This is a genomic window from Shewanella sp. BF02_Schw (assembly GCF_014596695.2).
In the GTDB taxonomy this organism is placed as follows: Bacteria; Pseudomonadota; Gammaproteobacteria; order Enterobacterales; family Shewanellaceae; genus Shewanella.
This window is the reverse complement of record NZ_JABKAW020000002.1, coordinates 865,071-922,741: the sequence shown is the minus strand read 5'-3', so window position 1 is coordinate 922,741 and position 57,671 is coordinate 865,071. Positions and strand designations below refer to the sequence as shown.

48 protein-coding genes, 1 other RNA gene and 1 pseudogene (2 of these 50 cut by a window edge) are annotated in these 57,671 nt (G+C 41.1%); 29 read left to right on the top strand and 21 right to left on the bottom strand.

Annotation, left to right across the window (positions count from 1 at the left end; genetic code table 11):
• On the top strand, positions 1-1,343 hold the 3' portion of the coding sequence (locus HNW13_RS12360; protein ID WP_192116381.1) for a hypothetical protein. 25 nt of this gene lie to the left of the window's left edge; 1,343 of the gene's 1,368 nt are visible here — the last part of the coding sequence; the start codon falls outside the window, past its left edge; the stop codon is at positions 1,341-1,343.
• 131 nt (positions 1,344-1,474) lie between these two features.
• On the opposite strand, the gene HNW13_RS12355 is transcribed toward HNW13_RS12360, so the two are convergent.
• The gene (locus HNW13_RS12355; RefSeq protein WP_192116380.1) at positions 1,475-2,914 is read right to left on the bottom strand and encodes a methyl-accepting chemotaxis protein; all 1,440 of its coding nucleotides are present in this window, start codon (positions 2,912-2,914) and stop codon (positions 1,475-1,477) included.
• Between the two features lie 579 nt (positions 2,915-3,493).
• Here HNW13_RS12355 and exeM point away from each other — a divergent pair.
• Positions 3,494-6,109 (top strand): extracellular exonuclease ExeM, encoded by a 2,616-nt coding sequence (exeM, locus tag HNW13_RS12350; protein WP_192116379.1) that lies wholly within the window; start codon positions 3,494-3,496, stop codon positions 6,107-6,109.
• A gap of 230 nt (positions 6,110-6,339) precedes the next feature.
• Here exeM and HNW13_RS12345 read toward each other — a convergent pair.
• From HNW13_RS12345 to gmk, 5 genes and pseudogenes are all read right to left on the bottom strand, one after another.
• Positions 6,340-6,574, bottom strand: a pseudogene (locus HNW13_RS12345) (transposase domain-containing protein); the annotation flags it as partial.
• Between the two features lie 139 nt (positions 6,575-6,713).
• Entirely contained in the window at positions 6,714-7,097 is a 384-nt protein-coding gene (locus tag HNW13_RS12340; protein WP_011635852.1) for a RidA family protein, read from the bottom strand.
• A 33-nt stretch (positions 7,098-7,130) separates the two neighbouring features.
• Positions 7,131-9,239 carry a bifunctional GTP diphosphokinase/guanosine-3',5'-bis pyrophosphate 3'-pyrophosphohydrolase gene (gene spoT / locus HNW13_RS12335; RefSeq protein ID WP_192116378.1) on the bottom strand — a complete coding sequence of 703 codons (2,109 nt, stop codon included), beginning with the start codon at positions 9,237-9,239 and terminating at the stop codon, positions 7,131-7,133.
• A gap of 13 nt (positions 9,240-9,252) precedes the next feature.
• Entirely contained in the window at positions 9,253-9,531 is a 279-nt protein-coding gene (gene rpoZ / locus HNW13_RS12330) for a DNA-directed RNA polymerase subunit omega (RefSeq protein WP_011635854.1), read from the bottom strand.
• Positions 9,532-9,591: 60 nt separating this feature from the next.
• Positions 9,592-10,215 (bottom strand): guanylate kinase, encoded by a 624-nt coding sequence (gmk, locus tag HNW13_RS12325; RefSeq protein WP_192116377.1) that lies wholly within the window; start codon positions 10,213-10,215, stop codon positions 9,592-9,594.
• A gap of 363 nt (positions 10,216-10,578) precedes the next feature.
• On the opposite strand from gmk, the gene HNW13_RS12320 reads away from it, so the two are divergent.
• The 5 genes from HNW13_RS12320 to HNW13_RS12300 all read left to right on the top strand — a co-directional run bounded on the left by HNW13_RS12320 (position 10,579) and on the right by HNW13_RS12300 (position 16,152).
• On the top strand, positions 10,579-11,901 hold the full coding sequence (locus tag HNW13_RS12320) for a DUF805 domain-containing protein (RefSeq protein WP_192116376.1): 1,323 nt from the start codon (positions 10,579-10,581) through the stop codon (positions 11,899-11,901).
• A 45-nt stretch (positions 11,902-11,946) separates the two neighbouring features.
• Positions 11,947-12,696 (top strand): IS5 family transposase, encoded by a 750-nt coding sequence (locus tag HNW13_RS12315; protein WP_124011573.1) that lies wholly within the window; start codon positions 11,947-11,949, stop codon positions 12,694-12,696.
• 102 nt (positions 12,697-12,798) lie between these two features.
• Positions 12,799-13,869, top strand: a complete 1,071-nt coding sequence (locus HNW13_RS12310; protein WP_192116375.1) for an aminoglycoside phosphotransferase family protein — start codon at positions 12,799-12,801, stop codon at positions 13,867-13,869.
• Between the two features lie 133 nt (positions 13,870-14,002).
• Positions 14,003-14,704: a pyrimidine 5'-nucleotidase gene (gene yjjG / locus HNW13_RS12305; RefSeq protein WP_192116374.1), complete on the top strand. Its 702-nt coding sequence runs from the start codon at positions 14,003-14,005 to the stop codon at positions 14,702-14,704.
• Positions 14,705-14,832: 128 nt separating this feature from the next.
• Positions 14,833-16,152 carry an IS4 family transposase gene (locus HNW13_RS12300; protein WP_192116373.1) on the top strand — a complete coding sequence of 440 codons (1,320 nt, stop codon included), beginning with the start codon at positions 14,833-14,835 and terminating at the stop codon, positions 16,150-16,152.
• 63 nt (positions 16,153-16,215) lie between these two features.
• Here the strand turns inward: HNW13_RS12300 and HNW13_RS12295 are convergent, their stop codons facing one another.
• Positions 16,216-18,801 (bottom strand): PBP1A family penicillin-binding protein, encoded by a 2,586-nt coding sequence (locus HNW13_RS12295; protein WP_101087313.1) that lies wholly within the window; start codon positions 18,799-18,801, stop codon positions 16,216-16,218.
• 186 nt (positions 18,802-18,987) lie between these two features.
• Here HNW13_RS12295 and HNW13_RS12290 point away from each other — a divergent pair, with 186 nt between their 5' ends.
• From HNW13_RS12290 to HNW13_RS12250, 9 genes are all read left to right on the top strand, one after another.
• The gene (locus tag HNW13_RS12290; RefSeq protein ID WP_101087312.1) at positions 18,988-20,067 is read left to right on the top strand and encodes a pilus assembly protein PilM; all 1,080 of its coding nucleotides are present in this window, start codon (positions 18,988-18,990) and stop codon (positions 20,065-20,067) included.
• Positions 20,055-20,639 (top strand): PilN domain-containing protein, encoded by a 585-nt coding sequence (locus HNW13_RS12285; RefSeq protein ID WP_101087311.1) that lies wholly within the window; start codon positions 20,055-20,057, stop codon positions 20,637-20,639. Before HNW13_RS12290 ends, HNW13_RS12285 begins: the two co-directional genes overlap by 13 nt.
• Positions 20,636-21,253: a type 4a pilus biogenesis protein PilO gene (locus tag HNW13_RS12280; protein ID WP_192116372.1), complete on the top strand. Its 618-nt coding sequence runs from the start codon at positions 20,636-20,638 to the stop codon at positions 21,251-21,253. Before HNW13_RS12285 ends, HNW13_RS12280 begins: the two co-directional genes overlap by 4 nt.
• Positions 21,253-21,771, top strand: a complete 519-nt coding sequence (locus HNW13_RS12275) for a pilus assembly protein PilP (RefSeq protein ID WP_101087309.1) — start codon at positions 21,253-21,255, stop codon at positions 21,769-21,771. Before HNW13_RS12280 ends, HNW13_RS12275 begins: the two co-directional genes overlap by 1 nt.
• Positions 21,772-21,792: 21 nt before the next feature.
• Positions 21,793-23,841, top strand: coding sequence for a type IV pilus secretin PilQ family protein (locus HNW13_RS12270; protein WP_162022141.1), 2,049 nt, complete (start codon positions 21,793-21,795; stop codon positions 23,839-23,841).
• Positions 23,842-24,288: 447 nt separating this feature from the next.
• Positions 24,289-24,804 carry a shikimate kinase AroK gene (aroK, locus tag HNW13_RS12265; RefSeq protein ID WP_011635865.1) on the top strand — a complete coding sequence of 172 codons (516 nt, stop codon included), beginning with the start codon at positions 24,289-24,291 and terminating at the stop codon, positions 24,802-24,804.
• Positions 24,805-24,812: 8 nt separating this feature from the next.
• Positions 24,813-25,889 carry a 3-dehydroquinate synthase gene (gene aroB, locus HNW13_RS12260; RefSeq protein WP_162022142.1) on the top strand — a complete coding sequence of 359 codons (1,077 nt, stop codon included), beginning with the start codon at positions 24,813-24,815 and terminating at the stop codon, positions 25,887-25,889.
• Positions 25,890-25,939: 50 nt separating this feature from the next.
• Positions 25,940-27,343, top strand: coding sequence for an ATP-binding protein (locus HNW13_RS12255; RefSeq protein ID WP_192116371.1), 1,404 nt, complete (start codon positions 25,940-25,942; stop codon positions 27,341-27,343).
• 132 nt (positions 27,344-27,475) lie between these two features.
• On the top strand, positions 27,476-28,312 hold the full coding sequence (locus tag HNW13_RS12250; protein WP_182743258.1) for a Dam family site-specific DNA-(adenine-N6)-methyltransferase: 837 nt from the start codon (positions 27,476-27,478) through the stop codon (positions 28,310-28,312).
• A gap of 32 nt (positions 28,313-28,344) precedes the next feature.
• Here the strand turns inward: HNW13_RS12250 and HNW13_RS12245 are convergent, their stop codons facing one another.
• Entirely contained in the window at positions 28,345-28,524 is a 180-nt protein-coding gene (locus tag HNW13_RS12245) for a DUF2970 domain-containing protein (protein ID WP_182743256.1), read from the bottom strand.
• Positions 28,524-28,901 (bottom strand): hypothetical protein, encoded by a 378-nt coding sequence (locus tag HNW13_RS12240; protein WP_242445156.1) that lies wholly within the window; start codon positions 28,899-28,901, stop codon positions 28,524-28,526. The genes HNW13_RS12245 and HNW13_RS12240 overlap by 1 nt, the downstream gene beginning before the upstream one ends.
• Before the next feature lie 271 nt (positions 28,902-29,172).
• Here HNW13_RS12240 and rpe point away from each other — a divergent pair, with 271 nt between their 5' ends.
• The 3 genes from rpe to trpS are packed head-to-tail and all read left to right on the top strand — an operon-like array spanning position 29,173 to position 31,603.
• Positions 29,173-29,844, top strand: coding sequence for a ribulose-phosphate 3-epimerase (gene rpe, locus HNW13_RS12235; protein WP_192116370.1), 672 nt, complete (start codon positions 29,173-29,175; stop codon positions 29,842-29,844).
• A gap of 30 nt (positions 29,845-29,874) precedes the next feature.
• Positions 29,875-30,564 carry a phosphoglycolate phosphatase gene (locus HNW13_RS12230; RefSeq protein ID WP_192116369.1) on the top strand — a complete coding sequence of 230 codons (690 nt, stop codon included), beginning with the start codon at positions 29,875-29,877 and terminating at the stop codon, positions 30,562-30,564.
• 40 nt (positions 30,565-30,604) lie between these two features.
• Positions 30,605-31,603, top strand: coding sequence for a tryptophan--tRNA ligase (gene trpS, locus HNW13_RS12225; RefSeq protein WP_192116368.1), 999 nt, complete (start codon positions 30,605-30,607; stop codon positions 31,601-31,603).
• Between the two features lie 45 nt (positions 31,604-31,648).
• Here the strand turns inward: trpS and HNW13_RS12220 are convergent, their stop codons facing one another.
• Positions 31,649-32,518 (bottom strand): LysR substrate-binding domain-containing protein, encoded by an 870-nt coding sequence (locus HNW13_RS12220; RefSeq protein ID WP_192116367.1) that lies wholly within the window; start codon positions 32,516-32,518, stop codon positions 31,649-31,651.
• Positions 32,519-32,659: 141 nt separating this feature from the next.
• On the opposite strand from HNW13_RS12220, the gene HNW13_RS12215 reads away from it, so the two are divergent.
• The gene (locus tag HNW13_RS12215) at positions 32,660-33,535 is read left to right on the top strand and encodes a DMT family transporter (protein WP_101087316.1); all 876 of its coding nucleotides are present in this window, start codon (positions 32,660-32,662) and stop codon (positions 33,533-33,535) included.
• Between the two features lie 36 nt (positions 33,536-33,571).
• On the opposite strand, the gene HNW13_RS12210 is transcribed toward HNW13_RS12215, so the two are convergent.
• The 4 genes from HNW13_RS12210 to HNW13_RS12195 form a co-directional block, all read right to left on the bottom strand.
• Entirely contained in the window at positions 33,572-34,141 is a 570-nt protein-coding gene (locus tag HNW13_RS12210) for a BON domain-containing protein (protein ID WP_101087298.1), read from the bottom strand.
• Positions 34,138-34,731: a phosphoheptose isomerase gene (locus tag HNW13_RS12205; protein ID WP_011635877.1), complete on the bottom strand. Its 594-nt coding sequence runs from the start codon at positions 34,729-34,731 to the stop codon at positions 34,138-34,140. The genes HNW13_RS12210 and HNW13_RS12205 overlap by 4 nt, the downstream gene beginning before the upstream one ends.
• A 129-nt stretch (positions 34,732-34,860) precedes the next feature.
• Complete coding sequence (locus tag HNW13_RS12200) at positions 34,861-35,187, bottom strand: YraN family protein (protein WP_162022148.1); 327 nt, start codon at positions 35,185-35,187, stop codon at positions 34,861-34,863.
• Positions 35,184-37,007 carry a penicillin-binding protein activator gene (locus HNW13_RS12195; protein ID WP_162022149.1) on the bottom strand — a complete coding sequence of 608 codons (1,824 nt, stop codon included), beginning with the start codon at positions 37,005-37,007 and terminating at the stop codon, positions 35,184-35,186. The genes HNW13_RS12200 and HNW13_RS12195 overlap by 4 nt, the downstream gene beginning before the upstream one ends.
• Positions 37,008-37,096: 89 nt before the next feature.
• On the opposite strand from HNW13_RS12195, the gene rsmI reads away from it, so the two are divergent.
• From rsmI to HNW13_RS12180, 3 genes are all read left to right on the top strand, one after another.
• The gene (gene rsmI / locus HNW13_RS12190; protein WP_011635880.1) at positions 37,097-37,939 is read left to right on the top strand and encodes a 16S rRNA (cytidine(1402)-2'-O)-methyltransferase; all 843 of its coding nucleotides are present in this window, start codon (positions 37,097-37,099) and stop codon (positions 37,937-37,939) included.
• Between the two features lie 54 nt (positions 37,940-37,993).
• Positions 37,994-38,347: RNase P RNA component class A (gene rnpB, locus HNW13_RS12185), an RNA gene on the top strand.
• Between the two features lie 445 nt (positions 38,348-38,792).
• Positions 38,793-40,928, top strand: a complete 2,136-nt coding sequence (locus tag HNW13_RS12180; RefSeq protein WP_192116366.1) for a TonB-dependent siderophore receptor — start codon at positions 38,793-38,795, stop codon at positions 40,926-40,928.
• A gap of 99 nt (positions 40,929-41,027) precedes the next feature.
• Here the strand turns inward: HNW13_RS12180 and HNW13_RS12175 are convergent, their stop codons facing one another.
• The 3 genes from HNW13_RS12175 to HNW13_RS12165 form a co-directional block, all read right to left on the bottom strand.
• Entirely contained in the window at positions 41,028-43,181 is a 2,154-nt protein-coding gene (locus tag HNW13_RS12175; protein WP_192116365.1) for a TonB-dependent receptor, read from the bottom strand.
• 496 nt (positions 43,182-43,677) lie between these two features.
• Positions 43,678-45,357 (bottom strand): ShlB/FhaC/HecB family hemolysin secretion/activation protein, encoded by a 1,680-nt coding sequence (locus tag HNW13_RS12170; RefSeq protein ID WP_192116364.1) that lies wholly within the window; start codon positions 45,355-45,357, stop codon positions 43,678-43,680.
• A gap of 254 nt (positions 45,358-45,611) precedes the next feature.
• Complete coding sequence (locus tag HNW13_RS12165; RefSeq protein ID WP_011635884.1) at positions 45,612-46,832, bottom strand: threonine/serine exporter family protein; 1,221 nt, start codon at positions 46,830-46,832, stop codon at positions 45,612-45,614.
• A gap of 163 nt (positions 46,833-46,995) precedes the next feature.
• On the opposite strand from HNW13_RS12165, the gene HNW13_RS12160 reads away from it, so the two are divergent.
• Both HNW13_RS12160 and HNW13_RS12155 read left to right on the top strand, forming a co-directional pair.
• On the top strand, positions 46,996-47,391 hold the full coding sequence (locus HNW13_RS12160) for an MAPEG family protein (RefSeq protein ID WP_101087288.1): 396 nt from the start codon (positions 46,996-46,998) through the stop codon (positions 47,389-47,391).
• A gap of 202 nt (positions 47,392-47,593) precedes the next feature.
• A complete protein-coding gene (locus HNW13_RS12155; RefSeq protein ID WP_192116363.1) occupies positions 47,594-49,915 on the top strand; it encodes a YgiQ family radical SAM protein in 2,322 nt (773 codons plus the stop codon).
• 1 nt (position 49,916) lies between these two features.
• Here HNW13_RS12155 and HNW13_RS12150 read toward each other — a convergent pair whose 3' ends face one another.
• Entirely contained in the window at positions 49,917-50,105 is a 189-nt protein-coding gene (locus HNW13_RS12150) for a hypothetical protein (RefSeq protein ID WP_192116362.1), read from the bottom strand.
• Positions 50,106-50,177: 72 nt separating this feature from the next.
• Between HNW13_RS12150 and HNW13_RS12145 the strand changes: the two genes are divergently transcribed.
• Together HNW13_RS12145 and HNW13_RS12140 are read left to right on the top strand one after the other, a co-directional pair.
• Complete coding sequence (locus HNW13_RS12145) at positions 50,178-50,720, top strand: hypothetical protein (protein WP_243756267.1); 543 nt, start codon at positions 50,178-50,180, stop codon at positions 50,718-50,720.
• A gap of 938 nt (positions 50,721-51,658) precedes the next feature.
• Positions 51,659-52,687 carry a hypothetical protein gene (locus HNW13_RS12140; RefSeq protein ID WP_192116360.1) on the top strand — a complete coding sequence of 343 codons (1,029 nt, stop codon included), beginning with the start codon at positions 51,659-51,661 and terminating at the stop codon, positions 52,685-52,687.
• A 1,273-nt stretch (positions 52,688-53,960) separates the two neighbouring features.
• Here the strand turns inward: HNW13_RS12140 and HNW13_RS12135 are convergent.
• The 3 genes from HNW13_RS12135 to HNW13_RS12125 all read right to left on the bottom strand — a co-directional run bounded on the left by HNW13_RS12135 (position 53,961) and on the right by HNW13_RS12125 (position 56,102).
• The gene (locus tag HNW13_RS12135) at positions 53,961-54,542 is read right to left on the bottom strand and encodes a lipid-binding SYLF domain-containing protein (protein WP_101087284.1); all 582 of its coding nucleotides are present in this window, start codon (positions 54,540-54,542) and stop codon (positions 53,961-53,963) included.
• Between the two features lie 161 nt (positions 54,543-54,703).
• Positions 54,704-55,645: a hypothetical protein gene (locus HNW13_RS12130; protein ID WP_162022158.1), complete on the bottom strand. Its 942-nt coding sequence runs from the start codon at positions 55,643-55,645 to the stop codon at positions 54,704-54,706.
• Positions 55,646-55,709: 64 nt separating this feature from the next.
• Complete coding sequence (locus tag HNW13_RS12125; protein WP_101087282.1) at positions 55,710-56,102, bottom strand: nitrous oxide-stimulated promoter family protein; 393 nt, start codon at positions 56,100-56,102, stop codon at positions 55,710-55,712.
• 358 nt (positions 56,103-56,460) lie between these two features.
• Here HNW13_RS12125 and HNW13_RS12120 point away from each other — a divergent pair, with 358 nt between their 5' ends.
• Together HNW13_RS12120 and HNW13_RS12115 are read left to right on the top strand one after the other, a co-directional pair.
• Positions 56,461-57,354, top strand: a complete 894-nt coding sequence (locus tag HNW13_RS12120; protein WP_192116359.1) for a hypothetical protein — start codon at positions 56,461-56,463, stop codon at positions 57,352-57,354.
• A 107-nt stretch (positions 57,355-57,461) separates the two neighbouring features.
• On the top strand, positions 57,462-57,671 hold the 5' portion of the coding sequence (locus tag HNW13_RS12115; RefSeq protein ID WP_192116358.1) for a hypothetical protein. Its footprint extends 111 nt past the window's final position; only the first 210 of its 321 coding nucleotides appear in the window; its start codon is at positions 57,462-57,464; its stop codon lies off the right edge, out of view.

Sequence of the window (57,671 nt, the reverse complement as noted above, 5' to 3'; positions counted from 1 at the left end):
TGATGATGGTGTCTGCAATGGGAGCCTTGTTACTAGGGTGTGGCTCAGACAGTGAAGAAAGCAGTGATGATGTCGCTTATGTGCAGTTTTATAATGCATCACCTAATAGCACATCGACTTCGTTAGTACTGGATGACTATTCATATACGGCGGTTGATTTTGCTGATGCAATGCCGCGCTATGCTTATAGTGCAGGGAGCACAGAACTGGAAATTTATGGTCAAGACGAAGATAGTGAAACGGTAACCGTTTACAGCGACACCGTTGATTTAGCGAGCGACTCGAACCATTTGTTTGTACTTTATGGTGATTATCACGATCCAGAACTATTGGATATTAACTATTCACGCGATGAAATGGACGAGTTAAATGCCGACGATGATAATGACTACAGCAAAATGGAAGTGCTAGTGGCTAACGTAGCCACTGATGAAGGTACTTTTGATACCTATATTTCACTTGATACCCAAACCATTGACCAAGCGGTGATGCTGGGTAATGTGCCGTATAGCAGTTACACCAGCGAACAGATATTCGATACTGATGATTATATTGTCTATCTGACCGAAACCGGCACTAAAAATGTGCTCTACACCACAGGTAGCATGAGTTTAACCTCCGAAACCGCCTATAAACTGATTATTCGTAACAGTTTTGGTGCAGGTGATATTAACGTCACTATCGACAGTATTGACTCAACCACAACGCCTGTCACTTACGCCGCGTTAGAGGCAACTGCCGATTACCGGGTGTTTAATGGTTTAGAAACGCAAAGCATTGATGTTGATATTGCCAGTAAGCAAGAAACACAATACTTGTATGGTATTTCACCCTTCACAGTAACGGATTACCAATCAACATCGTTTAATGATTATGGTATCACCACTAAAGATGCGACCAGTAAAGCCAAGTTGTTCGATAACTTGTTGGTAACGTTTAACCAAGATGAAGTGAAGTCTTTACTGATTTATCAGCAAGAAGACAGTTCTGTTAAAGGTATGGTGATCGAGCAAGACTTACGACCTCGAGCTTTTGAATATAAAGTCGATGTGGTGAATTTAGCTTACGATTATGATGACTTAACCGTGTATTTTGTCCGCGCTTCAGAAACCATTGAAACCGCCGAATATACCTTAACGGATTTAGATTTTGTCGAAAAACTCAGCCTGACATTGCCTGAAGATGATTATGAAATTAACATTGTTTATGAAGCAGATAATGGCACGCAAACCTTAGTTTATCAGTCTGATTCAATCAGCTTTGATGGCGACAGTAATTATACTTTTGTGCTGACTCCAGACAGTACAAGCGCTTTAGGTCATAGACTTACGTCATTACAGTAATATTAAGTTGAATTAACCGTGAGTTAAGCCACTGCTTATTAAACATAAAAAAGCCGATATCATCGATATCGGCTTTTCATTTAGCGCTTATAGTCAAATAAACATACAAACTAATAAGTTATAATCTGAGATTAATTAGTACGGTATCGACTAAGAATTTTACCCAAATCAGCTGATGCTTTTGCTAGATCTTTAACACCACTTGAAGACTGTTGCGATAAGCCTCTAATAATATTTGATTTCTGTCTTATGTCCGTCAGCTCTTTTGCAATGTCATTGGCCACTGCACTTTGTTCTTCTGACGATGTAGAAATTTGGAAACTCATGTCCATAATTGAATTCGCAGATTCAGAAATGGCATTAATATCGGTTCCAATATTAGTAATTAGATCGCTACTGGTTTGTGCTTGCTTGACAGTATCTTGAGTAATGCTGTCAATATTGAGCGTTTCACTTTGCAGTAATTCAATCATTTTATGAATTTCAACCGTCGCAGCCTGTGTACGACCTGCAAGGGTTCTTACTTCGTCGGCAACCACCGCAAAACCACGGCCCATTTCACCTGCACGTGCCGCTTCAATTGCTGCGTTTAATGCCAGTAAGTTGGTTTGATCTGAAATAGCATTAATGGTGGTGATCACTTCATTAATATTGGTCGCATTAATTTTTAGGGTATTGACCGAGTTTGATGTTTGTTCAATGTAGGTCGATAACTGCTTAATTTCATTAATCGCACGCTTGGCTCGGTCATAACTCTGACGCGTATACTCTGAATCTTGTTCAACACGTTGAGTTGAATTTCGAGCGATATTAGAGACTTCAGCAGCTGATGCCGTCATTTCTTCCATCGCTGTAGCAACCGAGTCAAGTGAAGCATATTGTAAATCAATTTGTTCAGCGCTTTGTACTGCTTCATTGGCGAATGAGCTCGAGGTTGTTTGCAATGTATCGGCACTTTTCTTAACTGCGACAACGAGATCGGTTAATGTGTCCATGGCTTTATCAAGTGCGCAACCAATGGTGCCAAATTCATCACGACCAGGATGGAAGCCTAAACGAGAGGTTAAATCACCTTTAGCAATTTTTTCCGTGGTATCCCATAACACCCAAAGTGCACCGCCAAGGAACGTGGCCGTCCAATAAATCACTACTACAAAAGGCAATACCCATAAAAATGACATTAACAGTGATATCAAAGCAGCTTGTTTTGCGCTGGCTTCTTGTCCAGAAACAGATTCGCTCAGGGTATAATATTGGCCATCTAATGCATAAACGGCAGTAATAGTATCTCGTTGGCGTGAACTTGTTTGTGAACGTCCTGAGACTTGTAAACCTAATGTTGAAGCTTGTTCTAGTTGGCTCGTGGCATCAAGTGCTTGAACCATAGCTGCTGTTTTTTGCTCTAAAACCAGTAATGATTGCTGTTCTATATTTTCAATTTTATTAAAGTAACTACTAATCGATACACTAGATAAAATAATCAGGAACAGTCCGAAAATAGCCCAGAACTTATCGTTAATGGACATTTTGATGAAAAGTTTATCGATATTTCTGAAATCAACTTGTTTCATGGTTTGAGCACCTAAACCGGTAAAGATAATAAATTCAAATACTAGATGAGCTTTTAGTATATTGATACTAAATAGTCAGCTTAATAATATTTTGTTGTGACCAACATGACATCGAGTCATGATCAATATCGACAATAACTCACATACCTTAAGTGATTTATTGGTTTTTATTCATGGTGTATTCAACATACCACGAGTGTTGGTGGTCAATGTTAGCGTAATAATCGGGTAAAAACCTTACATTTTCAAGATGATTTCATGACATGAATTAAAATATCAAACAGTATGTTGTCATTTTTTTATTTTTTTGAACAATAAGTGTTACAAAATCTATATTTTTTAACAACCACCCCGTCAACGCTTGTTTTTACGCTAAATGTTGTTTTAGTTGAGGTATTTTTGATTTTATTTATCATCGTTTTCTAATTAAAACAAAATTACTTGATAATCAATCAGATAGTAAATTTGTTTACCCCATTAATGTGATCAATGTTCTTTTTTCTGTAAACAAACTTTGGGACAATCGCCCCGCATATTACAAAAAAATAGCATTTATATTACAAAATATGGGGTTAAAAAATGAAAGGACTGACTAAACTAACGGCGGTTTCACTCGCAGTAGCCTCTGCAATGCCGATAATGGCAAATGCAGAGGTGTTAATTAGTGAATACGTTGAAGGTAGTTCAAACAACAAAGCGATTGAACTGTATAACAACAGTGACGTTGCAATTGATTTAACAGGCTACAAATTAGTACGTTACAAAGACGGTGACTCTGCAGCGCTTGATATGGTGGAATTAACTGACACTATTGCCGCTAAAAGTGTCAAAGTCATTTTGCATTCAAGTGCAGCGATTACCTTGCCAGCCTCAACCGACTCGATGACCGGTAACTTATACTTTAATGGTGGCGATGCTGTCGGCTTATTAAAAGACGGTGTGTTGGTTGATGTTGTTGGTGACATTCCAACACCAGCAGGTTGGGGGTTTGACACCACATTCCAGCGTAAATTAGACGCCTTAACTGCCAGCACTACTTATGATGCTAGCCAATGGGTCACATTAGATAAAGACACCTTTAGTGGTTTAGGCTCGCTTGATACCGCAGTAACACCAGAGCCAACAGTATTTACCTGTAATGGGGCCACACTGACCAACATTTATGATGTGCAAGGTGCAGGTGACTCTAGTCCATTAATTGCCGATGGTAGTTATGAATCGACTAATGAAGTGACCATAAAAGGGATTGTTACTTCTAGAAGCGACAGTTTATACAAAGGCTTCTTTATTCAAGACATGCAAGGTGACAACTCACCTTATACTTCAGACGGCATTTTCGTCTACTTGAACGAAGCTGCACCAGACACTATTCAGCCAGGCACTGAAGTGTGTGTGCAAGGTAAAGTAAACGAGTATTACGGCTCGACTCAGATTAACCTTAAGGACGATCAAAAAATTGAAGTTGGCGCATTAGGTGAAGTGCCTCTAGCCAGTGCATTTTATGTTGCCGATGGCGAAACCCTAACGCAAGCATTAGAGCGTGTTGAAGGCATGAAAGTAGTATTAGATGCGGGTAGTGAGATGAAAATCACCCGTACCTTTAGCTACGATTATGACGGACGTCGTAACAATATGGTGTTGTCACATAAAGCGCCATTAATGAAACCAACTCAAATATTTGAGCCAAACTCAGCAGATTCTATTGCACTGGCTAAAGCTAACGCAGTAAACCAGTTATTTGTTGAATCTGATTTCAAAGCGAAAGATGGTGAAGTACCTTATTTCCCAGAGTTTAACGCAGAAACGGGTTACATTCGTGTGGGCGATCAATTGACTAACCTTGAAGGTGTGATTGGTTATAGCTACAACGCATTCCGTATTTTACCGACCAACATGATTACTGCTGGCGATTTTATCCGTGTAAACGATCGTACCGATGCGCCTACAGTGGCAGATATGGGCGACATTCGCGTAGCGAGCTTTAACGTGTTGAACTTCTTTAATGACGTTGTTGGCGGTGATACTAATCCATCAAACAGCAATCGTGGTGCATTAATCGAAGAAGAAATGGTGTTGCAGCGTACTAAAATAGTGAATGCGCTTGTCGCCATGAATGCTGATGTTGTTGGCTTAATGGAAATCGCTAACAATGGCTTTGGCGAGTTAAGTGCCATTCAAAACCTTGTAGATGCATTGAACGCAGAATTAACTGATGATCAAGCGTATCGCTTTGTTGAAATTGAAGATGCTGATAAGTATGAAGACAAATTCATCGGCAGTGATGCGATTACAGTTGGCATGTTATATCGCCCAGCCCGTATTACATTAGACGGCGCGGCAAAAGTGATTGCGACGCCAGAACAACATGCTGCAGAAGGTGCGCAAACCCGTGAGAAAGATGGCGTTGTTGAGCAAAGCCCGAGTTATGAAAAGTTCCAACGTCATAGCTTAGTGCAAACCTTTAGCATTAACGATGAAAAGTTAACTGTTGTGGTTAACCACTTAAAATCGAAAGGTTCAGGCTGTATTGAAGACTGGGCTGAATTTAACGAAAACGCTGAGCCAGCAGACTTGCAAGGAAAGTGTAATGCATTCCGTGTATCAGCAGCCAAAGTACTCGGTGAGTCACTAAAAGATGTTGCTGGTGATGTACTGGTTATTGGTGATTTAAATGCCTACGGCAAAGAAGATCCGGTAGCAGTATTAACTGATTACGATGCCTCAACTACAGATCATGTTATCCGAACTGCATCGTGGACTACCTTAAACGGTAAAGTGTACGAGCGTGAAGGCAGTGTGATAGATAAAGGTTATGGTTTAATTAACTTAAACACTCAAGCACATGGCGCAGCCACTTATTCATATAGTTACAGTGGTGAATTAGGTAATTTAGACCATGCTTTAGCCAATGAGAGTTTAGCGGCTAAGTTAGTCGGTATTGACGACTGGCACATTAACTCAGTTGAATCTAACCTGTTTGAATATGGTAGCAAGTACACCGGAGATCTGGTTAAAACTGAAAGTCCATTCTCAGCTTCAGACCATGATCCAGTGATTATTGCATTAAGCTATCCTGCGCCAGTAACGCCAACTCCTACGCCAACACCAGAGCCTGTTCAAGATAGTGATGGTGGTAGTTTAGGTTACTTTGCATTGATGTTATTAGGTGCTCTAGGCTTACGCCGTCGCAGTTAATTATTGCATTAATAATGATACATATAAAAAAGGCGCCCTAGGCGTAATGTCGTTCACTTAAGGTGAGCGGCATTTTTATTTTTGCTACAGGATACTGTTTTTAATGACTTTTTAAGTGCCGTGGATAACGCCTTTCACGCTTGCCTTTGGTAAGGCCTAGGAATACTAGACACTTTGTAACGTTCTAAAATGATGATTTTCATATTCAGCGGGTGAAACCCTGCCATTAGCAACACAGTATCAAGCTTATTAATCAATTGACGGACGTATTCTGAGCGGAATAGAGACATGCCTATAACAACCCAAACTATCGCGTCCATGGGCAATTTACATCGCCTTAACGTCGCTACGCCATTTGAATTAAGGCAGGATTGAATAATCCCGGGTTCTAGTACATCAGCGAGAGATAAAAAACTCAGTTAGATGATTAATTGAAGTGTGAGCAAGGGGTGGTGAAAGTTCCATAAAAAAATCCGACAATAAAGATTATCGGATTTTCGCAGGCTAGAAAGATCGGTCAACCGATCAGTTAAATTTTGTCGTTTTACCGCTTAACTGATTCGGTATACGCCCTAGGCGCGTTTTAAAAGTGGTATATTTTTCGTTAAATTTCCATTATTCCGTCCATTTCTACCAATGATCCCTTTGGTAACTCTTTGACGCCAATAGCGGCACGAGCTGGATAAGGTTGTTGGAAGTAACGACTCATAATTTCGTTTACAGTGGCAAAATGAGATAAATCGGTTAAGAAGATATTGAGCTTAACGATGTCACTCATTCTTCCACCTGCTGCTTCACATACAGCGGTCAAATTTTCGAACACTTGTACGACTTGTTCTGCAAAATCATCGCTTACCATGGTCATGGTTTTTGGATCTAACGGAATTTGACCTGAAAGATAAACGGTACTGCCGACTTTAACTGCTTGTGAGTAAGTGCCAATAGCTTGTGGAGCTTTGTCGGTTGCGATGATAATTTTTTCGGCCATAGTGTGCGTGCTCTCTTTAATAGTTATCAGTGACTAGCGGTTACGCGAGGTGCGTAATACTTCAGGTAAAACACGTATTCTGCGCATAACGTTTGCAAGGTGAACACGATCTTTAACTGAAATACGTAAATTAATCAAATACACTCGGCCATCACGTTCTTCGGTACTGAGATTGTGAATATTAGATCCAGCAGATGCGATGATAGAAGTAATTTTTGCTAATGCACCTTGATGGTTAACAATTTCAACGCGTAGATTTGCTTGGTATTCTGCGCCTTCTACGTTATCCCAATGCACTGAAATATACTTATCAGGTTCGCCTTGATAGCCGCGAATATTGGCACAACTTTCCATGTGCACTACCAGACCTTTGCCTGGGCTTACATGGGCGATGACGGCATCACCAGGGATTGGGCGACAACAATTGGCGTAAGTGACCAACATACCTTCAGCACCGCGAATTGGCATTTGTGGTTTTTCTTTATTGCTATCTTGCGAATCAAACTGCTCACCAACCAAGCGCTGGGCAATCACAATGCTCATGGCATTGCCTAAGCCAATATCTGCTAGCAGCGAGTCTAAAGATGTGTGTTTGGTTTCTTTGATCACTTTCTCAAGTAATTCAGCCGGAATGGTCTCAAGCTTAGTATCACCTAAGGCATGGTTTAGTAAACGCTTACCTAATGCGATAGCGTTATCGCCTTTAAGACTCTTTAATACTTGACGAATTTTACCACGAGCTTTACCCGTTACGACAAAGTTTAACCATGCAGCATTAGGGCGAGCACCTTTTGCGGTAATAATTTCGACTGTTTGCCCTGAAATTAATGGTTGGCTCAACGGATATGCTTGACGATTAACGCGTGCGCCAACACAGGTATTGCCCACATCAGTATGCACTTCGTAGGCAAAATCGACAGCAGTGGCATTGACCGGCAATTCTAATATACGACCTTCAGGGGTAAAAACGTAGATTTCTTCAGGGAATAATTCAGTTTTAACGTTTTCAACAAATTCAAATGAGCTGCTTGCACTTTGCTGTAACTCAAGCAAACTTTGCATCCATTTATGAGCACGAACTTGAGAAGTGCTTTGTTGAGTCGTATCGGTATTGTTTTTATACATCCAATGCGCAGCAACACCTTTGTCGGCCATTTGATCCATTTCTTCAGTGCGAATTTGCACTTCAACAGGAACCGCATGAGGGCCAAATAATGATGTGTGTAATGATTGATAACCGTTGGCTTTGGGAATAGCGATATAATCTTTAAAACGTCCTGGTCGCGGCTTGTATAATCCGTGCATAGCGCCGAGCACGCGATAGCAGGTATCAATAGAGTCAACGATAACTCGGAACGCATAGATATCCATGACCTCTTGAAATTGCAGTTCTTTACTGCGCATTTTTCGATAAATCGAATAGAGGTTTTTTTCACGACCTTTGACTTTAGTGGGGATTCCAGCTTCTTCAAGGCGTGTTTCAATGGCGACTTCAATACTGTTAATTAATTCTTTACGATTCCCACGAGCGGCTTTGACAACATCACGTATCACTCTATGTCGCATAGGGTAATAGGCTTGAAAACCTAAGTCTTCAAGTTCGATTTTGATATTGTGAATACCTAATCGGTTAGCTATTGGGGCGTAGATTTCTAGGGTTTCGCGAGCAATACGACGACGTTTATCAGGGCGAAGTGAGCCCAGTGTGCGCATGTTGTGAGTTCGGTCAGCCAACTTGATGAGGATAACTCGAATATCTTGAGTCATTGCCATCATCATTTTACGGAAATTTTCCGCTTGGGCTTCTTTTCTATCACGAAACTTGATTTTATCAAGTTTTGAAACACCTTCCACCAGTTCTGCAACCGCCACACCAAATAACTCTGTGAGTTCTTCTTTGGTGACAGGAGTATCTTCGATGGTGTCATGAAGCAAGGCAGCCATAAGCGACTCGTGATCGAGACGCATGTCTGCCAAGATGCGGCTAACCGCAACAGGATGGGTAATGTAAGGCTCGCCACTTGTGCGCATTTGCCCTTCGTGGGCATCACGCGCAACCAAATAGGCCTGCTTGAGTAATTCTACTTGATCCGGCTCTAAATAGCTGGATGCTGACTCTTTTAGACCTTCAAACAGATACAAGTGGCGCTACTCCTTATAAAACGCGGCCTTCTGCAATGGCTGCGACAGCGGCAATTTCAGCTGCTTCACGTTCACGAACAGTTTGGCGCTCATCAGCATCTAAAGTGTTTGAGGTGACTAAACCTAATTCGATTTCACGTAAAGCGACAACCGTTGGTTTATCATTCATCTCATCAACCATAGGTTCTTTACCTTGGACGGCGATTTGGCGTGCACGACGCGCTGCAACCAGGATCATATCAAAACGGTTGCCGATTTTATTTACGGCGTCTTCTACAGTTACGCGAGCCATGTGTTGAAACTCCAGTGTTATCTATGGGAAAAAATGACGCAAAATTGTACACTATGACAATTAATCTGCCAAGAGATCAACAATCATATCATTTTGCGCATGCTGCTGACTAGCACAGGTTAGCCTTTGACTGCGAATAATGGCGCTTAAATCGGCTAGCGCGTTATCAAAATCATCATTTACAATTATAAATTCGTATTGTGCATAATGTGACATTTCCGAAACGGCTTGTGCCATGCGTGAATCAATTACTTGCTGACTATCTTGACCTCGGCCGGTTAAACGGCGTTCAAGCTCAGTTTTAGACGGCGGTAGAATAAACACTCCAATCGCCGTTTCCATTAATTTTTTTACTTGTTCTGCGCCTTGCCAATCAATATCAAGAAATACATCGATGCCTTTATCTAAGGTTTGTTCGATGACTATCTTGGAAGTGCCATAAAAATTGCCAAAAACTTCGGCCCATTCAATAAAGGCATTTTGGGCAATTAGTGCTTTAAATTGTTCCACAGTAATAAAATGATAATGTTGGCCATCGACTTCGCCTGGACGAGGTTTGCGGGTCGTATGTGACACTGAAACCTGTTTATCGCTGGGTTTATCTTTTAATAGTGCTGATATAAGTGATGATTTACCTGCGCCACTAGGGGCTGACACAATAAAAAGATTTCCACGAGTGCTCATAAAAAGGGTTTCTCATCCGATTATTCATTAAGAAAGCTTAATATTATACTCGTTAACTGTAGGGTTATGCTAGCGCAATGATAGATATTGGTATTGTGTATTATTGCTATTAGATTAGTAAAATCAGCTCGTAGATTGATAAAAAGTGACTTACGCGATAGTGAATAAAAAAGTAACGCAAAATCTAGGTTGGGTATGGCTTTATAAGATAAATTCTGTAGGCTTTGCGCTATTAATAGCGGGTGTCGATTTTGATGATGAGAACAATCCATTTGTGTTGTAATAACGCACGATAATCACCGACTCATTCTGTTATGTAGCCAGCTGTTTTTTGATTTTTTTGTAAATGAATAGGAATGATTGATGTCTGTAAAAACCCTACTGTGCCGAGATGGTCGTGACACAGGCTTAAGGTTAATGGGAGTTATTTTAGCTGCATTTTTGTTGCTAATAATCTCTGCTGTTGTATTTCCGGCAAGTGTAATTAATTGGATTGTGACGCTAGCAGTAATGCCTGTTGTTGGTTTATCGGCTGTTCGTCGCTTAAATGATGCCAATAAGTCGATTAAATTGGCAATGGTATGTGTTGTTCCGGTATTGGTTTTTGGCATATTAACCTACTTAATGGCGCCTTTAGGCACACTAGCAGGAGTGTTTTTGTTTGGCCTGGCTTGTGGTGGCTACCTAGCATTCTTACCGGCTAAAAATTCAATTAACTATGTGCAAGGATATTATGGACCAAGCATGGTATCAGTATCCATTTCGGGCTCGGTTTTTCATCGACAAGAACCGGTAATGAAAGGGCAGGTTATGCCTGTTCATGAGCAGCCTGATAACACTTTTTCATCAAGAGAGCCAGCTGATGAAGTAGCGTTTACGGGGGTAACTCATCCAGATTCTGCCGATAGAGACAAACATCCATTTAATGATGATGCTGTGCCGCAAACAAGTTTCGAGCAAGCTGGCACGCACATGGATCAACATTTCGATACAGCAGCAGAAGATGATCCGGTCAATTCGTTTTCGACGTCGCAAGAACGTAGTCATCAGCCGCTTTATGTTGATCAAGATGCGTTGCAGTCAGGGTCGATTACTGAACTTGCAAAGTCTTGGCTGAATGTGGCTAAGTTACACCAGACAAAGTTGATTTTAATCGGTAAAATTGCTGCGGCTATTATTGCTGTTAGTGTGGTTGTGTATTTGGTTTTCACTTTAATCAGTGTATTTTCTGGCGACGGCACAGAGCAAACTGAGCATGTTGATGATATGAGTAATCAACAACAAGCCAGCATTCGACAAATGATCAAACTGCCTGATGGGTTTTGGCTCGCTTTAGAGGGCGAAATCCTTATCATACGTTGGTTAGGTGAAAGTGGTGATAAACAAAATTTATGGCGTTTAGCGACTGCAATAGGTGATAAAACCTGTACCAACCTTGAATTTAATGACGGTAGCCGTTACCGACCAATAACGGTTGATCTACTAGATGATGGTGCCAGTGAAGCTCGATTTACGCCACTGGATAAAGATGCCATTGTTAATCATGTTGCGCTTAGAGGTAGCTTTAAGTTGTGTGGTTATGAATTTAGTTTAAAGGGCAGCCAAGCAACATTAATGCAAAACCCTCAATTTGAAATGATACTAGGGGCTGTTGATCTTTGTTTGAATTTTGTGCGAAGAAGGTAATCTCGTATAATTCACTTCGCCAAAAACAAATACAACGAGATTACCATGCCCCGATTAATGCTCACTGATGAGATGTGGTCGAAGCTAAAAGCTATTCTGCTTGATGATAGAGTTTATAACAAGCAAGAGCATCGATTTACGATGGAAGGGATCCTTTACCGATTGCGTGTCGGCTGCCCTTGGCGAGATTTACCTGAATATTTTGGCTTATGGAATACCATTTACCGTCGTTTTTTACTGTGGTCAAGAAAAGGTATTTTACTCAGGCTGTTCAAAACATTATCGACTAATAGTGATACTGAATGGGAATTTATTGATGGAAGTTATGTAAAAGCACATCAACACAGTTCAGGTGCATCATCTGATGAAAATCAAGCAATTGGGCTAAGTCGTGGTGGTAATACAAGCAAAATCCATCTCGCGGTAGATAGCTATGGTTTACCGATAGAATTCATTGTTACAGGTGGAGAAGTTCATGATAGTAAAGCAGCTAATGCCCTTATTGAACTGTTGCCACAAAGTCATTTTATTATTGCAGACAAAGGCTACGACAGTGAAGCGATTAGAGATAAAGTGCGTGAATGTGGTTCAAAGCCAGTGATCCCTAGAAGACAAAATTCGAAGCAAGGAAATGGCGATATCGATTGGTGTTTATACAAATATCGGCATTTAGTTGAAAATGCTTTTGCTCGGCTTAAGCATTTTAGAGCGATAGCGACCCGCTATGATAAATTGAAAATTAATTTTGAAAGCCTGCTGGCTCTAGCTTGCTCTATAATTTGGCTGCCAATGTGAAAGATCAACAGCCCCTAAGCCAGTAACCATTATTAAGGTAACCAAACAGAAGAAATGTGTTGGTTATCTTTGGCTTTGATGAACATGATTTGGAGTTTTTGATTGGTCAATTTTATCCGTAAAAATGTATTGCCTCAGTTTGGTTTTAGTAGTGAGCATAGTACGCTTTATCCATTGGGTAATGGCCATATTAATCAAACCTTCTTGGTGAGTGATAAATCAAAATCGTTGGTGTTGCAGCGCATTAATACCCAAGTATTTATTGAACCTAAGGTGGTCATTCAAAATGCTGCCAATATTAGCCAGCATTTATTGATTAAGCACCAACAGCATCATTATCCATTACAAGTGGTTAGTCCAATAGCCACTATAGCAGGTGCACTATATTTGGATTTAGGCGAACAAGGTTTTTGGCGAGCAATAGATTACTTACCTCATAGCAACACGATTGAAGTGGTTGATACACCAGCTCAAGCTAAGTTGGCAGCTGAGGCTTTTGGGCATTTTGCCGCAGCATTAAGTGATTTGAACCCTAGTTACATTGTCGATGTTATCCCTGATTTTTTGAATTTACCTCAACGTATCGCTCAATTGCGTGATGCAAAGGCAGCTGACACTCATACTCGATTAAGTCATTGTAAAGATTGGGTCGATTTGTGTTTGTCACAGACAGATTTACTGGCAACATTGGTACAATACGAAGCCGAATTACCGGTTCGAATATGTCATAATGATACTAAAATCAATAACATGCTGTTTGATGGGCGAGATATGTCCAGCATGGCCATTATTGATTTAGATACCTGCATGAAAGGATATTTGATGTATGACTTTGGTGATATGGTGCGCGCTTTTTGCTCTCCAGAGCCAGAGGACTCAACTAATTTAACCAATGTATATGCCCGACCTGAGATTATTATTGCAGCAGCAAAATCGTACATGGAATCTCTAGCTGACATTATTACTCCGCTCGAAAAACGTAGTTTATGGCTCGGCACTAAAGTGATGCCATTAATGCTTGGGGTACGGTTTTTAACGGATTATTTAAATGGCGATACATATTTTGGGATCAAGTATCAAACTCACAATCTTGATCGCGCTATAAATCAGTTAACTATTTATCAAAGTCTACTGCAGCAAGAAGCGCAGTTAATGTCATTATTTAACTCGTAGTCACCATCGTTAACTCACTTCAGCTTGAGATCATACCTATTACCATAAGTAGCAGCACAAAAAGTTTGATAATAATGGGCATTATTTTGATCTGAGGTTAGTTATTCATTTAAACAAAAGAAGGACTTCGTTGATGTCGAATTTGCTCAATAAATATAAATGGATTTTATTTGATGCCGATGAAACGCTATTTCATTTCGATGCTTTTGCTGGATTGAAATTAATGTTTTCGCGCTTTGAAGTTGATTTTAATATTGATGACTTTGCTGTTTATCAGCAAGTAAATAAATCATTGTGGGTCGAGTATCAAAACGGTTTAATTAGTGCTACGCATTTACAACATACCCGATTCCATCACTGGGCGAACAAACTATCTGTTACTCCACAGCATCTAAACAGTCAGTTTCTTGCGGCTATGGCCGATATTTGTCAGCCATTGCCTGGTGCCCGGGAACTGATTGATTCTCTAAGCGGTAAAGTTAACCTTGGTATAATTACTAATGGTTTTACCGAGCTACAAAATATCCGCTTGAGCCGTACTGGCTTTGAAGATGCTTTTAATCCGGTGGTTATTTCTGAACAACTAGGTATAGCAAAGCCAGATGTTGCTATTTTCCATCATGCTTTTAGCTTAATGGGAAAGCCGGAGAAGCATCAAGTACTTATGGTTGGCGATAACTTACATTCTGACATCTTAGGCGGTATCAATGCAGGTATCGACACTTGTTGGTTAAATCATCATGACGAACCTATAAGTGATGAGATCTCTCCAAGTTATCAGGTTCGTAATTTAACTGAACTGCATCAATTACTGATACCCAACACCATTGTCTAAGATTAAATACGCTATAAAATCAGTAATAAAAAAGCCATTCGACTGAATCAATGCCGATCGTTTAAGGGTACTTGACCGATCTTGCAGATGAAAGATAATCCCTACCAGTATTCTGGTGGGGATTTTTTATGTTTGAGCAAGAGCTTGAATTAGTTCATGAGTCTGTTGAAGAAAGTGGGTCTTATGGTTCTGTAATGGAGGCTATTGATTCTGAGTGGATCGAACAATCACTCCTTTCAGCTAACAAGGCGAGTATCCGTAATCGCCGTCTGCCTGCGCAGCAGGCAGTCTGGCTAGTGCTTTGGATGGGATTAATACGTAACCAGTCCATCAAAGAAGTCTGTAGCTCGATGGATATAGCACTTCAATCTGGAGACTCCACCTGGTCTCGTGTAGCACCGAGTGTATTGACGGATTGCCGACGACGCTTAGGTGAAGCCCCAATGTCTTACTTATTTAAATCCACTATATCAGCCTGGCTTGAGCAAGCGTTAGGGGACCAAAATACACTAGGGCTTACCACTCTTGCCATTGATGGAACGGTGTTTCGTTGCCAAGACTCTGAAGAAAATGCCAATGAGTTTGGTTTTATTTCAAAAACACACAAACCCTATCCTCAACTTCGATTAGTCAGCCTTATATCTACTGAAACCAGAATGGTATTAGGTGCTGCCTTTGATGGTTGTCACGTAGGAGAGATCACACTCGCACAGCGTTTAGTTCAAGATACACCTGATAACTCCTTAACCCTATTTGACCGTTGTTATTTCTCTGCTGACTTATTAGTCAATTGGCAAAGCTCTGGAGTACAGCGACATTGGCTGACACCCGTAAAGTCAAAAATGCGTTACGAGGTGGTCGAAGAGTTTGCGAATAATGATTTGCTCATTGATATGCCAGTCTCTCCCCAAGCGAGAAAGAAAAACCCCGAGCTTCCCGAAACATGGCGTGCCCGTTTTATTGCTTATCAAGAGCCAAAAGGTGAAATAAAAGGTTTCGTCACCTCATTGGTTGATCCCGTTAAGTATCCGCTGGACAAGCTACTTAATATCTACTGGCAACGCTGGGAAATAGAAGAAGGATACGGTGAACTTAAGCAAACCCAGCTACAAAGCAAGGTGACGTTACGAAGCAAATTTGTTGAAGGTGTTAAGCAAGAATTGTGGGGAGTGCTTATCGCTTATAATCTGGTTCGTTTAGAAATGACAGCGATAGCAAAGGAAGCTAAAGTTGCGCCAACCCGTATCAGTTTTACCGCGGCAATAAGCTTGATAGATACACAATTAAGGTGGCTTGCTTTATCACCAGATGGAAAGCTGCCAGCGAAACTTAAGCAAATGCGAGCCGATATAAAACACTTTATCCTTCCAGATAAAAGAAAGCACCGAACGTATCCACGCTCAGTGCTCTATATACCTAGCCGTTATCCACTTAAATATAAACAGTAATGCTTATCCGAATAGCATTAATTCGACTGAATGGCTTTTTTAATCAATTTATTTTAAACCCTATTATTGAAATAAATCTTCAGCAACATTGTCGATAAAAATATCGCCACTTTGCTGTGTTTCAGTAACATATTCTTTGGGTTCTGTACCTTCAACAAAATACTCAAACTCGGTAGTGTGGTCTGTCTTGCGAGTCAATTTGCCAGTCGCTAAATCAATACGTGCAGATACAATTCCTTTTGGCGGGATAACAGAAGGTTCAGGCGTACCAGACAGGGCCTTATTCATATAGTCATTCCAACCAGGACCAGCGGTTTTAGCACCCGCTTCCGCACCTGATATCTGATCTGGTTCGCCGGTAGCCATCCAGCTTGAGCGCCCTAGCTGACGTCCATGGTCATCAAAACCAACCCAGAATGTTGCTGTAAGTGTAGGGTTAAAACCACTGAACCAAGTGTCTCGAGATTCGTTAGTTGTACCTGTTTTACCCGCAATGTCATGACGCTTAATTAATTTAGATGCACGCCAAGCTGTACCATTCCAACCAGTACCTTTGCTCCAATCGCCGCCGCCCCAAATTACGCTCTTTAGCGCTTCAGTGATCAAAAATGCAGTTTGTTCTGAAACGACTCGCTTAGCAAAGCGAGCTTGTGGATTACTGCAAATATTTTGTTCAGCGGTAATGGACGTTGCTTCAACTTCTCCATCTAATGTATCTACTGATGCTTCTGGAGTTTGCTGAGAGAATTCTTCAGCCATCGCAGCAAATGGATCTTCAATAACCACATCATCTTCAACAGAGGGGACTGGTTTGCTACATGCAATAGCGGGAATGGTTTGTTCAATCGTGTTGTCGTATGAGTCGGTCACGCGATCGATAAAGTAAGGTTCAACTAAATAACCACCATTTGCAAAGCTATTAAATGCAGTGGCGACCTGTAACGGTGTCACTGAAGGTGAACCCAATGCTAACGATTCATTTCGGGGTAAATCACTCGGATCAAAACCAAACTGTACTAGTTTTTTGATAGTGTCATCTAAGCCTGTGTGGCGCATTGCTCTGACTGACATAACGTTAATAGACTGAGCTAAACCGACACGTAAACGTGTTGGACCACCGTAAATGTCTGGTGAGTTTTTAGGACGCCACGCAGTGCCCTGACGGGTATCTGGTTTGTTAATCGGAGCGTTATTGATGAGCGTAGCCAGTGTGTAACCTTTTTCTAACGCAGCAGCATAAATAAAAGGTTTAATATTGGAACCTAATTGGCGTTTAGCTTGAGTCACTCGGTTGAATTGACTTTGACTAAAGCTAAATCCACCGACGAGGGTTTTAATCGCACCGTCATGAGGTTCAAGTGACACTGTCGCACTAGAGACTTGTGGTATTTGAGATAATTGCCAATACTTACCATTATGACGGATCCACACTTGTTGACCAGCGGTCAAAATATCACTGGCTTGTTTTGGTGGTAAGCTTTGGCGTTTATCGCTTATAAACTTACGCGCCCATTTTAGGCCTTTCCATTCAAGTGTAATCAGTTCGCCCTTGTCATCCATTACCTGTGCTTGTTGATCTTGAACGCTTATAACTGCAGCGGGCATAATGCCCTGCATTGAGTCGGTGCGTTTTAACGTAGCGACAATCTCATCATGGTCGAGCGGAGTATCAGTCCATAATTCAGTCACAGGACCACGGAATCCATGGCGTTGATCATAAGCAAAAACGTTGTCTCTTAGTGATTCCTGCGCCATCAATTGGAGTTCGGATGATATCGTGGTGTAGACATTGTAGCCGTTAGTATAGGCTGCTTCTTCACCGTATTTCTGGATCATGTAATCACGCGCCATTTCTGAAACATACGGAGCGTATAAATCAATTTCAGCACCATGGTATTTCGCGGTCGACGGGCTACTGATAGCCTCTTGATATTCTGCTTGAGTAATATTGCGTTTCTCTAGCATACGACTCAATACCCAATTACGACGAGATATCGCACGTGATTGGTTTCTAATTGGATTAGCTGCAGATGGAGCTTGTGGTAGGCCTGCTATCATTGCCATTTCTGGTAGTGTCAATTGGCTCAGTTCTTTACCATAATAGACTTGAGCAGCAGCACCAACACCATAAGCGCGGTTACCTAGGAATGAACGATTTAAATAAAGAGCTAAAATTTCTTTTTTCGATAACGCCTTTTCAATTTTCAATGCAAGGAAGATTTCTTTTACTTTACGAATGTATGTTTTTTCGTTAGATAAGAAAAATCCTCGGGCAACCTGTTGTGTAATCGTACTTGCACCTTGGCTTTTCTTACCTGTTGTTATTAATATGATTGCCGCGCGGATAATACCAATCGGATCAATACCATTATGTTCAAAAAAGCGCGCATCTTCAGTGTCGAGTACGGCATTAATTAACTGAAAGGGCACTTCTTCATACTCGACAGGTATGCGACGTTTCTCACCAAATTGAGAAATCAGTTTGCCATCGCGGCTGTAAATACGCAGCGGAGTTTGTAATTGGACCGTCTTTAGCGAATTAACATCGGGTAAGTCAGGTAGCACATAAAAGTAAGCGGCAGCTATAGCAGCAATACCAAGTAGTGATAGGCTAAAAAATGCAATTAATAAACGTTTAAACCACTTCACTCAATAATTCCAGATAAATCAAAAATAGTAGCGGTAGTATATAAGCGGGAGAGTTTTTGGTGAAGTAAAACATGAAATAACTAAATATAATTTGTAAAATGCTGAAACATTTTATACAAATACTTATAACGAGTTGATTATGTGCTAATCTCTTAGAAAATAAAAATAGAATTGTGATGACGGACTATGCTTTCTAAATTGTGGAAGCGTCAAGCACCTCAGATGGTTGGGATTGATATTGGGTCTCATGAAATAAAAGCCATTTTGTTGAGCAAGACTGCGGATGGATATAAAATTCAAAATCATGCGTCAGTTCCTGTTAGAAAGGGAGCTGTGGTCGATCATGATATTCGTGATACTGAAGCGGTAATTGAGTCGCTAAGACAGATTCGACGGGGTTTACCTAAATCCCTAAAGTTTGCAGCTGTCGCGGTTTCTGGCTCTGCCGTTATGACTAAAGTCATTTATATGGATGCAGCGTTAAATGAAGAGGAGATGGAAGCTCAAATTGAAATTGAAGCTGACAATCTTATTCCTTATTCACTTGATGAAGTCAGCATCGATTTTGAAAGGCTTAACCCGAATATTACCGACCCAACCAAAGTTAACGTATTACTGAGCGCATGCCGCACAGAAAATATTGATTCACGTGTAGACTCTTTGGATGCCATTGAACTAGACGTTAAAGTTGTTGATGTGGAAGCTTATGCACTTGGACGCTCTGCAGAATTAATTTATGGTCAGTTACCTGATGGCGCTAAAGATAAATCAATCGCCATGGTTGATATCGGCGCCAATATGACCACATTCTCTGTAGTTGAAAATGGTGACACGACGTTTATACGTGAGCAAGCTTTTGGCGGTGAGTTATTCACTCAGTCAATTGTGTCATTTTATGGGATGCCCCATGATGAGGCTGAACGCGCTAAGATTACTGGACAATTACCGCGTAATTATATGTTCGAAGTTTTATCTCCGTTTCAAATGCAATTGTTACAACAAATTAAACGAACTTTACAAATATATTGTACTGCCAGTGGACGTGAAAAAGTTGACTATATCGTTTTGTGTGGTGGTACAGCTAAGCTAGAAGGAATGGTTGAATTACTAACTAATGAGTTAGGCACTCATACCATAGTTGCAGATCCTTTTCAGGGGTGTTTGCATGCAGATGATGTGATGAAAAGTCAACTTCAACCTAATATGAGTAAATATATGGTGGCATGTGGTCTTGCGCTAAGGAGTTATGCTCAATGGCGAACATAAACTTATTACCTTGGCGTGAAGAAGCTAGAGAGAAGCAAAAACGCGATTTTATCGGTATTTTAGCGTTAGTTTTTTTAGTGACATCACTTGTAGTATATTTATTTTTGGGTTTTCTAGAGGTTGTCACTGAAGATCAGCGTCAGCGTAATGCATATTTAGTATCAGAAATTACCTTACTTGATACCCAAATAGCAGAAATTAGAAAAATTACCGAACGTAAAAAAGATATTGAACGTCGAACTGAAATTATTCTCAACTTACAGCAGTCGCGTAATTTACCTACTCATGTTTTAGATGAATTAGTCCGAATAGTGCCACCGGGTATTTATCTTTCAAGTATAGAGAAAAAAGGTAGCGTGTTATTAATCGAAGGACGAAGCGAATCAAATAATAACGTCGCGAATATGATGAGAAAAGTTAAAACATCTTCTTATCTTAACGATCCGAGTATGCAATCGATTGTGACGCAAAATGAAGAATTAAGACAGTTACAGCGGTTTAAATTACGTGTCACTATCCGTGATGATTCACAAGTCACTAATGTTGATCCGAACCAAGGAGCGAGAAAATGAATCTCGACCTAGATCAATTTAACGATATCGATTTTGAAAATATTGGTGGTTGGCCCAAGCTGGTAAAAATTGTCTTTGCTGCATTTTTATCTGTGTGTGTTATCGGTGCTAGTTATTATTTGTTTATTTCAGATTCGATAGATCAAATGGAAGCTGAACAGCAAAAAGAAATTCAACTTCGTGAAGATTTTGAAACTAAATATCGTTTAGCAGCTAATCTTAAGCTATACCGTGAACAATTAGACGTGATGGAGGTGCAGTTTGCCGAATTGCTTAAAATGCTACCATCCGAAAATGAAATGCCAGGTTTATTAGATGATTTAACATTTGTTGCAACTGATGCTGGCCTCAGAATTAATAGCCTAGATTGGGATGATGAAATTGAACGTGATTTCTATATTGAATTTCCGATAAAGATGTCAGTAGTAGGTGATTATCATCAAATGGGTAATATGGTCAGTGGTGTTGCCAAATTACCTCGAATTGTCAGTTTGCATGATTTTACTATCAAGCAGAACGATGCCGGTGGATTATCAATGGATATTCTCGCCAAAACGTATCGTTTTAAAGAAGGGGCTGAATTAACGAAACAGGCCGATAAGGGGCAGGAATAATGAAATTTTTGCCTTTATTGTTATCAATGGTGTTTTTATTGAGTGGTTGTATTGGCGAACGCAGCGATTTAGAGCTATTTGTTACTACTACAAAGGCGCAACACGTTGCCCGTATACCACCATTAAAGCAAACACCGAAGTTTGAACATTTTGCTTATCAAGCTGAATTAATGCGCAGTCCTTTTGTTCCACCATCAAGGGAATTGACAGAAGAGGTGATTGATACATCTAGAGATTGTTTACAACCAGACTTGAAACGTCGCAAAGGTCGCTTAGAAACTTATGCATTAGACAATTTAAGAATGCGCGGAACATTGAGTGAAGAGAGTACTATTTGGGCTTTAGTCGAATCTAGTGATGCCAATGTTTATCGCATGGGTGTAGGTGAGTATTTAGGGCTTTATCATGGCCGAATTGCTAAAGTAACGCCGCAATTTATCGAAATTATAGAATTAATCCCTGATGGTTCAGGTTGTTGGGCAGAAAGATCCAGCAATTTAGAATTATCAGGAAAATAACGTGCGAAGGATGAGAGAATAATGGAATCTTCTGCCGCGATAAAAAAAGCAATAACAAAGTTATTATTTTTTAGAGCGTTTTTAGGCGCAGTATTATTAATGGGTTTAATACCTAGTGCGATAGCTGCTAATCGTCTTATGGACGTCAAATATCATTCAATGGTTGATCACCAATTAGAATTAGAGTTAATTTTTGAATCATCAATAGTGTCACCGTCTGTGGATTTATCGGCAGACCCGGCAGAAATTATGTTGAATTTCTCAGACACTATTTCTAATTTAAATAAAAGCAAAATTCCGATAAACGCTGTTGGTGTAATAGAGTTAACTACACAACAACAAGGTGGCGATTTACAAATCATTGTTGCAATGTCTAACGTAAAACCATATCAAGGTAAAATTGTTGGTAATAGCTATAGATTAACTATTAATGATGATGTGTCTGGTCCGGTAGAAGCAAACAATCCATTTGTTAATGGTATTAGTAGTATTGATTTTCGCCGCAATAAAACCGGCGGTGGAGAAATATTATTCAATCTTAGCAATCGTTCTGTAGCGGCGAATGTAGAACAAGTTGGTTCAAAGCTTGAAATAAAACTTTATAACACCGATATTGGCAATGACTTACTTTACGTTATGGATGTACAAGACTTTGCTACACCGGTAAATAGTTTTGAAACATTTAAAGATGATTTAACCGCCCGTATTTTGGTGGATGTTGATGGCAACTATGATTATAACTATCGCCAAGATGGCAATGTGTTTAAAGTTAGCGTCGATAAAGTTGAGCGTGTCTCTGTCGCTAAAGAGGCAAAGAAATATAATGGTCGTTCATTATCACTAAACTTCCAAAATATTTCAGTGCGTACTGTGTTGCAAATTATTGCTGATTATAACAACTTTAACCTAGTGACCAGCGATACCGTTGAAGGTGAGATTACCTTACGTTTAGATGATGTGCCTTGGGATCAAGCTTTAGATCTTATATTGCAAACTAAAGGTCTCGACAAGCGTATTGAAGGCAATATTTTAATGGTGGCACCGAGTGAAGAGCTTGCCATTCGCGAAAGTAATGACCTGAAGAATCGCCAAGAAGTAAAAGAGTTAGCACCACTATATTCTGAATACTTACAAATAAACTATGCTAAAGCGATCGATATTGCCGAGTTACTTAAAACTACGGATTCAACGTTATTATCATCTCGTGGTAGTGTTGCTGTTGATGAACGTACAAATACGTTACTGGTAAAAGATACGGCTGAGATTTTAGAAAACGTACACCGCTTAATAGAAGTATTAGACATTCCTATTAAACAAGTGCTAATCGAAGCGCGTATGGTGACAGTGAAAGACGACGTATCTGAAGATCTCGGGATTCGCTGGGGCATAACCGATCAACAAGGTTCTAAGGGCACATCTGGCACCATTGGAGGAGCAACGAGTATTGCTAACGGTACTATTCCAAGCATTGACGATCGCCTCAATGTTAATTTACCGGCAGCAGCAAGCTCGGCGACCAGTATCGCTTTCCATGTGGCTAAATTGGCAGACGGTACAGTACTCGATTTAGAATTAAGTGCATTAGAGCAAGAAAACAAAGGTGAGATCATTGCCAGCCCACGTATTACCACATCTAACCAGAAGTCGGCATACATTGAGCAAGGTGTTGAAATCCCATACGTTGAGTCAGCATCAAGCGGCGCAACAACAGTGACCTTTAAGAAGGCGGTGTTATCGCTACGTGTGACTCCACAAATAACTCCAGATGACCGGGTTATCCTAGATCTTGAAATTACCCAAGATTCTCAAGGAACAACGGTTGCTACAGCAACGGGTGAAGCGGTTGCAATTGATACTCAGCGTATTGGTACTCAGGTACTCGTAGATAATGGCGAAACGATTGTGTTAGGTGGTATTTACCAGCAAAACCTCATTAGCCGAGTAAGCAAAGTTCCGGTTCTGGGTGATATTCCGTTAGTTGGCTTCTTATTTAGAAATTCAACCGACACAAATGAGCGCCAAGAGCTATTAATTTTTGTAACCCCTAAGATTGTTGCTGACAAACGTTAATTTTTTTACACGCTATAGCAATAATAAAAAGCCAGCTACTTAATTGCTGGCTTTTTTATGACAGTGATTTATGGGGGAGTAATGGCTAAATGCGTTAAATAGCGCATCACTAAACGTTACTCCAATCGAACAAATTATCGTTTTAGTGGTAATCATGGCAACTTCCTTAAAGTTTTAAGGTATTAACTTTAATTAGATAGTGCAGTGCTAATCGGCCTATAGTCTTTGTATTAACAAAGACTTAATCGAAAACATTACCTTTTATTTGAGGTTTTAAACATCAGTGACATAATAAAATCATGATAAATAGCTGTGATGACTTGCAAGCGGTAGCCCTTAACTGAGATAATCCTCCGTCAAGTCTCATTAGAGCAAGGTTAAATTATAGGTCGGCTTGAGTTTAAGTCGATAAGGCATTCTTTCATATAAGATTCAGACGTATACGAAATGGCTGAAAAACGCAATATTTTTCTGGTAGGCCCTATGGGCGCAGGTAAAAGCACAATTGGTCGCCATCTGGCGCAAATGCTGCATTTAGATTTCCACGATTCAGATCATGAGATTGAACAACGTACCGGTGCAGATATTGCCTGGGTGTTTGACGTCGAAGGTGAGGAAGGCTTCCGTAGACGTGAAGCTCAAGTCATCGGTGATCTTTCAGAAAGGCAAGGTATCGTTCTCGCGACAGGTGGTGGTTCTGTTCAGAGTAAAGATATCCGCAACTATCTTTCTGCTCGAGGTATAGTGGTTTACTTAGAAACAACTATCGACAAACAAGTCGCGCGCACTCAGCGTGATAAGCGTCGCCCGTTGTTACAAGTAGATGATCCACGTGAAGTGCTTGAAAGCTTAGCGGAAATTCGCAACCCTCTATATGAGGAAATTGCGGATGTTATCGTTAAGACTGATGAGCAAAGCGCGAAAATCGTCGCAAACCAAATTATCGAGCAACTTGGCTTTTAGGTAACAACATGCAACAGATTCAGGTTCAATTAGGTGATAGAAGTTACCCCATTTATATTGGCCAGGATTTGATGAATGATAGCGGGCTATTTGCTCGCTACCTAACAAACAAAAAAGCCTTAATTGTTTCAAATGACACCATTGCTCCGTTGTATCTTCAACAGATACAACAAGCGATGAGCGCTTGTGCGCGCATTGAAACGGTTATTTTGCCGGATGGCGAAAAATTTAAAGATTTACAACATCTAGATTATATTTTTACCGCATTACTTGAGCATAACTTTGCCCGAGACTCGGTATTAGTCGCACTAGGTGGTGGTGTTGTTGGTGATATGACTGGTTTCGCGGCTGCGTGTTATCAGCGTGGAATTGAGTTTATTCAAGTGCCAACTACATTACTGTCCCAAGTTGATTCTTCAGTTGGTGGTAAAACGGCTGTTAATCATCCTCTTGGGAAAAATATGATTGGTGCATTTTATCAGCCTAAATCAGTGATTATCGATACGCTTTGCTTACAGACATTACCCGCAAATGAGTTTGCTGCAGGTATGGCTGAAGTGATTAAGTACGGTATTATTTGGGATGCTGACTTTTTCCAGTGGCTTGAAGCAAATGTAGATGCGTTAAAATCGCTTCAAACTGACGCGTTAAATTATGCTATTGCTAAATGTTGTCAGATTAAAGCAGATGTTGTCGCACAAGATGAAACTGAACAAGGTGTAAGAGCGTTATTAAACCTTGGGCATACCTTCGGGCATGCTATCGAAGCTGAAATGGGCTACGGTGTTTGGTTACATGGCGAAGCTGTCTCTGCTGGTACCGTTTTAGCGGCTCAAACAGCATGTAAGCTCAATCTATTAGATGAGCAAAGTGTCGAGCGTATTTGTCGATTGATGCAAGCGTTTGATTTACCTATAACGGCTCCAGAGTCGATGGGTTTTGAACAGTTTATCAAGCATATGCGTCGAGATAAAAAAGTATTAGGTGGTAAAATCCGCTTAGTATTACCTACAGAAATAGGCAAAGCTGATGTCTTTAGTGATGTGAGTGAAGACTTATTGAAACGGGTTATTAGCTGCGTATAAATTATTCCGCATATAACTATGCTAGCTATAAATTATAGTGTGGTGAATCATTGACGACTCCAGGACTATTGTTACTCCCTACTCAAGAAGCGCTCATTCAGCGTTTACAGCATATTGCTAGTTATAGCGAACAGTTGTTGGTTATTTGTGGTGATAACGGTTCAGGTAAGTCGACACTGACGGCTGCATTAGCCAGTGAGCTAGATGACTACAATTCAGCATTGATCATTTGTCCTCAACACGCTGATAGCGCTGAAATTCGTCGAAAAATTCTGGTTCAATTAATCTCCGCGCCAATTTTTGATGATGAACGTCCTTTGATGGACACCGTACTGAGAATCCAATCTAGTTTAAAAAAACCATTACATATCATCATCGATGATGCCGATTTATTGCCTAAAGATATTTGGGCTGAGTGTATTCTGCTGAGCCAAATTCATTGTGCAGGTAAACCTGTTGCAGTTACAGTGACCGTTACCCCCAGTTTTTGGCATACCTTAGTAGCTGAATTAACTGATGATATTCGTGCTAGATTACTGCCTGTGACTATTGAACCTTTATCGGTACCCGAGCGCGATGGCCTCTATCAAAGTTTATTATTGCGGAGTCGGCAAACACCGTTTATTCCACGTGAAATTATCCATAAGCAATTAGAGAAGCAGCAGGGGACGCCAGCTGAAGTGGTTCAATTATTAGCGTTAGCATTAGAAGAGCCACAAACAGAGCAATCATCTTGGTCTCTGTCAGTTAAAATGATGATAGCTTTTATCACAGTATTGGCTGGTGTGTCGCTTTGGTGGGGCATAAGTACACAATTACCTCCTCCTATTTCGGCATCATTGTCGCCAGTATTAACAGCAGAACAATCCGCTGTGCGTGTTAAAGCAGCTCAATATGTCATTGGTTATGCCGACAGTTCATTAAGCGCTTATTTTGCCCATAGGCAATTGGCCTTAACTAAGTCGAGAGCCAATGAACAAGCGCACTTAATCATAGAGCAGCAAATCATTGCTGACAGTTCGCTAGTAGAGGAAGGTGAGACTAACCTCATAGAAAATATTCTTGCAGATAATCATACTGACATAGTGGTTAATTCATCATTAAAAGGCTTATCTTTCCAAGGTAAGTTACCCAAAGCGCAAGTTAATACGGTAAGTAAGCCGAATGATATTGTTGAGCGAGATAATACCCCGAATTTAAAAGTGAAAGGTTTTACGCTGCAACTTGCCAGTGTGAATGACAAAGATTCACTTACACCGATTTTAGTTAAACTGGCAAAAGAGCCGCAAGTTTACATAATGAGTTACAAACAACGCCACGTTATATTGCTGGGTGATTTTGAAACCGCATCGGCAGCCTCCGCAAAAGCTAAAAGCCTTCAGAAACAATATGGATTAGCGGCTCCCTGGGTAAGAAAGTGGGCTGACTTAAGTGATTATAAGCGACAAGATTAACAATCTTCATATTCTGCAGCATCCAAGTCAATAGGATGAAAAATCAACGAATAAATCTGCTTTATCCGATGATAATTGTCGTTAAACAGAGTACAATCATCAGCTTTAATTTTGCTGGCATAATTCCTATTCATGATAAAAAAGCATAGAGCCTTTCTAAAGTGGGCAGGCGGTAAATATAAGCTCGTTGATGAGCTAGCAAAACACCTTCCAGCTGGAAATAGACTGATTGAGCCTTTCGTTGGGGCAGGTTCGGTATTCCTCAATACACAGTTTGATGACTATTTATTGTGTGACATCAACCAAGACCTAATCAATTTATATCAAATTGTTCAGCAACAGCCAGATAAATATATTAAAGCGGCAAAGGCCATGTTTGTCGATCATATGAATGACAAAGATGCTTATTACCGTATTCGTGCTGAATTTAATCTCTGTAGCGATCCTTTCATTCGTTCGGTATATTTTCTGTACATGAATCGCCATGGTTTTAATGGCTTATGTCGATATAATCGCAAAGGTGGTTTTAACGTGCCGTTTGGTTCGTACAAAAAGCCTTATTTTCCAGAAACTGAAATTCGTTATTTTTCATTAAAAGCGCAAAAAGCGACCTTTAAATGTATCAGTTACGAACAAGCCTTTGATATGGCGAACAGCGGTGACGTTATTTATTGTGATCCGCCTTATGCGCCGTTATCAACTACAGCCAGTTTCACCACTTATGCAGGTCCGGGTTTTAGCTTAGATGATCAAGCATTACTTGCTCGTCATTCACGGCTTATTGCCCATGAGAGAAATATTCCGGTATTGATCAGTAATCATGATATTCCGTTAACGCGAGAATTATATCGTGGTGCATCTTGTTCAACGATTTCGGTACAGCGTAATATTAGCCCTAAAGGCGGTTCACGCAATAAAGTGGATGAAATTATGGCGCTATATGATCATCATTATCGTGAAGAAGAGTAATGCTGCAAAGAGCGGATAACGAAAGCTATCCGTTAACTTAATACTTGGTTTACGATGAGTATTAGGGAAATGACTAAGGCAATGGCTAAGATAATGCCCATAATGATAAACGGTAATGGGGATTGATTTTGAAAATCTTTTTGGCGATTTTTTTCTGTCTGCACGCCAAAAAAGGCCGCTAAAGTGCTGCTAAATACCCGCCAAATAGACATTAACGCGATATCTGAGTTGGGTTGCCTGAGGTTGGCATGTCATTCAAAGGTTTGTCTTTGTGACCGTGGATTAACTCAAGTAAATCAATAAAGTGAAACTGGCTTGAACGGCTATTACCCGTAATCCAATTACCCCAACTGACATCATTCGACTGCTCTGCACAACGATTTGTAGGGTGACTACTGGGTAAACTTGCATTGTAGTTGGTGGTGCTGTTGCAGACGCAGGCCTTACTATTGGCCGAATTACTTTCGTTGGCCATCAATACTTGGCTTAACAATAACGCCAATGCAGACGTAGCAAATACAGCAAAAACCGGTGCTGACAATAATTTGCCATCACGACCAGAAAACTTGCGTAATAATTGCTTTACCATAAAGGGTGCCCTATCCATGGTGTAAACTCGATTGATGCTACAACAGGTATTAAATATTCAGTTGGACCACTAAGATAACAACTTTTTACATTATAGCAAAATAGCTTAGTTATTGAACACTGGTTTCTGTATAAAAAATAGCAAATCCGACTTATGGTCTAGTTTTTAACTAAATTCTATTGAGGATAGTGGTTATTTCCCTTGTTAGACTAGAGGCTTGCGGCTGCAAAGGGTAAAATGTCGTCACTTTGATCTGCCAATAGAGAAGATTATGCGCCCATTTTTAATTGCACCATCGATTTTGTCTGCTGATTTCGCCCGTTTAGGTGAAGATGTTAAAGCCGTATTAGATGCGGGTTCAGATGTTGTTCATTTCGACGTTATGGACAATCACTATGTACCAAATTTAACAATAGGCCCAATGGTATGCACTGCGTTGCGTAATTACGGGATCACCGCTGATATTGATGTACATTTAATGGTTAAACCCGTTGATCGCATTATTCCTGATTTTGCCAAAGCCGGTGCTTCAATTATCACTTTTCATCCAGAAGCTTCAGAACATGTTGATCGCACACTGCAGTTGATTAAAGAATCTGGCTGTAAGGCTGGATTAGTCTTTAATCCTGGCACACCACTGCATTATTTAGATCATGTAATGGACAAGCTCGATGTTATTTTATTGATGTCAGTTAATCCTGGTTTTGGTGGTCAGTCATTTATTCCACATACGCTAGAAAAGCTTCGCCAAGTTCGTGCGCTTATTGATGCCAGTGGTTTTGATATTCGCTTGCAAGTGGATGGTGGCGTTAAGGTCGATAATATTGCTGAAATAGCGGCCGCGGGTGCAGATATGTTTGTAGCTGGTTCGGCAATTTTCAATCAACCCGATTATAAAGTTGTTATTGATCAAATGCGTGCCGAACTCGCTTCGATATCATAATTTCTTTATCCATATCCAGTGGGACTTTACATGATGCAATGGTCAAATATTCGCGCAATCGCTTTTGATTTAGATGGTACGTTAATCGACAGTGTGCCTGATTTGGCAGCGGCCACAAACGCCACATTAGCACAGAACCAATACCAACCAGTGACTGAAGCATTGGTTCGTAGCTGGGTAGGTAATGGCGCTCAAGTATTAATGCAACGTGCGTTAAGTTATGTGTCTGCTATGCCAGAAGATGCTCCTGATCTGCAGGTAATACTTGAGCAAATTATGCCGCAATTTATGCATCATTATGGTGAGCACTTACAAAAACATAGTCGTTTATATCCGGGAGTTATCGACACGTTACAGCAGTTAAAACAAGCAGGTTTTAAACTGGCTATCGTTACCAATAAACCATATCGTTTTACCGTGCCGTTACTAACAGCTTTTGGTCTTGATGAGCTATTTTCTGAAGTTCTCGGTGGTGATTCATTGGCCAAAATGAAGCCAGACCCAATGCCATTACAACATTTGCTTAAACAATGGCAGTTGGATGAATCGCAATTACTGATGATAGGTGATTCAAAGAATGATATTTTAGCGGCTAAAGCTGCGAATGTTATGTCTATTGGCTTGACCTACGGATACAACTACGGCGAAGATATCGGTCTTAGCAGCCCGCATGCGATATGCGAAAACTTTGCTGATATAGAGCAATACTTACTTTCATAATAATTTGAATTTTAAAAAGATAATCTGGAGCAATAAACACATGACCAAACCCATAGTTCTTAGCGGTGCGCAGCCATCAGGCGAATTAACCATAGGTAATTATATGGGCGCACTTCGTCAATGGGTTGCCATGCAAGATAGCCATGATTGCCTATATTGTGTTGTTGATTTACATGCGATTACCGTGCGTCAAGATCCTAAAGCACTGCGTGAAGCGTGTTTAGATACGCTAGCGTTATACCTTGCTTGCGGTGTTGATCCTAAAAAAAGCACCGTGTTTATTCAATCGCAAGTACCGCAGCACACCCAACTTGGATGGGTATTAAACTGTTACACCCAAATGGGTGAGTTAAACCGCATGACCCAGTTTAAAGATAAATCGTTAAAGCATGCCAATAACATTAACGTTGGCTTATATGGTTATCCTGTTCTAATGGCTGCAGATATTTTGCTTTATCAAGCCAATGAGATCCCTGTTGGGCAAGACCAAAAGCAACATTTAGAACTCACCCGCGATATCGCAACCCGTTTTAACAATGCTTACGGCGACACGTTTACTATCCCAGAACCGTTTATTCCTGAACACGGCGCTAAGGTCATGTCATTGCAGGACCCGCTTAAGAAAATGTCTAAGTCTGACGATAATCGTAATAACGTCATTGGTTTACTTGAAGATCCTAAAGCGATTTTAAAGAAAGTGAAAAAAGCCATGACCGACAGCGAAGAGCCACCAGTAGTGCGTTTTGATATGGAACAAAAGCCAGGTGTGTCGAATCTACTCAGCTTAATGTCAGGTTGTACTGGTCAGTCGATTGCGTCTTTAGAAGCAGAGTTTGAAGGCAAAATGTACGGTCATTTAAAAGTGGCTACTGGTGAAGCTGTCGTAGGAATGCTTGAGCCATTACAAGCTCGCTTTAAAGAGTACCGCGCCGATAATGCATATCTAAACCAAGTCATGGCGGAAGGTGCTGAAAAAGCTCAAGCTCGTGCAGAAGTCACGATTAAAAAAGTGTACGAAAAAATTGGTCTGATTGTGTAAGTATTATTTCAGCTAATGTTATCTATAAGCCAGCAACGTGCTGGCTTATTTTTTGGTTAACCATTGTACAAATGCAGCGATAGCGGGCTCCTTTAAACGTCGCTGTTTACAACTAAAATTGAATTCAAATCCAGTCAACATAGCGGGTAAGTCAAGTGCGACTAATGCTCCCTTACTAATATCTCGTTCTACCATAAAATCTGATGCCAGCGCGATCCCCTGACCAGCAATTGCCGCTTCAATAGCTAACAACACATGGCTAAATACATGCTGTTGTTGCGTAGCCTCTATGCTGATGCTGTTAACCTTTAACCAGCGCTCCCAATCAAAGCCTATTGGCCCTTCATCTACAGTGAGTAATGCATGTTGCCGTAATACACTCAGCGCCGAGTGGTCGGTATTTAATAGCCCCGGGCAGATCACTGGGATCAGTCTCTCTTGGTGTAACATGCGATGCACATAACCCGGTTGTCCACTTTGACCAGTAATAAACATATCAGCAACACTATCACTCATCAGTGGGTCGTCGGTGATCATATCTAGGCGAATTTTAATCTGTGGATGTAAGCGATGGAAATCGCTTAAGCGAGGAATCAGCCACTTAATGGCAAATGAACTGTATACCGCTAAGCGGAGCTGATCATTGCAATCGCCAGTGATTTGCATGCTTAAATCATTCAACTCATTAAATATTCGCTCCAGTTCATGGTAAAGCACATTGCCTTTACTGGTTAAACAGAGCTGCCTACCTTCGCGGATAAATAATCGTTCGCCAAAATGCGCTTCAAGCAGTCTTACTTGGTGCGATACCGCACTTTGAGTAATGCACAGTTCAGTTGCCGCCCGAGAAAAGTGAGCATGCCTTGCGGCCGCTTCAAAAATTTGTAGTGCCCGCAGTGGCGGCAGTTTACGCATATACACCTCAAACATGAATTTATTTTATTAAAATTTATGAGGTATGAATTTAACTCATGAATGGATTAAAAACATCATTATTCGTTATTAATTGATAACTATATGATGCAGCCAATTATTGGTCCTAAGGTTGTAAGTGTAATGAAATCCACAATAGCGATTGGCATGATGTTATTAGTTGTCGGTAACCTTTTTAGTGCTATGTATGATGTGTCTATAAAATGGCTTCCAGAGGGCAGTAGCGCTGCAACATTTCTGTTAATCAGGCAGTTAACATCAGTATTAATGTTACTGCCATTGTGGTTTGCAGCTAAAAAACCAATCAGTCGCCATATAAAGGTGCACTTAGTGCGAGCTAATACTGGCGCTATTGGAGCTGTATGCTTAATTATGGGGTTAATTGCGCTACCTATCGCCACTGTAAGCTCGTTGTTTTATTCGGCGCCATTAATGATTGTATTAATGGGATTTCTATTTTTAAAAGAGAGCGTCACCGCTGCACATTGGCTGGCAGCTATTTTAGGATTTCTGGGCATCATTATTTTGCTACGACCAAGTGAAATTAACTGGTTTGGAATTGCAGTACTCATCTCTGCATTTATGTTTGCGATAAACCAGTTGGCATTGCGCAAACTCCCCAGTACAGAAAGCCCAGTTGTAACGTTAATGCTATATAACTTACTCAGTATTCCTTTGGTATTGGTCATGGCATTGGTGCAAGGCATAGAGGCTATCAGTGGGTCTTTAGTGGCTATTGCGGTGTCGAGTAATGTGTTTTTATTGGCGTATCAGTGGTTTTGCGCGTTGGCTTATCGCCAAGCACAAGCCAGTCAAATTGTGGTGGCTGAATACACAGGACTATTATTTTGTGTCTTTTTTGGTTGGTTGTTTTTTGATGAATGGCTTGATGGTTTAAGTTGGGTTGGGGCTGGGTTTATTGTGTTGCCGTCGCTGATTATCCCGTGGATACAAGCCAAAAGATCCCAAAAAAAATTCATCGAGCAAAATGCAGGATGAATTTCTAAATCGCGATAATAAAAATGTACTGCAGGATTAAGATTCAGTGTATTCAAAAACCTTAATCACTTTGCGAACGCCTGCAGTATTTCGTGCGATATCAACCGCCAAATCAGCTTGCTTGCGGTCAATTAACCCAAGTAAGAAGACTTCGCCGTTTTCGGTAATCACTTTCACTCGAGTAATATCGAGCGATTTTTCATTTAACATGCGGCCTTTGACTTTGGTTGTTACCCAAGTGTCGTTGCTGCGAGTGGTAAATGACGTTGGCGTGCCAATACGAATTTGATTATGTATTTTGCCGCCAATTTGTAAATCTTGCACCACTTTAATCGCTTTATCACGCAGCATTGAGTTAGGTGCTTGACCTATCATCAATACATTATTGTTCATCACAACCGCGGCGATATTGGTTTGATTATTAAGGTCATCATGTTTTGATAGCGCGCTAGCAATGACAAAGTCTGCATTAGTATCGCTGATTTGAGTGCCCATGCTGCGCTCATCATTAACCATCTTGGCACCGCTAACGGCACCAACCATGACTGCACCAGCACACCCCTGCAGCATCGCCAGGACTGAGATGATGAGTAACCTTTTTATCATGCTTGTTCATCCTGTGGGAACAAGGTGCGGTCGATGTTATCGCATAAACAGTGAATAACCAGTAAGTGAACTTCTTGAATACGTGCAGTAACGTTTGACGGTACGCGGATTTCGACATCTCCTGCGCTCATCAAGCCCGCCATTGCGCCGCCATCTTTACCGGTTAGGGCAACAATAGTCATGTCGCGGCTTAACGCTGCTTCCATGGCTTTAATAATGTTGCCAGAGTTACCACTGGTTGAAATAGCCAATAAAATGTCGCCTGGTTGACCCAGTGCAAAAATCTGCTTCGAGAAGATTTCATCGTAGCTATAATCGTTGGCGATAGCAGTAATCGTTGAAGTGTCACAGCTTAATGCAATAGCAGGCAGCGGTGGACGTTCAATTTCATAACGGTTTAATAATTCAGCAGAGAAATGTTGAGCATCGCCAGCACTGCCGCCATTACCACATGACAGAATTTTATTACCGCCAAGTAGACATTGCACCATCATCTCTGCAGCTTTTTCAATAGACTCAGGTAATGCTTCAGCAGCATCAATTTTAGTCTGAATCGATTCGGTGAAACTATCTCTAATACGTTCTAACATGCAACAATCCTTACGCTAAATTATGTCTACGTATGTCTCTGATCAGCTTTTTTATCGTCGCTCATCAGTCAGACTCGGTAATTTGACTATATGATGCCATAAATCAAGGTTATGGTAATCAATTGCCGCTTAAAAACAGCCTTGTAGCCAGTTTATTTCATCAATATTCATCGCAATGACATCAAAGCGACAAGGTGGATTTAATTTTTGTCGTTGTAAATAATGCTCAGCGGCTAATCTTATCCGGGTAATTTGCTTACTTGTTAACGCATTTAAGGCGCCACCAAACTGATTTGACGACCTAAATTTTACTTCAACAAACACCCAGACATCTTGCTGGCGCATAATTAAATCTATTTCACCAAATGGGTATCGAACATTAGCATCTACAAACGTTAGACCTTGTTGTTCAAGGTAAGTTCGCGCACGTTGCTCAGCTAATTGTCCGCTGTTCATAGTGGTGTTAATTGTCCTTGGCTATATTTTCCCCAAGAAAGTTGACGATCTATCACTCCATTAGGTTTCACTGATAATGCACCACTGCGGCCAATAAATTGGTATCCCGGAAAAGCGCGCATTTGCGCTAAACGATTAACCAATTCAAGGGCATCAAAACCCATTGCATATAGGCGTTTTTGGCTATTATTCCAACCACTCCAAAGCTCAGAAACCAGCTGTGTTTCGCTGCTAGGTTGCATTAGCCAAGGTACATCGCTAATGATCAAGTTATTTAACTCTTGTGCCGACTGCGCTGACTCGCTTTCAAGACGGCTACGGCTAGTGGTATATAAGGTTACGGGTTCAGAGAACACACTAAAGTTAACGTCTAAAAAGGGTTTTAGCAGGGCTAAATCTTGTGAACCCGAAATCATGTAAATCGCATCAATATCTTGGCGAGAACGAAAATCTGATTCTAAGCGGCTACCCAATAAATCACGCATTCTGCTAATACGCGCTTGACTATCTTTTACACCTAATGCTTCTTGAACTGTTACCTTCATTTGGTCGCCAGCATCATAGAAATACACTTCGGCATCATTGCTGGTTAAGGTTTGCCAAGTTTGCTTAAAGCTGTCTGCCATACGTTTGCCAATCGGATCGTTACTGGCCAATAATAGTGGCAACTTTACCCCATCGCTATACAGCTTATGTGCAGCGTCACTGGCTTCTTGTGCTGGAGACAACGAAAAGTAAAACAGGTTTGGTTGTGGCGTAAACGTATCTGTTTGGTTCAAATACAGCTGTGGCACTGTGGTCTTTTGTTTATCGTTAATTTTCTGTAGTTCTTCAACTTCATTGGGTAACAATGGCCCAATGACAAATTCTGCGCCTTTGGCTACAGCTTGTTGATAAGCGGCCGCAACCCCTTGCTGAGTATCATAAAAGTTAAGTGAGACATTGCTATCAAAATCAGATAAATAGCTCGATAAAAGACCTTGACGAATAGGTTCCGCAACCACAGCGCGTGGGCCACTTAACGGTAATAATACCGCTATATTTTGCGGTCTAAACGGTTTGGCATTAAGCGCTTTTTCTAAATCAGCAGGTAACTTAACCGCGCCTGGATGATAAGGATTATTACGCTGCCACTCACCTAAATAACGCACCAATTGCGTCGGCTCAACCGCGTAATGTTTAGCGATAAAGGTTAATTGTAACCAACCAGCAAAAATCGGATTCGATTGATCGCGCATAAACGACTGCACAGTTTCTTCGGATAAAGGTTGTAGTAACTTCCAAATAACATTATTGATCGCTGTGGTTTCAGATTTTGGTAAGTAGTTGCTTAATAGACTTAACTGCTTAACCTGATCAATTGGCTGTTGAGTATTTTTGTACAGCTTGGCTTTAAATTGGTGATAACTTGCCATTTGCCAGCGTGGTAGTTGCCAATGTGGTGGATACTGTAAAATATCTAATGCGGCTTGGCTGCTATTGGTTTTTTCGACAATGCGAGCGCGCAAGTAAATATGCTCCGCTTGAAGCGAGGGAACGTTCACCATCGACTTCTGCATTGACGTTAATACATTAGCGGCAGAATTAAAGTTACCATCATTGATATAAGCATGAGCGGCGAGTAATAAATAACGATCACGCTTTTCTGGTAAACTGCTATTCGTTGCCTCAGCCAAATAAATTTTAGCTGGATGTTCAGCGGCAACGAGCGATGCGCTAGCGTCAACATTATCCTGCTGTTTTTTGGTGGCACAACCGACCACCAATACAGAGAAAATCAACGCGCACACGAATTTTGTAGTATTCAGTCTTTTTAACACTTGGCTTCACTCTGGTAAGATGCTGTCACTAGTTTAACCTGCTCTTACGCTTGGCGAAAGTATCAGGTAGATTCATTATCGAGGTAATTATGGACCAAATGGTCGCGCTGTATATTGTTCCCACCCCAATTGGTAATTTTGGCGACATCAGCGCTCGGGCAATAGAGGTGCTGCAACAGGTTGATTTAATCGCCTGTGAAGACACTCGCCACAGCGGAAGGCTGCTAAGTCACTTTGGTATTGAAACCCGTAAAACGGCATTACATGATCACAATGAACGTGACCGAGCACAATGGATAGTTGAACAATTAAATGAAGGCAAATCAATCGCGCTCATTTCTGACGCTGGGACGCCGTTAATTTCTGACCCCGGCTACCATTTAGTTAACCATGTTCGTCAAGCTGGCCATCGAGTCGTACCTTTGCCTGGGGCATGTGCAGCGATAACGGCATTAAGTGCATCAGGCTTACCGTCTGATCGCTTTAGTTTTGAAGGTTTTTTACCGTCAAAAGAAAAAGCCCGTATCGATAAACTTGAATTTCTTAAAGAAGATCCTCGTACTTTGATATTTTACGAATCTCCTCACCGTATTCTTTATAGCCTCGCCGCTATTGTTGACGTTTTAGGCGCCGATAGGCAAGTGGTAATGGCACGAGAAGTCACTAAAACCTTTGAAACCTTCTTATCTGGCACCGCTGCAGAGGTATTAGCGCTGGTTGAAGCTGATGATAATCAGCAAAAAGGCGAAATGGTCATTATGTGCCATGGCTTTACATTATCTGATGAAGAAGGTATTCCAGCGGTTGCCGTTGCTACCCTAAAGTTACTTTGTGAAGAGTTGCCGCTTAAAAAAGCCGCCGCTATAGCAGGGCAAATTCATGGTTTAAAGAAAAATGCCCTATATAAATACGGTTTAGAACTGGATTTATAAAAAGCCGCTCGCTTTGGCATTGGTTTGTTGCGCTGCTTAGGCTATAATCCGCGCCGAGTTGGCCAGACAGTTGCCGCGTACGCAAGTACGGGGAGGAAAGTCCGGGCTTCAAAGAGCGGGGTACCAGGTAACGCCTGGGCGGTGTGAACCGACGACAAGTGCAACAGAGAGGAAACCGCCATTTTGGCTTAGGCTAAGATGGTAAGGGTGAAAGGGTGCGGTAAGAGCGCACCGTGCGGCTAGCAATAGTCCGTAGCAAGGTAAACTCTACCCGAAGCAAGACCAAATAGGGTTCCGCATGGCGCTGCTCGCGTTGGAACCGGGTAGGTTGCTTGAGCCTGTGAGCGATTGCAGGCCTAGATGAATAACTGTCCACGACAGGACCCGGCTTATCGGCCAACTCACCTCTTTATAAAAAAGGCCTCGCAGCAATGCGAGGCCTTTTTTTATCGTTAGTACGAAAATATTGGTGTCGTAACCTATAGATAGTCAACCCGAGTTGATGTTGGTTATTGTTTCTTTATGTTTTAGCTTCAGTACTATCCAATACTTGCGACAGACGATCTACTGTTGGAGTTGACTACATCCGTTCAGTAAACGTCGTCGGAACGCTAAGTATTTACAAATGGATGATTTATTAACACGAGTGTTCTACTCTATTGTTAGCTATGCACCTCGATCTTCCTGACCTAGTCGATAATAAATACTCATTCAACAACAAAACCTTTAAACATAAACTGACTTTATCGTTAACAAACAAGCATAAATGTAAATTATCAGATGAGAATAGTTTTCATTAGTGTTTGGTGGTATATTGTGGCCAAATTTTACTGTTGCCGATGAGTAAACTGTTATGCATTTGAACGTCATTAATATTGGGATGTTAAGTCTACTGCTACCTGTACTGAGTGTCAGTGCGAACGAGAAAGCGACCGACGTTGATTTGACTGAGTCGATTGAGAAAATAACTGTAATGGGGCGGGCACAAACCTTTTATCGTGAATCTTCTACGTCTGTGGGTGCCAAAGTTGAAACCGATATTATGGATTTACCGCAATCGGTGCAGGTGTTGAATGAACAGTTGATAGTTGACCAAGCAGCACGCGAAATCACCGATTTATACCGCTCTATTGCGGGTGTGAGCACTTATAGTTATTCAGGGGTGACCTTTCGTGGCTTTCGTGATGACAGCAATGTGTTTTATGACGGTGTAAGAGGCGACCCTTTTTCTGGTTTCGGTGTACCACAGCTATTTAATATTGAACGAGTTGAAGTGTTAAAAGGTCCAGCAGCTGCGTTATACGGTGGTGGTGAGCCTGGCGGGATGATTAATTATGTCAGCAAAAAACCGAGTTTTGTCCAAGATACTGAAGTGACATTAACCACAGGCGATAACGACCGTATGGGCGGGTCAATTGATTCTAAAGGTGGTTTAACGGATTCAATTGCTTATCGTTTAGGCGGTTTTTATGAGCAAAAAGACAGTTTTCGAAATAATGCCGACTCTGAAAATACCGAGTTAACAGGTGGATTATTATTTCAACTTGACGATGACACTACACTCACAACAACGATTGATTATATCAAACAAGACTTAGGTGGTAATCGTTTGCGTGGCGTTCCCGTTGACGATGATGGTAACTTTTTGGTTGATCCAAGCTATAACGCTAATGAAAAATCCGACTATCAAAACCTTGAAGCAACAATATTACAAGCTGACTTACAGCATCATTTTAGCGATGAGTTAAGTGTTAATACCACAGTGCGTTACCTTGATAACGAGCGTGTTCAGGGATATCACGAATCACAAAGTTGGGTTGACGTTAATGGTGATGGCGAAGCCAATATTGATGATAAAACCATTAAACGTGAATATCGTAAACAGTATCGCGCTAACCAAGAAGTCAGTGTGACTTCAGATTTTGTATATCGATTAGATACTGGTATTGAGCAAACCTTATTATTTGGAGCAGATTACCATCACGTAAACAGCGATTATGATTATTGGCGTGCCCGTTATGAGGCTGATGGTGTCGCTAATCTAAACATTTTTGATCTTAATTACGGTGAAACTGATCCTTCGACTTATAACTTACAAGATCAAGATCGTGATGGCACTAAAACCGAACGCGCGGGTTTATATGTTCAAGATCAAATCAGTTTAAGCGAGAAATGGTTGTTATTGGTGGGGCTACGTTACGATCACTTTAATGATTTTGATAAAGAAACTGGATTTGAGTTTAGTGATAATCATGTATCACCGCGTGGTGGTATTGTTTATAAATACTCCACCGATACATCATTTTATGTTAATTATGCAGAAAGTTTTAATCCGACCTCGCTTGGCGATCAAGAAACGGCGAGTGAAGACAGTAGCTTAGAACCTGAAATGGGTGAACAAGTTGAACTAGGGATAAAAAATCAGTGGTTTAATGGCAGCATGATGACCACGTTAGCTGTGTATCAAATTAATAAAAAAGATGTCGCCATGAATAATCCTGCTGACACGGGCAATGATGACGGAATCCCTGCGTTAGTAAGCTTAGGTGAAGTTGAAAGTAAAGGACTTGAGTTTACGTTGGTGGGAGATATAACACCTAATTGGACTGTTATGGCTAATTACGCCTATAACGATACTCGTGTTACTCAAGGCGATATTGGCGATACCTATGCCGATGGCAGCAAGTTTGTTAATGCGCCGCGTCATCAAGCGGGTTTGTGGACGCGTTATGATATTGACAGTTTGAATTCTGCTATTGCACTGGGTGCAGATTATGTCAGTGAGCAAATGAGTGCTGATGCGCAGCGTGTTAAACCCTATACCGTGTTTGATATGAGCTGGACAACTACGTGGCAAGATACCCAGTTTCAGCTAAATGTGAAAAACCTGTTTGATAAAGAATATGCCGTGAGCGGTTTCTCTGAACGTAATGGCCATTTCCCGGGTGCACCACGAGAAGTGGTGTTGCAGGTATCGCATCACTTTTAATGTCGAATTATTAGTGGGGTTGTATTAACGTCTTGCTGAATTAAAAAAGGGCGTAAACAATTTATTGTTTACGCCCTTTCTTATGGTGACTTTTTAGCTTTAGAAGCTGGTCTTTACGCCCACATTAATGGTGGTGCCCAGAGATTTAGTATTGTATCCCCCGTAAGTATAAGCTTGTGATCTTGCTGAAAAGTAATCTTCATTGAGTAAGTTTTCTACTCCAAGTGATAATTGCCAGTTATTGATCTGATAGCTACTGGCAAGATTAACAACGTTATAATGTTCTATAGGACCTTGGCTACCAACATATTGGCCATTAACTTGCTCAAAGCGTTTGCGGTCACCGACATACATGTAATTAATGCCGACATTCGCATCTTCAACTGGCTGCCAGTTTACATAAGCAGTAAATTTAGGCGCAGATATGGTGCTACCATCAAGATAGGTATCATTTTCAGTGTCTTTACCTTCAATCCAGCTATAGCTTAAACCCGTACTCAGATTATCTTGTACACGGTAGTCTAGCTGTGCTTCGTAGCCCCAAATTTTTTGCGGTGCACGAACCGGTAAATACACGCCTGTAGTTGCATCAAAAGTATTACTGGTGCCGAGTTCTGATTCACTTCGGTACGCGGCAATTTCATAAGTTACATTACCGACCTGACCTGAAAAGCCAACTTCGTAGTTATCGACAATTGATGCTTCGGTGCGGATTAGGGCAATATCATTAACCGTGGCTGAGCGTAACAGGCGACCGATATCTGATATGTCAGCACCTTGAGAGAAGCTAATAAAAGGGCTAAATAGCGGGTTCATATTATAGCGCAAACCAATATTATAGGTGGTGGAGTCATAGTTAAGCTCGCCGCCTGTAACATCAAAAGGTACTGAGCAAGTGCTTGCGGTACTGCATAGTTTCAATGTTTGATAATCTTCAACACTTAAGTCGACACTGTCTTGGCGAATACCGGCTTTAAAAACCCAATCATCAGCAACAACAAACTTGGTTTGCAAATAGGCCGCTAAGTTGCGCAAGTCCATTTCTGGTACCCAAATTCGACCGTCTTCCAAAGGTTGTGAGCTCACATCTTCAAGTGCATCAATGCCGTAGATAAAGGTTGATTCGATGTTATCCCAGTCAATTTGGCTAGCAAAGTTAATCCGTAAGCCTTTCTTTTCGGACTTGATGATTGATTGACCTCCTTCGTAACCTTCACTTGGATTGGCTAACGCAGTTGAGAAGAAAAACATATTTTCTATTTTTTGCATATAACCATCAACGGTTAATTGGGTGTTAATAAATATCTCTTGGTCGACGTATTTTAACATTAGGTTATGATTACCGCGCGGCCCTTGAGGTACGCCGGGTTTTACTATGCCGCTAGTATTTTCAATGGCGTAGGTTTTTTCGCCAGAGTTAACACTGCCAATAACATCAATTAAGTCTGCGTCTTGTTGTGCTTCATAATAGTTATAAGTCAGTTGAATTGACTTGTCGTCGTCGAGTTGATAGCCGAGTTTAGTAAAATAATTATTCGATTTAGTTTCTGATAAACCATAAATCAATCCGATAACGTCGCCTTCGGCATCACGCTCTAAACCTGTTTTTTCAGTAATGGCGCTAAATACATAGCTAAAGTCATCAATCGTACCGTCTATGGACGTATCAACTCGATAACCGGCACTATCTTGTAATTTTACTGCGCTAAATTTACTGGAAGCCCCAACATTAATTCGTGCTTTATCTTCGCTGGCACGCTTAGTGATGTAGTTAATAATGCCACCAGAGGCGCCATTGCCATAAATAGAGGTGGCTCCTTTAATCACTTCGATACGTTCAATGGCACCGGCATCGATAGAGCTTATGCCTAATTGACCATTACGTAATGGCGTTGACTGAGGCACGCCGTCAATCATCACTAATGCCGCGCGACCACGAAGGTTTTGCCCAGAATTACTTGATGTGCCAGTGCTTGGCGCTAATCCAGGAACGCGAAATGCGAGTAAATTTTGTAACTGCGAAGTGACTAACATATCTCGTGCGAGGGTTTGTTGTTCAATAAGCGTGACAGAAGAAGGGACTTCATCTATCCGTTCAGCAGATCGACTGCCTGTAATAATCATTCGCTCCATTGAAGCTTTGTTTTCTGTGGCTTGTTTTGAAGATTCTGCATTGGCATGCGTTGCAGGGAGTACTAATAAAAATAATGCACAATGTGTCGCAATAGCCAGTTGGCTAGGCTTGAATAACATAGGTATACCGATTAACAAATAATGAATAAAAGGTAATGATATTCATTATCATTAAAAAGTACACATTATTTACATTTTTTACTTTTTTGCATTAAATCAGTTAGATATTAATCATTCACTTAACTAAGAGCCACAGATCTTCATAATGAATTTAACTGCTGCTTGTCGTCATTATATAAAAATCTGACCGCGTGATATGTCGTTGCTCTGTAGGAGTAGGCGATAACGCAGAAGTAAGAAACTATAAATTCAGTTAGAAGAGGTCTGTTAAGCGGTTTTTGCTTATTTTTGTAGTAAAAGTTGACGACAAGTGATTCGTGAATAATGATTATGCAACCTTGTCGCGCATTTCTGTATAAAGCAAACCGTTTTGTTGGCGAATCGTAATCACTAAAGATCAGCTGCACTTGGTGTGTTTTTAGCGTTTAATCTACATTTTTCACACGTTAGCCAGCCGTTGTCGTTAGACACGATAACAATTGAACGGTTTACCTAATTAAAAATGGTCTTTCACTTGAAATCTGAACTCCCAAGCGTTGATGTCGTTGCCCGTAGTGATCGGGACGGCAATATCAACATGGGCTACGTTACCGTAACTGGATTTAGAAGAGTAAATCCGTGCGCCAATACCAATACTACCAATAGGGCCATCAACTTCGTTTTGCTCGTCTGGACCACCGCTTGCTTGACCTATATCGGCAAATACAGCCCAACCTAACTCGGCCAATTGATATAAATTGATGTTTGGATAGTATCGGATTTCACTCGTGAGCAACCATTGATTGTCACCATGCTGGTAGTCGTTGGGATATCCCCGTACACCTGTTTCGTCGCCAAGGGCAAATGTTTGATCAAGATAGTTATTGTGTGAGGTTGCGATACGCGCCTTGGAGTAAGCGGTCCACTTAGGGCTGATTTGGTGGAAGATTTCAGCGGCTAAACCGACATTATAAAAGTCTTGTTGGCCGGTTTGAATATCCGTTCGAGCATTAACGGTCATTAGCAATAATTGATTGTCTTCCTGCCAACCGCGACTGCTTGAAGCCGTTACGTGATAGCCCACAGCAGCATTGTCGGCAACGTCATTGGTTTCCAATCCTAAACTTACAGTGTGGTGCCAACCTAAGTTAAAGTCTTCGTTATTATTAATCAGGTGGATATTGTTCAGCACTGTGTATTGGTCTTGCAGGTATTCGTAGCTGATCCAAGGGTATACAAACTCACGATCAAAAGGTAACGGTGAAATGGGATAATCGTCTATGTTATTGAATTGATGTTGGTCTTGGGTTATCCCTAGGCTAATACGGTGCAATTGATCTGGCGTTTTATCGACTAACCAACCAAATCCGACGTTAGCATAATCGATAACATGTTCAAATTCGTTAATGTCTTGGCCATTTTGTCTTACGGTGTCGATGCGGGTATCCGTTAACCATGACAGGGCGTACATGTTCTGAGTATCAAGAGTATAAAAGGGCTTATTAAAGGCGATAGCAGACGCTTGGCCGTCACTGTTGTCGTAAAAATCGACCGACACATTACCGTGTTTAATCCATCTTACTGGAGCATCAAAGGCAAACTTATACCCGGTGCGGTCGGCACTTGACTGGTATTTTATTTTAGTTTTAACCCCTAATCCCAGTAAGTTATCTTCCTTCATGCCAAACGAGTATTTAGTGTCGCCGCCATTTTTACTCAAACTGACCGTTGGCAGTAATGACCAGTTATCCCACGTTTCGACTAATACCACGTCTTCAACGTTGTCGTCGGCGAGTGGATCTTTTCTGGCAATGTTGATATCAGCATCACGAATGTAAGGTTCGTAGCGCAATAATCGCTGCGCTTCTTGAAGATCTTTCTGAGTGATTTTTTCACCTTTTTCAAAGCTTAAGCTATTGAGAATAGTCGACTCTTTGGTATTGATATGCAGATAGTTTGCCCAACGATGAAGGAAAATAGCATCCGGAGCTGACTCATCAAAAATAGGATGACTAACGACTACAATGTTCGCGACTTTTTCGACATCATGTTTATTCGTTGTCGACGGACTAGAGGGCGTGGTGACAGAGTCATCGTTGGCTTTTAACTGTGCTTCACTGTCAGCAATAGTTGCTTGAACAGCAGACGAAGAAAGCAGGATGACGAAAAAAAATACTGCCATAAATATGATTGGCATAGCTTCGTCCTTATTTTTATTGTTATGTTTTTGAGAGGCCTGTAAGAATAGAACTATTGTTTTCAATATGAACTTTTTATGTTGCCTCTTTGTTTCATATCATACCTGAATAACATAATAGTCAAGCATTTAGCTTGAATAAATATTTCATTAATCCATTTAAATTATGTGGGTATTTGAGTTGTTAAAAAATAAGGGCAGCATTTATAGCTGCCCTTTAATACCGATAGGAAGGTAATGTTAACTTGTAAGATTTATAACGAACGGCGAGGGGGCACGATAACGTTAGCAAAAATAAGCCCAGCGATTAAGGACATAAAAATTAAGAATATTTGTGAGCCTAAATGGGCTTGATTGAGCATGGTTTCGCCCGAAATTAATGCATTGAGACCAATATAGGTTTTGCTACCAGGGACCAGAATAACGATGCCTTGCAGTAACGCAATCGACACTGGCGCCTTCATCCAACGCGCATACAGATTTGAATAGATGCCCACGGCTAGTGCACCGACAAAAATACCAATAGACTCACCTAGATAAATCCCGCCTAACATGGCAGAGAAAAATGCCACAATGCCGGCAAATATGCCCCAAGGGGAATCTTTTAAGCGTGCTTTAAAGATAATAACCAACGACATCGACAATAGCGGCACCGCAGACCAAATCGCCCAACGAGGCAACGGTATAGGTTCTACATAGATAGTTTCACCAAAGATGGCTTTACCAATGGTCATGCCAAGCACAGCACCAAAATACAGTTTAAATAACTGCATCACAGCATCCATGATACGTGCCGTACCGGAGATTAAATCGCGGGCGGCAAGTTCCGCTAAGCCGAGAGTGAGTGCAAGACCGGGAACAAAAATAATAATCCCCGATAAAATGGTTACGGGTAAATTGATACTCGGGTCTAATTGCGCAATCCCTGACGCTAAGATAGCGCAAACTACCGCCGCCATGGGTTCGAGCATCTCTGCGATACGTTTTGAGCGTTCAGCCCAAAAAACTAAGCTGTATACTAGTAAACCAAAAATAGCTGACCAAAAAACGTCATGCCAACCGGTACCCATTAACATGGCGAAAGCACCCGCACTGGATCCAAAAGCTAACAGCGTCAGTTTATGGCCATAAGGATTGGGTTTATTGGCGATTTCTTCTAAGCGTTCTAATGCTTCTTGCAAGGTTCGCTGCCCAGAACTGAGCTCTTCAACCAATTCAAAGGTACGTGCTAACGAGCCTAAATCTAAGTCGCCAGGTTTAACGCGTGCAACGTGATTGTATTCTTGCTCAGTGTCATGTTGGAGTACAAATGTCATCGATGTGGGCGATATTAAAAAATATCCTTCAATACCAAGGGTATTACATACCGTTTGCAAGTGGGATTCTAAGCGATACGCAGGAGTACCAAATTTATGCAGGTACTTACCTAGTTTAATGATAAATCTACGTTTTTCTAAAAAATCCTGATTATCCACTGGGCAGTAGTCACTCTTGTTAAGGTATTGAGCTTATTTTGGCGCGAATATTAACCGATTAAGGCGTGTGTTTACAGCCAAACTGATTCAAAATGTAGTGATAACATCAACAAATCAAAGATTAGTATAATAACAATAATATAGACGACTTAAGGAATAACACATGACATTGATGATATCGGGTTTATATGCGGGCCTAACAGCGTTGTTGGTTTTAGCATTATCTTACAAAGTGGTTAAATTTCGTCGAGTGAATAAAATAGGTATCGGTGATGGCGGCCATCAAGGATTATCCATTGCGATCAGAGCTCATGGCAATTTAATTGAAAATGCACCCATAGTACTCATTTTGTTAGCACTGGCTGAATTGAATGGCATGCCGGTTTACTTGATACACTGTTTGGGCACAGCTTGGATTGTGGCGCGTTTATTACATGCTATTGGATTAAACCAAGGTCAAGGCGGCCATCACTTCGGCCGTTTTTGGGGTGTATTAACGACTTGGATAGTACTATTAATCTTAGCGGTTGCTAATATTGGCTTCTTTATTGGGTTATAACATTGAAAGCATAAGGGAATAGCAATATTCCCACGTGTTTTACAAGGTTATAAAAGGATAAAAATATTTCACTTTTGGTGTTTTTTTAGTCACACTTAGTGTCGCTCTACTGCTATACTCCGCGTCCGTTAAATTCAGCCGTAGGCTGATGTTGTCATCGGATCAGCTAGGCTGGTTTTCCCCATTTATGTAGGTCATATACATGCAAGTTGAGTCAACGTTATTTAATTATCCAAAGTTTTGGGCTGAATGCTACGGAACAGCACCTTTTTTACCCATGTCTCGTAAAGAGATGGATATTTTAGGTTGGGATAGTTGCGATATTATTGTCGTGACTGGCGACGCGTATGTTGATCACCCAAGTTTTGGTATGGCGGTGATTGGGCGAATGTTAGAAGCCCAAGGTTACCGTGTGGGTATTATTTCGCAGCCTGATTGGTCAAACAAAGAAGACTTTATGCAGCTAGGTCGCCCAAATCTATTTTTTGGGGTAACCGCTGGCAACATGGATTCGATGATTAACCGTTACACCGCTGACCGTAAGTTACGTCATGATGATGCTTACACTGCTGGTGATATTGGCGGCAAACGCCCCGATCGTGCCGTGACCGTGTATACCCAGCGTTGTAAAGAAGCCTTTAAAGACGTACCCGTTGTTATCGGTGGCATTGAAGCCAGCCTACGCCGTATTGCCCATTATGATTATTGGTCAGATAAAGTGCGTCGCAGTGTAATTTTTGACGCCAAAGCCGATATTTTAATTTACGGCAATGCTGAACGACCATTAATGGAAGTTGCACGCCGTATTGCTGCGGGTGAGGCCATTGGCGATATTGACGATGTTCGTGGTACCGCAACAATGCGTAAAGAACCTATGCCCGGTTGGCGTGGCATGGATTCACGCAAAATTGACCAATTACATAAAATTGAGCCATTACCTAGCCCATATGGTGCAGATGATGTTGGTTGCAGTAATTTGTCAGGTCCAACAGACGAAAAGATTTTTGATAACGAGGCACCTAAAGCCATTAGCGTTCAACCGCCTCGTCCAAAGCCATGGGAAAAAACCTATGTACTGCTTCCTGCCTATAACAAGGTCAGCGAAGACAAGTATTTGTATGCCCATGCCTCGCGCATTTTGCACCAAGAGCAAAACCCTGGCTGTGCTCGTGCGCTGTTTCAGCCACATGATGCCAACCGTGGTGTATGGGTAAATCCACCTGCGTGGCCATTAAACACCGACGAAATGGATGCAGTATTCGATTTACCTTATCAACGCATCCCGCACCCTGTGTACGGCAAAGAAAAAATTCCTGCCTACGACATGATTAAGACGTCAATCAATATCATGCGTGGTTGTTTTGGTGGTTGTTCATTCTGTTCGATTACCGAGCATGAAGGACGCATTATTCAAAGTCGCTCGAAAGAGTCGATCATCAAAGAAATTAAAGATATTCAAGAAAAAGTGCCAGGCTTTACCGGCGTTATTTCTGACTTGGGTGGCCCAACGGCGAACATGTACCGTTTAGGTTGTACCAGTGAGAAAGCGGAGAAAACCTGTCGACGTTTATCATGTGTGTTCCCGTCTATTTGCGGCCATTTAGGCACCGACCATAAACACACCATCGACTTATACAAAGCGGCACGTGAAGTACCTGGTATTAAAAAGGTGTTAATTGCTTCGGGTGTTCGTTACGATTTGGCGATCGAAAACCCTGAATATATTAGAGAGTTAGCTAAACATCATGTGGGTGGTTATTTAAAAATTGCTCCTGAACATACCGAAGAAGGCCCGCTCAGTAAAATGATGAAGCCAGGTATGGGAACCTATGACAAGTTTAAAGAACTGTTTGATAAGTTTTCTAAAGAAGCGGGTAAAGAACAGTTTTTAATTCCGTACTTTATTTCGGCGCATCCTGGTACTACCGATGAAGACATGGTTAATTTGGCATTATGGTTAAAAGGGCAGAAATTTAAGCTCGACCAGGTGCAAAACTTTTATCCATCTCCGATGGCAAATGCGACCACGATTTATCATACCGAACTTAACTCACTGAAAAACATTAAGCATGATAGTGAACAAGTGACAGTGCCTAAAAAAGGTCGTCAGCGTAAATTGCATAAATTCTTGTTGCGTTACCACGACCCAATGGGCTGGCCGATGATCCGTGAAGCCTTAGTTGCGATGGGTAAAGAGTCGTTAATTGGTAATGGTCCAAATCATTTGGTACCACCCGAAACGCGTAACGAGCAAACTAAAGTGAAGTGGGGCCAAAAGCCGTCGCTTAAAGCGAAAGAACAAAGCGGCCAAAAAGCCATGACCCGTTTTTCTGCCGATCAGTTTGAAGACCGTAAAGGTAACACTAAAGCGGATAAAGGCAGTGCTAAGCCAGTAGGGCAGAAACCAAAGTCTCCAGCTAAGGCTTCGGGCCAAGCGGCAAAAGGGCAAGCGCCCACAAGCCAAGGCGCCAAGCGTCCAGCTAAAGCGACCACTTGGGCGACTAAGTCTAAATACGCTAAGTAAGCTAACACGTTAACTTATTGTCATAAAAACCCGCATTAACGTTTGCGGGTTTTGTTTTTCTAGCAGCAATAGATTCAATAACAAGGTAATCTTGTTCGGTACTTTCGTCTTTTAATTTAGTCTGCTCAGTAGCCGTTGTGTTACACGACTGCACTTTATTGATTAAATTACTCAATGGTTTGATAAACAAGGAATGATCATTATGCCAACGTTAATTAGGCTTAGCGCATATCTCAGTGGTGCATTACTGTGTGGTAGCGCTATGTTGGTTAATCCTGCTTATGCCGCAAACTCGGTACAGCAACAGCAATTTTTTGAAGCGATTAGCGCTCTTTGTGGCAAAGCTTTTGCCGGTAAAATCACTGCTGGTGGCAGTGAAGGAGATGGCTTTAGTGGCAAAACATTAATTATGCATGTAAGAGATTGCACCAATCATCAGTTACGTATTCCATTTCATGTTGGCGATGACCACTCTCGCACTTGGGTGATAACTCAAACTGATACCGGATTGCGCTTAAAGCATGATCATCGCCATAAAGATGGCACCGATGATAAAGTGACTATGTACGGTGGAGAGACCCGCGATACTGGCACTGCCAACTTGCAAACGTTTCCTGTGGACGATGAGTCTATTGCCAACTTCAAGCAACATGGCTTAACGCAGTCGGTCACTAATGAGTGGCAGATGATGATTGAAGCGCATACTTTTACTTATCGTTTAACCAGAGAGAATCGCGATTTTAAAGTTGAGTTTGATTTATCTCAACCAGTGGCATTACCGCCAGCGCCTTGGGGATATAAATAGCTCTTTGATAATATTATCCATTGTGATTTTTAGATGTAGTCTGCGGTCATTTGTAGTCTGAGTGTATGGCCTGCGGCCATTAACGTCGTAGCGTTTCGTCAATACTAGGTAAGGTAGTAGGTTGTCTACTTACCCAGGCTAATTTAATCGTCATCCCGGTAATGCTCGTGAGCCGGGATCCAGGTTTATTCTTTTGTACTTTTGTACTTTTGTACTTTTGTACTTTTGTACTTTTGTATTTATGGCCTGCGGCCACTAACGTCGTGGCGCTTCACCCACACCAGACCAAGAGGAAACCAACGGCTGTTCCCTCTTGGAACTCCCAGCCGCCCCGCAACATTTTCAAACAGCGAAAAGGTCGCCATGGGGATTGATCCAGCTTTTAATTTCGCTTGTAGTCTGCTTCGGCCTTATTCGAAAATGCTAACGCTTCCGATGGTACATCCTGTACCGCGAAAGCTAGCCTGACGTCCTGTCAGGCTCACGCTATTTTCTTCAACGGCCTCAATTTTAATTGAACCTGAAGCTATGAATCTGCTCACACATTCTTTTATAAAGAGTCTTCAAGTTCATAGTTGAATTTGTACATTTTAAAATCGAGTAAATTAACTCGTTTTTTTCCCCAAAGCTTGTTATCAGTAAGCCGTTGAAAAAAAAATCCGCTACCTCATTACTCTACAAAATCTAATCTATGTCCTGCTTCTAGCTATGCATCACGAGTAGGCGAAACTAGAAAGTTATGCTGTAGTATTTCAATCGCTGATTTTGAGCGTTTTTAATTCGATATCTATGCGTATTTTTCCTGATGGTGTATGTGATAGAAAGATGATAAGTTCTAAGTAATACATAAGGTTAAAAGTGCACAACTTTACTGTTCTAATGAGGAAAATGCACATGCGCACTAAACAAAGGTTCTACCACTTAAGGGGCTTCTGAGTATGATTTCTCTCCCAGAAAAATATCGCAGCGCACATAATTTATGTTTTATATTGCACGACATAATGACTCAAATAATTGTGTCTGGAGAAAAATCAGACGCATTTATAACAGAAGTTAAACTTAGTGAAGAAGAGATAGATTTAATTTCGGACGAAGAACACATAATTGATTGGCTAAAGAAAAACGACAGAATTAATGATAAGAATCAGATCATATCATCTACTGTGCTTCCAGCCATTTTATCTGACATGATGCACTGTATTTATGAAGCGCTTTCATCTGCATCAAAAGGCAAAATGTCAGTTGCATACATGCTCATTAGAAAGCCAATTCAAGAGAGCCTATTTGTACTTGAAGAAATGTATCTAGATAGAGATACTTTTGTGATCAACCTTGAGAGTAATCAATCGTATCTTGAACCTAAAATTACTGGTGGAGTAAAAGGACACGAAAAAAGAATAACTAAGCTCCTTGATTCTCTTAGTTTTAATGGTGTTCTCGACCCAAAATATATTGCTCAGTTGAGATACGATAAAAGTTCAAACGATAGCTTTGATGGAGTATGCAACAAAGCTATGCATTTATTTACAACGAGTAACTCAATAAAAACAGAAGATTTAAATATGAATTTCATATTTTCAGGGGTTAAAGGGTTACCTTCTCAGTGGAATTATTTTTACAGTCGTCTTCCGTATTTGCTCTTTTATATTTATTTAGTTGTTGAACATATATTAGAAAGAATAGCTCCAACTTCTGAACAATATATTCTTGATATGATGCGGCGTATATCAGCGCAATTCATATTGGCAAACCTCGATATCGAGGAACAATATGCTACAGATGAAAATGATAAACTCGTCTCATCATTATCTGCTTGGTTATGTGAGCATTGTGCTGAAAATGACTATCCTAAACCAAACATCAGCGACTTAACTAAAATGGCGGAAACGGGAGGCTTTCCCAAAGAAGCACAAGAATCTATTGATAAAAGAGTCGCATCCTATGGGTTGGTTCATGAAGTGGTATGATAAGAAAATCTAGGTGATGTCTATAGCTCAACTTATTTAGGCGTTAGTGTTCAACGAGGCGCTGTGCAACAATTAAAAGACATTCTGTCTCTGATTCAAAGTGGCAAAATAAGTTACCAGCCTGAAAGAAATGATTTTGACACCCTGGTGACATTTCAATAAATTGTGAAACGCATTCTTTACGCAAAGTCTCAAGGTTGGATTCATGACGTAAAGTACCAAATCGATTACCAACATTCTGGTCGGCTTGTACGCAATTTAAGTGTCCAAGGAGGGGGAACTCTCGAAGGCGAGCAATTTATAAAGTCCTGAATTGCAGCTGGCGATAGCGCAAGTTTTGAGGAAGATATCATTGAACTTAAGCCCAATATAGCTGGTATCGGCGTGAATCTAAATGCAGCATATCGTTGGTTCAAAAATAAGTTTAAAAATTATCAAACCAAAGCAAACTGACGCCTGATCGGCACCGTTGTATTAAGCGTTAATCTCGATTTTGAATACTTGTCGTAATCATATTAGAGCTTAAAAGTTGGCAAAATTCTGGCCAAAACGAGCTAGTCTCTGCTTGAAAATGGATAAATTCACCTCTGAACTTGAGGCCGTTGAAGAAAATAGCGTGAAGCTCACATGGATGTGAGCTTAGCTTTCGCGGTACAGGATGTACCATCGGAAGCGTTAGCATTTTTGAATAAGGCCGAGGTAGGATTCAAATGAGGTTTCAAGCTGGATAAATTTCCGTGGCAATTTTTTCGCTGCTGTTGTTTGGTTAAATAGCGAAAATGTTGCCGGAACGGCAGGGGTGATCCAAGAGGGGATTGCTGTTGATCCCCTTTTGGCCCGTGCAGGGTGGAACCTTGCGATGTTAGTCTGGTGTGGGCGAAGCGCCACGACGTTAGTGGCCGCAGGCCATAAGTACAACGTATGAAAAAGCTGGATTCCGGCTTAAAAACATTGCCGGAATGACAAAGTATTTGGCCCGTGCAGGGTGGAACCTTGCGATGTTAGTCTGGTGTGGGCGAAGCGCCACGACGTTAGTGGCCGCAGGCCATCAATACCAAACATAAAAGAATAAACCTGGATCCCGGCTCAAAAGCATTACCGGGATGACGAGAAGGTTGTCCACAAATGCATCAGCAAGGTTAATTTGACCACTGTGTATATGCTAATGCCATTGTTTGGACTCTGCGATAATAAACCACTTATTCCAAATAATTCAGGCTGCCAATGGCAGCCTGAATGTTATGTACTTAACGAGTGTTAAGACTCGCAGTGGTTACTTACCATCAAAGGTAAATGACTGACCTGCGAGAGCGGCTTCAAACATTAATCCACCTTTAGCGGCGGTAAATATCGCCATACCATTTATATAGGCTGCGGCTGCGGCATGATTACTGCCTGCTTGTCCTGCACCTGCTGAATTACCTGTAGTACCAACTTGCGCATTGGCACCAACGTTAATGGCCACTGCTGACGCTTGCGCGCTAAATTCAAAGCTACCGCTGGTGAACTCATTATAAGCTTTGGCATCTTTAAAGAAGATTATTTCACTATAGGCTTGTCCGCCTAATTGAAAGCCAATAGATAGTTGGGTTAATGTGGAATCCCCCATATAAGCATCGCTTTGGTATACACGACCATTTCCATATGCGGCACCAATTCCGATACCGCCTTTGGCTACGGTTGGGAAGACTGCATAACCATAAGCCGTATTAAATAAATGTCGGCTTTCATTGGCCTTTTTAAAATTAGTGATGGCATCGTTATAAGCATCTTCGTTTGCAAAACTAGGAGCTGAAAACGCGAAGCTTAATAACACGAGTAAACTGGAAAAAACTAAGCTAATTGAACGTTTCATAAATAACCTCAGTGACTAAATTGTCATGGTAAAACTCGCCATAGAGTAGCATAACCCCTAATGGGTGCGAGTTAATAAACATTTATACTCGGCGAGCATCGGTAAACGGTTGAACATTTTTTCAGTGTGATGTGTACGGGGAAATCAGTCAGTTTTCTGTCTTACTCATCCTTTTTTTTATCCCTCTCTACAGCTGAATTATCGTTTGGGTCGCGCCCATCCTCATCGACCATTAAATGATGTAAGTAAGTTATTTCTTCCTCGTCCAGCAGTGGATCAGTGTGCGGCTCTTTGCTTGATGGCGTCGCTTGGTTGGAGGCATTGAGCGACCCGCGCAAATAGGCCGATCGGGTGACTTGCTGGATGCCATATAACGCCAACACATATACGGTTAATAATAGGCTTAAACGTGTTACCGCTTGGGTTAATAATAAAACGGAGTCGCCTAAGTAAAACGGTAAATAGACCAACACGATACGCAGTATCCAATTAATGAGAATGCCGATAGTTAATACACTTAGCCAGCGAAATCGTATTACTTGTAAGTTAGGCTGCCTATTGGCCAAATATTGTGGGCGATAGTGGGATAATAAACGATAAATAGCCCCAAAATAGCCAAAGGTTTGTAGCATTAATAGGATGGGTAAAACCACAGCTAATAGATTAATACTGTTTATTTCACCCAGAGTTCCAATGGTGTTATTGGAATTTTTTGGATCGATACCAATATGAAATAATATAGTTGAACTGGTCACTAATGCGATGATAATGGCAAAGCCAAAATGTTTGATTAACAGTGGTTGGTAATCTTGTGCTGTTAGGCTGCTTTTACAATATAAATACAGCATTGGCATTAGTAAAAAATAGATAGGGATAAACAGTGTAAGGGTTAAATGTATCGGGATAGGGGTGGTTTCAGGGGTAAGTAAACCGGTTAAAAAATAACAGCCGATAAGTAAAAAGATCCCAGCCAACAGGCTATGGCTGCGGGTGGCACTTTGGTAAATATAATGAACATATAAGCCTACTCCAAGACAATGAATGCCTCCTAGCAAGGAGAGCCACCAGTATGTTTGAATGAATAAATCGTTAAATTGGTTCATTTTCACTCTCTTTGACGATAGTGAATACTAACCTACTTTGTGTAAACCGAGTAGTTCTCGGTTATTAACTTTGCTTTACTTTACGTAAATGTCTGTTTGAAACTCTTTCTGGCGGCAGGCCTGGTGCCGGTTTGCGTTCTGCCAATAAATGCTTAATGGCAAAAATTGGATGAGGCAACAGCATTCTTGGCCCTGCATACATCATGATTTCACGTGCTCTTTGTTTCATATGAGGTTTGTAACAATGCACCGGGCATTTATTGCAAGTGGGTTTGTCTTGGCCGTAGGGGCACCGATCGAGCCGAGTATTGGCATAGCTTAAAAACTCACTACATTGCAGGCATACACCCTGGGAGGGTTTAAGAGGATGGTGCGCTTTACAGTAGATTTCGACCATAGCTTGCATGGTTCGAAATTCGTAGAGTAATTTACCGCTTAATAGTTCTGTATCATCCATAGTGTTATCTCTTATTAAATACCTTAGTAAAACAGTCGGATATTAGTAGTGTAAACTTGGCAATAGTAGCTGACAAACTCCGCTTATTTAACTTTGATCTTTGGCTCAAAATGTCCTTTTTTTGAGGTTGAGATCGCAAAAATGATTAAAACTGATGCGAAATGGCGAGTGGTCTACGACTTGTTACAGATTAAAATAGATAAATACTTGATTTTATAGTGTACATTGAAATAATAATGGCTAGTGCTTAAAAAAACAGCGCAGTATCATTAAACCATTACATTGCCTCACAATGAATGTTGTTGTGAGTGAGTTAAAACAATGTGCTCTGGCACATAATCAGCAAGGTGGAAGCCTAATGAAGGTAATTTTAACTGTCATATTGATTGCAATTGCTCTGTATTTGTACAGACGTACTCAAGCGGTGGCAAAACAAGAACGTGATAAAACCGATCGTAATGCCACATCGCATTCATCCAGTGAGGTTGCTCAACCTTTAACGGCAGCAGATGAGGTATTAACTGAGGTTACAGTGAAGACCGATGAACTTATTTCAGTTGATGTTGATCCTGTTGACGAGTTCAGCGAAAAGCCAACAGCGCCAGTTGAGCAAGTTTGTGAGCCTGTTGATGCTGTCAAAATTGCTCCGGAACCGACTAAGCCCAAAACTCCTAAATCCGAAAGTATAGTCACTGAGGCGGTTTCTGCGCCTGAAGTTGCCCCTAAGGATGTTGCTACGGCAAACGAGAACAAAGCTAACGTGAGCAATGCAGATGCCGAGCCTAAAGTATCTGCTACTGCAGAGGTTGATGCACCAAGTGATCAAGGCTTGTCCTTGAGTCTAAACCGTGTTGAAGGCGATTGGGCCAGCGAAAGTTTTCTGCAACAGGTTGATGCTGCCAATAACGCTAACGATCTTCAAAGCCAGCATAATGGCTTAGCCAGTGTGATTAATCATTGCTATAAAATGCGTAAACAGAGCGATTATTGTCAATATGGTGCGGCGTTACAATTAACCTATGTAGGGTTATATCGCTCATTACATCAACAATATGTCTCTCAAAAAAGCACTGATGAAATCAAATCGCCAGCGTTTATGCAGTTATCGACATTGTTAAATGATGTTGGTCAGTTTGATGAGGCGATTAAGGTGTGCGAGCAAGCGCTTGAATACCAGCTAACCGACGGCACTGTCACTGGCTTTGAAGGACGCATAAAGCGGATAGAAAAGGCCAAAACCAAAGCGAGCTAATAGGCTAATCAATACTGTTGGATGGATATCAGGTATGATATTCAAAAGGAAAGCGGACCTTGGTTCGCTTTTTTGTTGCTTCAAATCCAATGCTTTCAAGGTTTTAAATGACATTAATGACTCGTACATTAACAAAAACATTGCTGTTTACTGCCACAGTAGTTTTACTTGCCGGTTGTATTCGTACACCTGAATGGACCTTATTTTATGTTGCAGACAGAACGCCTATACCGACCCAAATAGTACTGCAAGACCACATTGCCGGTTTTTACGATTCATTGGAGCAATGCCAAGCTAAAGGTGCTGGAATGTTACGC

Excerpts from the sequence above, each read along its gene's own strand:
- HNW13_RS12355 (WP_192116380.1), bottom strand. The coding sequence starts at position 2,914 with ATGAAACAAGTTGATTTCAGAAATATCGATAAACTTTTCATCAAAATG.
- exeM (WP_192116379.1), top strand. The coding sequence starts at position 3,494 with ATGAAAGGACTGACTAAACTAACGGCGGTTTCACTCGCAGTAGCCTCT.
- HNW13_RS12340 (WP_011635852.1), bottom strand. The coding sequence starts at position 7,097 with ATGGCCGAAAAAATTATCATCGCAACCGACAAAGCTCCACAAGCTATT.
- rpoZ (WP_011635854.1), bottom strand. The coding sequence starts at position 9,531 with ATGGCTCGCGTAACTGTAGAAGACGCCGTAAATAAAATCGGCAACCGT.
- gmk (WP_192116377.1), bottom strand. The coding sequence starts at position 10,215 with ATGAGCACTCGTGGAAATCTTTTTATTGTGTCAGCCCCTAGTGGCGCA.
- HNW13_RS12320 (WP_192116376.1), top strand. The coding sequence starts at position 10,579 with ATGTCTGTAAAAACCCTACTGTGCCGAGATGGTCGTGACACAGGCTTA.
- HNW13_RS12315 (WP_124011573.1), top strand. The coding sequence starts at position 11,947 with ATGCCCCGATTAATGCTCACTGATGAGATGTGGTCGAAGCTAAAAGCT.
- yjjG (WP_192116374.1), top strand. The coding sequence starts at position 14,003 with ATGTCGAATTTGCTCAATAAATATAAATGGATTTTATTTGATGCCGAT.
- HNW13_RS12300 (WP_192116373.1), top strand. The coding sequence starts at position 14,833 with ATGTTTGAGCAAGAGCTTGAATTAGTTCATGAGTCTGTTGAAGAAAGT.
- HNW13_RS12290 (WP_101087312.1), top strand. The coding sequence starts at position 18,988 with ATGCTTTCTAAATTGTGGAAGCGTCAAGCACCTCAGATGGTTGGGATT.
- HNW13_RS12285 (WP_101087311.1), top strand. The coding sequence starts at position 20,055 with ATGGCGAACATAAACTTATTACCTTGGCGTGAAGAAGCTAGAGAGAAG.
- HNW13_RS12280 (WP_192116372.1), top strand. The coding sequence starts at position 20,636 with ATGAATCTCGACCTAGATCAATTTAACGATATCGATTTTGAAAATATT.
- HNW13_RS12275 (WP_101087309.1), top strand. The coding sequence starts at position 21,253 with ATGAAATTTTTGCCTTTATTGTTATCAATGGTGTTTTTATTGAGTGGT.
- HNW13_RS12270 (WP_162022141.1), top strand. The coding sequence starts at position 21,793 with ATGGAATCTTCTGCCGCGATAAAAAAAGCAATAACAAAGTTATTATTT.
- aroK (WP_011635865.1), top strand. The coding sequence starts at position 24,289 with ATGGCTGAAAAACGCAATATTTTTCTGGTAGGCCCTATGGGCGCAGGT.
- aroB (WP_162022142.1), top strand. The coding sequence starts at position 24,813 with ATGCAACAGATTCAGGTTCAATTAGGTGATAGAAGTTACCCCATTTAT.
- HNW13_RS12250 (WP_182743258.1), top strand. The coding sequence starts at position 27,476 with ATGATAAAAAAGCATAGAGCCTTTCTAAAGTGGGCAGGCGGTAAATAT.
- HNW13_RS12245 (WP_182743256.1), bottom strand. The coding sequence starts at position 28,524 with ATGTCTATTTGGCGGGTATTTAGCAGCACTTTAGCGGCCTTTTTTGGC.
- HNW13_RS12240 (WP_242445156.1), bottom strand. The coding sequence starts at position 28,901 with ATGGTAAAGCAATTATTACGCAAGTTTTCTGGTCGTGATGGCAAATTA.
- rpe (WP_192116370.1), top strand. The coding sequence starts at position 29,173 with ATGCGCCCATTTTTAATTGCACCATCGATTTTGTCTGCTGATTTCGCC.
- HNW13_RS12230 (WP_192116369.1), top strand. The coding sequence starts at position 29,875 with ATGATGCAATGGTCAAATATTCGCGCAATCGCTTTTGATTTAGATGGT.
- trpS (WP_192116368.1), top strand. The coding sequence starts at position 30,605 with ATGACCAAACCCATAGTTCTTAGCGGTGCGCAGCCATCAGGCGAATTA.
- HNW13_RS12220 (WP_192116367.1), bottom strand. The coding sequence starts at position 32,518 with ATGCGTAAACTGCCGCCACTGCGGGCACTACAAATTTTTGAAGCGGCC.
- HNW13_RS12215 (WP_101087316.1), top strand. The coding sequence starts at position 32,660 with ATGAAATCCACAATAGCGATTGGCATGATGTTATTAGTTGTCGGTAAC.
- HNW13_RS12210 (WP_101087298.1), bottom strand. The coding sequence starts at position 34,141 with ATGATAAAAAGGTTACTCATCATCTCAGTCCTGGCGATGCTGCAGGGG.
- HNW13_RS12205 (WP_011635877.1), bottom strand. The coding sequence starts at position 34,731 with ATGTTAGAACGTATTAGAGATAGTTTCACCGAATCGATTCAGACTAAA.
- HNW13_RS12200 (WP_162022148.1), bottom strand. The coding sequence starts at position 35,187 with ATGAACAGCGGACAATTAGCTGAGCAACGTGCGCGAACTTACCTTGAA.
- rsmI (WP_011635880.1), top strand. The coding sequence starts at position 37,097 with ATGGACCAAATGGTCGCGCTGTATATTGTTCCCACCCCAATTGGTAAT.
- HNW13_RS12180 (WP_192116366.1), top strand. The coding sequence starts at position 38,793 with ATGCATTTGAACGTCATTAATATTGGGATGTTAAGTCTACTGCTACCT.
- HNW13_RS12175 (WP_192116365.1), bottom strand. The coding sequence starts at position 43,181 with ATGTTATTCAAGCCTAGCCAACTGGCTATTGCGACACATTGTGCATTA.
- HNW13_RS12170 (WP_192116364.1), bottom strand. The coding sequence starts at position 45,357 with ATGCCAATCATATTTATGGCAGTATTTTTTTTCGTCATCCTGCTTTCT.
- HNW13_RS12160 (WP_101087288.1), top strand. The coding sequence starts at position 46,996 with ATGACATTGATGATATCGGGTTTATATGCGGGCCTAACAGCGTTGTTG.
- HNW13_RS12155 (WP_192116363.1), top strand. The coding sequence starts at position 47,594 with ATGCAAGTTGAGTCAACGTTATTTAATTATCCAAAGTTTTGGGCTGAA.
- HNW13_RS12145 (WP_243756267.1), top strand. The coding sequence starts at position 50,178 with ATGTTGGTTAATCCTGCTTATGCCGCAAACTCGGTACAGCAACAGCAA.
- HNW13_RS12140 (WP_192116360.1), top strand. The coding sequence starts at position 51,659 with ATGATTTCTCTCCCAGAAAAATATCGCAGCGCACATAATTTATGTTTT.
- HNW13_RS12135 (WP_101087284.1), bottom strand. The coding sequence starts at position 54,542 with ATGAAACGTTCAATTAGCTTAGTTTTTTCCAGTTTACTCGTGTTATTA.
- HNW13_RS12130 (WP_162022158.1), bottom strand. The coding sequence starts at position 55,645 with ATGAACCAATTTAACGATTTATTCATTCAAACATACTGGTGGCTCTCC.
- HNW13_RS12125 (WP_101087282.1), bottom strand. The coding sequence starts at position 56,102 with ATGGATGATACAGAACTATTAAGCGGTAAATTACTCTACGAATTTCGA.
- HNW13_RS12120 (WP_192116359.1), top strand. The coding sequence starts at position 56,461 with ATGAAGGTAATTTTAACTGTCATATTGATTGCAATTGCTCTGTATTTG.